Origin of the sequence: Actinomadura fulvescens (genome assembly GCF_039533225.1) — a bacterium.
GTDB classification, from domain to species: Bacteria; Actinomycetota; Actinomycetes; order Streptosporangiales; family Streptosporangiaceae; genus Spirillospora; species Spirillospora fulvescens.
Genome location: NZ_BAAATD010000003.1, coordinates 559469 through 615934 on the forward strand (window position 1 = coordinate 559469; position 56466 = coordinate 615934).

52 protein-coding genes (1 of these 52 running past the window's edge) are annotated in these 56466 nt (G+C 72.6%); 24 read left to right on the forward strand and 28 right to left on the reverse strand.

Features of this window, described 5'->3' with window-relative positions; translation table 11 throughout:
- Positions 1-52: 52 nt before the first annotated feature.
- The 4 genes from ABD333_RS14660 to ABD333_RS14675 all read right to left on the reverse strand — a co-directional run bounded on the left by ABD333_RS14660 (position 53) and on the right by ABD333_RS14675 (position 4807).
- Positions 53-523 carry a class F sortase gene (locus tag ABD333_RS14660; RefSeq protein WP_344541272.1) on the reverse strand — a complete coding sequence of 157 codons (471 nt, stop codon included), beginning with the start codon at positions 521-523 and terminating at the stop codon, positions 53-55.
- 211 nt (positions 524-734) lie between these two features.
- Positions 735-1634: a DUF4397 domain-containing protein gene (locus ABD333_RS14665; protein ID WP_344541273.1), complete on the reverse strand. Its 900-nt coding sequence runs from the start codon at positions 1632-1634 to the stop codon at positions 735-737.
- Positions 1635-1797: 163 nt separating this feature from the next.
- Entirely contained in the window at positions 1798-3150 is a 1353-nt protein-coding gene (locus ABD333_RS14670; RefSeq protein ID WP_344541274.1) for a hypothetical protein, read from the reverse strand.
- Between the two features lie 13 nt (positions 3151-3163).
- On the reverse strand, positions 3164-4807 hold the full coding sequence (locus tag ABD333_RS14675) for a long-chain fatty acid--CoA ligase (RefSeq protein ID WP_344541275.1): 1644 nt from the start codon (positions 4805-4807) through the stop codon (positions 3164-3166).
- Between the two features lie 138 nt (positions 4808-4945).
- Here ABD333_RS14675 and ABD333_RS14680 point away from each other — a divergent pair, with 138 nt between their 5' ends.
- The 3 genes from ABD333_RS14680 to ABD333_RS14690 are packed head-to-tail and all read left to right on the forward strand — an operon-like array spanning position 4946 to position 7590.
- Complete coding sequence (locus tag ABD333_RS14680; RefSeq protein WP_344541276.1) at positions 4946-5557, forward strand: TetR/AcrR family transcriptional regulator; 612 nt, start codon at positions 4946-4948, stop codon at positions 5555-5557.
- A 39-nt stretch (positions 5558-5596) separates the two neighbouring features.
- Positions 5597-6508 (forward strand): hypothetical protein, encoded by a 912-nt coding sequence (locus tag ABD333_RS14685; RefSeq protein ID WP_344541277.1) that lies wholly within the window; start codon positions 5597-5599, stop codon positions 6506-6508.
- Between the two features lie 53 nt (positions 6509-6561).
- The gene (locus tag ABD333_RS14690; RefSeq protein WP_344541278.1) at positions 6562-7590 is read left to right on the forward strand and encodes a maleylpyruvate isomerase family mycothiol-dependent enzyme; all 1029 of its coding nucleotides are present in this window, start codon (positions 6562-6564) and stop codon (positions 7588-7590) included.
- Positions 7591-7608: 18 nt separating this feature from the next.
- Here ABD333_RS14690 and ABD333_RS14695 read toward each other — a convergent pair whose 3' ends face one another.
- Positions 7609-8169 carry an anthrone oxygenase family protein gene (locus ABD333_RS14695; RefSeq protein ID WP_344541279.1) on the reverse strand — a complete coding sequence of 187 codons (561 nt, stop codon included), beginning with the start codon at positions 8167-8169 and terminating at the stop codon, positions 7609-7611.
- Between the two features lie 85 nt (positions 8170-8254).
- Between ABD333_RS14695 and ABD333_RS14700 the strand changes: the two genes are divergently transcribed.
- Positions 8255-9193 carry an AraC family transcriptional regulator gene (locus ABD333_RS14700; protein WP_344541281.1) on the forward strand — a complete coding sequence of 313 codons (939 nt, stop codon included), beginning with the start codon at positions 8255-8257 and terminating at the stop codon, positions 9191-9193.
- Between the two features lie 52 nt (positions 9194-9245).
- Here the strand turns inward: ABD333_RS14700 and ABD333_RS14705 are convergent, their stop codons facing one another.
- From ABD333_RS14705 to ABD333_RS14725, 5 genes are read right to left on the reverse strand one after another with little or no spacing between them, the layout of a single operon-like run.
- A complete protein-coding gene (locus ABD333_RS14705; RefSeq protein ID WP_344541282.1) occupies positions 9246-11537 on the reverse strand; it encodes a sugar-binding protein in 2292 nt (763 codons plus the stop codon).
- A gap of 8 nt (positions 11538-11545) precedes the next feature.
- Entirely contained in the window at positions 11546-12337 is a 792-nt protein-coding gene (locus ABD333_RS14710; RefSeq protein ID WP_344541283.1) for a carbohydrate ABC transporter permease, read from the reverse strand.
- Positions 12334-13248 carry a carbohydrate ABC transporter permease gene (locus ABD333_RS14715; RefSeq protein WP_344541284.1) on the reverse strand — a complete coding sequence of 305 codons (915 nt, stop codon included), beginning with the start codon at positions 13246-13248 and terminating at the stop codon, positions 12334-12336. Before ABD333_RS14715 ends, ABD333_RS14710 begins: the two co-directional genes overlap by 4 nt.
- Positions 13245-14627 (reverse strand): extracellular solute-binding protein, encoded by a 1383-nt coding sequence (locus ABD333_RS14720; RefSeq protein ID WP_344541285.1) that lies wholly within the window; start codon positions 14625-14627, stop codon positions 13245-13247. Before ABD333_RS14720 ends, ABD333_RS14715 begins: the two co-directional genes overlap by 4 nt.
- 27 nt (positions 14628-14654) lie before the next feature.
- Complete coding sequence (locus tag ABD333_RS14725; protein WP_344541286.1) at positions 14655-15998, reverse strand: hypothetical protein; 1344 nt, start codon at positions 15996-15998, stop codon at positions 14655-14657.
- Positions 15999-16190: 192 nt separating this feature from the next.
- Here ABD333_RS14725 and ABD333_RS14730 point away from each other — a divergent pair, with 192 nt between their 5' ends.
- The 3 genes from ABD333_RS14730 to ABD333_RS14740 all read left to right on the forward strand — a co-directional run bounded on the left by ABD333_RS14730 (position 16191) and on the right by ABD333_RS14740 (position 18855).
- Positions 16191-16922 (forward strand): GntR family transcriptional regulator, encoded by a 732-nt coding sequence (locus tag ABD333_RS14730; RefSeq protein WP_344541287.1) that lies wholly within the window; start codon positions 16191-16193, stop codon positions 16920-16922.
- 78 nt (positions 16923-17000) lie between these two features.
- Positions 17001-18434, forward strand: coding sequence for a PTS ascorbate transporter subunit IIC (gene ulaA, locus ABD333_RS14735; protein WP_344541288.1), 1434 nt, complete (start codon positions 17001-17003; stop codon positions 18432-18434).
- A 184-nt stretch (positions 18435-18618) separates the two neighbouring features.
- Positions 18619-18855, forward strand: coding sequence for an EF-hand domain-containing protein (locus tag ABD333_RS14740; protein WP_344541290.1), 237 nt, complete (start codon positions 18619-18621; stop codon positions 18853-18855).
- Positions 18856-18951: 96 nt separating this feature from the next.
- Here the strand turns inward: ABD333_RS14740 and pgi are convergent, their stop codons facing one another.
- From pgi to paaZ, 12 genes are all read right to left on the reverse strand, one after another.
- Positions 18952-20595: a glucose-6-phosphate isomerase gene (pgi, locus tag ABD333_RS14745; protein WP_344541292.1), complete on the reverse strand. Its 1644-nt coding sequence runs from the start codon at positions 20593-20595 to the stop codon at positions 18952-18954.
- Positions 20596-20696: 101 nt separating this feature from the next.
- Complete coding sequence (locus tag ABD333_RS14750; protein WP_344541293.1) at positions 20697-21341, reverse strand: sulfotransferase family protein; 645 nt, start codon at positions 21339-21341, stop codon at positions 20697-20699.
- Positions 21342-21445: 104 nt separating this feature from the next.
- Positions 21446-22660, reverse strand: coding sequence for an acyl-CoA dehydrogenase family protein (locus ABD333_RS14755; protein WP_344541294.1), 1215 nt, complete (start codon positions 22658-22660; stop codon positions 21446-21448).
- A 27-nt stretch (positions 22661-22687) separates the two neighbouring features.
- Complete coding sequence (locus tag ABD333_RS14760; RefSeq protein ID WP_344541295.1) at positions 22688-23326, reverse strand: ATP-binding cassette domain-containing protein; 639 nt, start codon at positions 23324-23326, stop codon at positions 22688-22690.
- A 104-nt stretch (positions 23327-23430) separates the two neighbouring features.
- Positions 23431-24828, reverse strand: coding sequence for an aldehyde dehydrogenase (NADP(+)) (locus tag ABD333_RS14765; RefSeq protein WP_344541296.1), 1398 nt, complete (start codon positions 24826-24828; stop codon positions 23431-23433).
- Positions 24829-24864: 36 nt separating this feature from the next.
- Entirely contained in the window at positions 24865-25866 is a 1002-nt protein-coding gene (locus ABD333_RS14770; protein WP_344541297.1) for a proline racemase family protein, read from the reverse strand.
- On the reverse strand, positions 25866-26795 hold the full coding sequence (locus ABD333_RS14775) for a dihydrodipicolinate synthase family protein (protein WP_344541298.1): 930 nt from the start codon (positions 26793-26795) through the stop codon (positions 25866-25868). Before ABD333_RS14775 ends, ABD333_RS14770 begins: the two co-directional genes overlap by 1 nt.
- Positions 26792-28216: an FAD/NAD(P)-dependent oxidoreductase gene (locus ABD333_RS14780; RefSeq protein ID WP_344541299.1), complete on the reverse strand. Its 1425-nt coding sequence runs from the start codon at positions 28214-28216 to the stop codon at positions 26792-26794. Before ABD333_RS14780 ends, ABD333_RS14775 begins: the two co-directional genes overlap by 4 nt.
- Positions 28216-28530: a (2Fe-2S)-binding protein gene (locus tag ABD333_RS14785; protein ID WP_344541300.1), complete on the reverse strand. Its 315-nt coding sequence runs from the start codon at positions 28528-28530 to the stop codon at positions 28216-28218. The genes ABD333_RS14780 and ABD333_RS14785 overlap by 1 nt, the downstream gene beginning before the upstream one ends.
- Positions 28527-29687, reverse strand: a complete 1161-nt coding sequence (locus ABD333_RS14790) for an NAD(P)/FAD-dependent oxidoreductase (RefSeq protein WP_344541301.1) — start codon at positions 29685-29687, stop codon at positions 28527-28529. Before ABD333_RS14790 ends, ABD333_RS14785 begins: the two co-directional genes overlap by 4 nt.
- 89 nt (positions 29688-29776) lie before the next feature.
- Positions 29777-30388, reverse strand: a complete 612-nt coding sequence (locus ABD333_RS14795) for a helix-turn-helix domain-containing protein (protein WP_344541302.1) — start codon at positions 30386-30388, stop codon at positions 29777-29779.
- Positions 30389-30442: 54 nt separating this feature from the next.
- Positions 30443-32476 (reverse strand): phenylacetic acid degradation bifunctional protein PaaZ, encoded by a 2034-nt coding sequence (gene paaZ / locus ABD333_RS14800; RefSeq protein WP_344541303.1) that lies wholly within the window; start codon positions 32474-32476, stop codon positions 30443-30445.
- Between the two features lie 156 nt (positions 32477-32632).
- Between paaZ and ABD333_RS14805 the strand changes: the two genes are divergently transcribed.
- The 5 genes from ABD333_RS14805 to ABD333_RS14825 all read left to right on the forward strand — a co-directional run bounded on the left by ABD333_RS14805 (position 32633) and on the right by ABD333_RS14825 (position 37472).
- Entirely contained in the window at positions 32633-34231 is a 1599-nt protein-coding gene (locus tag ABD333_RS14805) for an AMP-binding protein (RefSeq protein WP_344541304.1), read from the forward strand.
- Between the two features lie 79 nt (positions 34232-34310).
- On the forward strand, positions 34311-34730 hold the full coding sequence (locus ABD333_RS14810; protein WP_344541305.1) for a hypothetical protein: 420 nt from the start codon (positions 34311-34313) through the stop codon (positions 34728-34730).
- A 90-nt stretch (positions 34731-34820) separates the two neighbouring features.
- Positions 34821-35300: a nuclear transport factor 2 family protein gene (locus tag ABD333_RS14815; protein WP_344541306.1), complete on the forward strand. Its 480-nt coding sequence runs from the start codon at positions 34821-34823 to the stop codon at positions 35298-35300.
- 118 nt (positions 35301-35418) lie between these two features.
- A complete protein-coding gene (locus ABD333_RS14820; protein ID WP_344541307.1) occupies positions 35419-36663 on the forward strand; it encodes a cytochrome P450 in 1245 nt (414 codons plus the stop codon).
- Positions 36664-36668: 5 nt separating this feature from the next.
- Positions 36669-37472, forward strand: a complete 804-nt coding sequence (locus ABD333_RS14825) for an SAM-dependent methyltransferase (protein ID WP_344541574.1) — start codon at positions 36669-36671, stop codon at positions 37470-37472.
- A 15-nt stretch (positions 37473-37487) separates the two neighbouring features.
- Here the strand turns inward: ABD333_RS14825 and ABD333_RS14830 are convergent, their stop codons facing one another.
- Together ABD333_RS14830 and ABD333_RS14835 are read right to left on the reverse strand one after the other, a co-directional pair.
- Positions 37488-38666, reverse strand: coding sequence for a zinc-dependent alcohol dehydrogenase (locus ABD333_RS14830; RefSeq protein ID WP_344541308.1), 1179 nt, complete (start codon positions 38664-38666; stop codon positions 37488-37490).
- Positions 38667-38706: 40 nt separating this feature from the next.
- Positions 38707-39312, reverse strand: coding sequence for a flavodoxin family protein (locus ABD333_RS14835; RefSeq protein WP_344541309.1), 606 nt, complete (start codon positions 39310-39312; stop codon positions 38707-38709).
- Positions 39313-39474: 162 nt separating this feature from the next.
- Between ABD333_RS14835 and ABD333_RS14840 the strand changes: the two genes are divergently transcribed.
- Together ABD333_RS14840 and ABD333_RS14845 are read left to right on the forward strand one after the other, a co-directional pair.
- The gene (locus tag ABD333_RS14840) at positions 39475-39972 is read left to right on the forward strand and encodes a DUF2243 domain-containing protein (RefSeq protein WP_344541310.1); all 498 of its coding nucleotides are present in this window, start codon (positions 39475-39477) and stop codon (positions 39970-39972) included.
- On the forward strand, positions 39969-40790 hold the full coding sequence (locus tag ABD333_RS14845; RefSeq protein WP_344541312.1) for a cytochrome c oxidase assembly protein: 822 nt from the start codon (positions 39969-39971) through the stop codon (positions 40788-40790). Before ABD333_RS14840 ends, ABD333_RS14845 begins: the two co-directional genes overlap by 4 nt.
- A gap of 33 nt (positions 40791-40823) precedes the next feature.
- Here the strand turns inward: ABD333_RS14845 and ABD333_RS14850 are convergent, their stop codons facing one another.
- The 4 genes from ABD333_RS14850 to ABD333_RS14865 form a co-directional block, all read right to left on the reverse strand.
- Positions 40824-42332, reverse strand: a complete 1509-nt coding sequence (locus ABD333_RS14850; protein WP_344541314.1) for a sulfatase family protein — start codon at positions 42330-42332, stop codon at positions 40824-40826.
- Positions 42333-42821: 489 nt separating this feature from the next.
- A complete protein-coding gene (locus tag ABD333_RS14855) occupies positions 42822-43652 on the reverse strand; it encodes a hypothetical protein (RefSeq protein WP_344541316.1) in 831 nt (276 codons plus the stop codon).
- A 399-nt stretch (positions 43653-44051) separates the two neighbouring features.
- Positions 44052-44879 carry a glycosyltransferase family 2 protein gene (locus ABD333_RS14860; protein ID WP_344541317.1) on the reverse strand — a complete coding sequence of 276 codons (828 nt, stop codon included), beginning with the start codon at positions 44877-44879 and terminating at the stop codon, positions 44052-44054.
- A gap of 8 nt (positions 44880-44887) precedes the next feature.
- Positions 44888-45775 carry a glycosyltransferase family 2 protein gene (locus ABD333_RS14865; RefSeq protein ID WP_344541318.1) on the reverse strand — a complete coding sequence of 296 codons (888 nt, stop codon included), beginning with the start codon at positions 45773-45775 and terminating at the stop codon, positions 44888-44890.
- Between the two features lie 322 nt (positions 45776-46097).
- Here ABD333_RS14865 and ABD333_RS14870 point away from each other — a divergent pair, with 322 nt between their 5' ends.
- The 10 genes in view from ABD333_RS14870 to ABD333_RS14915 are tightly spaced (each overlapping or abutting the next) and all read left to right on the forward strand, a layout consistent with a single transcriptional unit that may run on beyond the window.
- Positions 46098-47735, forward strand: a complete 1638-nt coding sequence (locus ABD333_RS14870) for a carbamoyltransferase family protein (protein WP_344541319.1) — start codon at positions 46098-46100, stop codon at positions 47733-47735.
- The gene (locus tag ABD333_RS14875) at positions 47735-49237 is read left to right on the forward strand and encodes an HAD-IIIA family hydrolase (protein WP_344541320.1); all 1503 of its coding nucleotides are present in this window, start codon (positions 47735-47737) and stop codon (positions 49235-49237) included. Before ABD333_RS14870 ends, ABD333_RS14875 begins: the two co-directional genes overlap by 1 nt.
- Positions 49234-50226 carry a glycosyltransferase family 9 protein gene (locus tag ABD333_RS14880; RefSeq protein ID WP_344541321.1) on the forward strand — a complete coding sequence of 331 codons (993 nt, stop codon included), beginning with the start codon at positions 49234-49236 and terminating at the stop codon, positions 50224-50226. Before ABD333_RS14875 ends, ABD333_RS14880 begins: the two co-directional genes overlap by 4 nt.
- Positions 50223-51218, forward strand: coding sequence for a glycosyltransferase (locus ABD333_RS14885; RefSeq protein ID WP_344541322.1), 996 nt, complete (start codon positions 50223-50225; stop codon positions 51216-51218). The genes ABD333_RS14880 and ABD333_RS14885 overlap by 4 nt, the downstream gene beginning before the upstream one ends.
- Complete coding sequence (locus tag ABD333_RS14890) at positions 51215-52429, forward strand: glycosyltransferase (protein ID WP_344541323.1); 1215 nt, start codon at positions 51215-51217, stop codon at positions 52427-52429. The genes ABD333_RS14885 and ABD333_RS14890 overlap by 4 nt, the downstream gene beginning before the upstream one ends.
- The gene (locus ABD333_RS14895; RefSeq protein ID WP_344541324.1) at positions 52426-53046 is read left to right on the forward strand and encodes a D-sedoheptulose-7-phosphate isomerase; all 621 of its coding nucleotides are present in this window, start codon (positions 52426-52428) and stop codon (positions 53044-53046) included. The genes ABD333_RS14890 and ABD333_RS14895 overlap by 4 nt, the downstream gene beginning before the upstream one ends.
- Positions 53043-54452 (forward strand): D-glycero-beta-D-manno-heptose 1-phosphate adenylyltransferase, encoded by a 1410-nt coding sequence (gene rfaE2, locus ABD333_RS14900; RefSeq protein WP_344541325.1) that lies wholly within the window; start codon positions 53043-53045, stop codon positions 54450-54452. The genes ABD333_RS14895 and rfaE2 overlap by 4 nt, the downstream gene beginning before the upstream one ends.
- A complete protein-coding gene (locus ABD333_RS14905) occupies positions 54449-55126 on the forward strand; it encodes an SDR family NAD(P)-dependent oxidoreductase (RefSeq protein WP_344541327.1) in 678 nt (225 codons plus the stop codon). The genes rfaE2 and ABD333_RS14905 overlap by 4 nt, the downstream gene beginning before the upstream one ends.
- Entirely contained in the window at positions 55117-56184 is a 1068-nt protein-coding gene (locus ABD333_RS14910) for a glycosyltransferase family 9 protein (RefSeq protein ID WP_344541328.1), read from the forward strand. The genes ABD333_RS14905 and ABD333_RS14910 overlap by 10 nt, the downstream gene beginning before the upstream one ends.
- Positions 56081-56466, forward strand: partial view of a UDP-glucuronic acid decarboxylase family protein gene (locus ABD333_RS14915; RefSeq protein WP_344541329.1) — the beginning only. Its footprint extends 571 nt past the window's final position; only the first 386 of its 957 coding nucleotides appear in the window; it begins with the start codon at positions 56081-56083; its stop codon lies off the right edge, out of view. Before ABD333_RS14910 ends, ABD333_RS14915 begins: the two co-directional genes overlap by 104 nt.

A 56466-nucleotide genomic window follows, 5' to 3' on the forward strand; every position in this document is an offset into this window, starting at 1 on the left:
TGACGCGCGACCCATCGAGTACCTCAAGGATCAGGCATTCCGGGGAATCGACTCAATGGGCCAAGGTGGCATAAATAACGACATTGGTGTTGTAGTGGCCGGTGGCGCGGTCGAACCCGCCACCACAGGTGATCAGACGTAGCTGAGGGTCAGGTGTCGCCCCGTACACCTCCTTGGCCGGGAACGCGGCCTTGGCGTACGAACGCACCTCCTCCACCCTGAACGTGACCCGCCCGCCGCGGGCGTCGGCGACGTGCACCGCCGCGCCGCGCCCCAGCGTGCCCAGCCGCGTGAACACGGCAGGCCCGGAGCTGGAGTCGACGTGGCCGACCACGACCGCCGGGCCCGGCCTGCCGGGCCGGACGCCGCCGGCGAACCAGCCCGCCCGCGCCGGGTCCTTCGGCGACCGCAACTCGCCCCCGCCGCCCAGGTGGAGCCGTTCGAGCGTCGAACGGACGCCGATCGAGGGGATGCGCAGCTCCACCGGCTCCCCGATGGCGCCGGTGACGGGGTGGCTGGACACCCGCGCGACCTGTCCGCCCGGCACGGCCGACCAGCCAGGGGTCGGCCCGGCAGCCGGGCCCGCCGCACCCCCGCAGCCAGTAAGACAAGCGAGGCCGAGACCAGCCACAACGAGAAGGGTCCGAACGTGACCGGCCCGGACAAGACCGGCCCGAACGAGACCGGTCTGGGCGTGACCGGTCCGAGTTTTACGGGCCGCTGTGTGACGCGAGTCAGGCACGGCGTCGCGATCTCATGCGCACCTTCGTCGCCGTTCCGGCACAGGCCAGGACGGTGAGGGCCAGGACGGTCCAGACGCCGCGGTCACGGTCACTCGCCGGCCGCTCGGCAAGGCCGCCGAAGCCCGCGTTCACACCGCCGGTCGGCGTCCGCGAACCCTGGGCCACGTCGACGAGCGAGAGCAGGCGCAGCCCGGGTTTCCCGTCGAGGACGACCACGGTGTGCACCGAGCCGGCCCCCAGCGCGACCTTCGTGCCCGCCTGCTGGCCGCCGTCGCCCCGCACCCGGATCCGGGCCGTCCTGGCCGGAACGATCTCGTAGGGCGCGACCGAGGCGAACCGCAGGCCGCCGGCCAGCTTCCGGTCGCCGAGGGTGACGTCCACCGTCGGCACCTTGAGCGAGGCGGCGATGACGCGGACCGCCGCGCGGTTGGCGGGCAGGTCCACCGAGTCGTCCATGACCCGCAGCTTGATGCCCTTGTAGGGGCCCATCCCGGCCACGGTGTACGCGGCGCCGGCGCGCACGCGCACGACCGCCGACAACACCGGCGGGCTCGTCGCCGCCGCGTTCGCCGGGCGCATGGCCACGGTGTAGGTGCCGCCGTCGAGGCGCTGGTACGGCGACAGGGCGCCGTAGCCGACGTGCTTGAGGACGAGCCGCTGGTGCCGCCGGTCCAGCGGGCCCTTTCCCGAGTAGAGGTAGACATCGACGGCCGGGGTGTCCGGGGACAGGTGCGCGAGCCGCACGTATCCCTGGGCCGGCGCCGCGGCGCCGGGGGCGGCCCCGACGCCGACCGCGGCGGAGGCCAGGACCACCACCGCGCCCATACGGGCGATCTTCGGGTGACGGCCGGGACGGCCGCCTGGGCGGTGCGGTGGTACGAGGGCCGGCATACGCGCTCCCTGCGGGGCCGAGGACGGCGGGACGCGGCGCCCGCGCGGGAGCTACAGGGAGCGCCACGTCACGCTCCAGATGGGGCAACATTTCAGTGCAAAGCACCGTAGAGGGCAATGCTGTACACCAAAGCGTCACCGGCCACATACGGCCACCGTCTGGTTACGGACACGGAGCGTAGAGCCTCCGCGTGCCGGTTCCCGCCGCGTAGGCGTTGCGGTCACTGAACCTGCACCCGTAGTCGGCGTGCGCGATGGCCTTGGAATCGCGCAGGTCATCCCCGGCAGGCCGGGGCCCACCGTGGACCCACCGGCTCAGGTCGTCCCACGCGGCGCCGGCCTCCGCAGCCGAGAACTCACAGTGCTGGGTGCTCCGGATGGCGCGCTGAACCAGCAGCCTGGACTGCCCGTGCCGGGTGACGTCGGCGAGGTAGGCCCGTTCCATGGAGAACGGCACGAACAGGTCGCCCAGGTTGTGCAGGCTCACCACGGGCGCCTTCGGCACACCGGAGATCTGCGGAGACTGGGTGAGGCGCGGCGAGTAGCGGGCGCGCGGGTTCTCCGGACGGACCCGCTGCACGACGCGGTTGATGTCGACCGGCGCGTTCGGCGTGTAGCGGGTGCGCAGGTTCGTGGCCAGCTGGCCCGGGTCCTCGGCGACCGTCCCCTCGGCCGGGGCGCCCTGGGAGAACAGGAAGTCCTTCCAGTACGAGAAGGACCTGTCGGCGCCGGGCCGCCGTCCGCCGCTCCGGTTCACGGTGATGTCGCGCAGCTGCCTGCCCAGCGGGCTGGCGATGTCGGTCGCGCCGGGGGGCAGCGTGTCGATGCCGAGCGCCCGCTGGATCTTCGGGACGGTGACCGGCAGGTAGTCACGGCCGGGCGGGTAGGCGCGGATGCCCGCCAGACCCTGCGCGACCAGGTGGTAGTCGAGGAAGAAGTCGAACAGCGAGCTGTCGCCCATCACGCCGCACATCGGCAGCCCGCCCGCGTAGAAGCGCGGGTACTGTTCCAGCGACCGGCCCGTGACGTGGCCGCCCATCGAGGCGCCGATGATGAACGTCCGCCGGGGCTTGCGCACCAGGCCGCCGAACCGCAGGGCCAGGTCGTGCGTGCTCAGCACGCCCGCGCGCACGTCGTAGCCGTTCGCGTAGTACGACGACGCCGCCCAGGCGTAGCCCTGGTCGAGGAGCCGCTGGCGCAGGCCGAACGGAGGCGGCCCGACGGTCAGCACCTTGCCCTGTCCCGCGTATCCGTGCGCGTACATGACGAGCTCGCCGTTCCACTTGGGCGGGACCTCGATGGCGTAGGCCGCGTGCCGGTGCACCCCTTGGAGCACCCGGGCCGCCCGGCCGTGCACGATCGCGGGCGGCAGCGGCGGGTTGACGATCGTGTAGCCGGGCAGCGGCTGGTCGCCGGGCGTCCGCTCCCCGCCCGCGGCCGCCGGCGGCGCCAGGACGCCGAGCGCGAGCACCAGCCCGGTGAGGAGAACGAGGAAGGTCCGTGGCCGTCTTTGCATGACGCTCTCCTTCTCAGCGGTCGACGCGCTCGACCTTCAGGGCCGAGTCGCGATGGTCCGCCCGCAACGGCTTCTTGTCGAACTTGCCTGTGGTGGTCTTCGGGATCTCGGGGAGGAAGGCCCAGTTCTCCGGGACCTGCCAGCGCGCCACCTTGTCGTCGAGGAAGCCCGCCAGCTCCGCGGCCGTCGTCGTGCTGCCGGGGCGCAGCACCACGCAGGCGAGCGGGCGCTCGTCCCAGCGGGGGTCAGGAATGCCGATCACGGCGGCCTCCAGCACGGCCGGATGCGCCATCAGGTGGTTCTCCAGCTCGACCGAGGAGATCCACTCGCCGCCGGACTTGATGACGTCCTTGGCCCGGTCGGTGATCTGGAAGAAGCCGCGGTCGTCGATCGTGCCGACGTCGCCGGTGCGCAGCCAGCCGTCGTGGAACTTCTCCGGCGCCGGATCGCGGTGGTACGAGCCGGTGATCCATGGGCCGCGGACCTCGATCTCACCGACGGACGCGCCGTCCCAGGGCAGTTCCCCGTCCGCGTCGTCGACGATCCGCATCTCCACGCCCGCCGCGACACGGCCCGACTTCAGCCGCCAGTGCAGGTCCTCGGCCGATCCGCGTTCCGACTCGGGCGGCGGGAGCGCCATGCCGCCGAGCGGGCTGGTCTCGGTCATCCCCCAGCCCTGGACGATGCGCAGGCCGTGCCGTTCCTCGAATCGTTCGAGCAGGGCCCGCGGCGCCGCCGCGCCGCCGGACGTGCCCACCCGCAGCGACGACAGGTCGATCTCGTGGGCGGACCCGTACTCCAGGATGGCGCTCCAGATCGTCGGCACGGCGGAGGCGAACGTGGTCCGCTCGGCGCTGATGAACCGGGTGAGGTGGTCCGGCTGCAGGAAGCGGCCGGGCATGTGGAGCGTGGCGCCGGACAGGAACGCCGCGTAGGGCAGGCCCCAGGCGTTCACATGGAACATGGGCACGATCGCCAGCACCCGGTCGGCCTCGGTGATGCCCTCCAGGGAGGCAGACTGGACCGCCAGCGCGTGCAGGAACGTGGAGCGGTGCGAATACACGACGCCCTTGGGATCCCCGGTGGTGCCGCTCGTATAACACATGGAGGCCGCCGCGCGCTCGTCGAGCTCGGGCCACGCGTACCCGGGCTCCTCGGCCGCGAGCAGGTCGTCGTAGCGCAGCACCGGGACGCCCCGGCCGTTGGCCTCCAGCGCGGACGCGTCCCCGCTGCCGACGACGATGAACGCGTTGACCGTGCGCAGCTCGTCCACGACCCGCGCCAGCAGCGGCACCAGGCTGTCGTCGACGATGACGACCTCGTCTTCGGCGTGATTGACGATGTGCGCGAGCTGGTGCGGGAAAAGCCGGATGTTGAGGGTGTGCAGGACCGCGCCCATGGCGGGCACGGCGAAATAGGCCTCCAGGTGTTCCTGGTGATTCCAGCAGAAGGTCGCCACCGCGTCTCCGGGGCGCACGCCCAGCCTGGCGAGTGCCGCGGCGAGGCGTTCGGCGTTCCGCGCGATCTGCGCGTAGCCGGTGCGGCGTACCCCCTCGCCTGTCCATGTCACGCACTCGCTGCCCGCGTGCACACGGGAACCGTGGCGCAGGACGGCGGTGATCGAGAGCGGGAAATCCTGCATGGTGCTGGAAATCATGACCGTTTCTCCGGGGCTGAGAATCATTGGTGGTTCCGCACATACCGACTGGTCGGTACCGTAAGGCGGAGAAAGGGTCGCGTCAATGGTGGAACGAGCCCGGTAGGGTGATCGGCAGTCGGCAGGCGGAGGTGCGCGGTGACGGAGACACAGGCGGGACGGGCGGGGCTCCCGATCCCCGACCGGCTGCTCGCCGTCGCGACGCGCATGTTCGCCGAGAAGGGCTACGCGAGCACGTCGGTCCAGGAGATCGTCGAGGCGGCGGGCGTCACCAAGGGCGCGATGTACCACTACTTCGGCGCCAAGGACGATCTGCTCTACGAGATCTACCACCGGCTCCTGGCGATGCAGATGAGCCGGCTGGAGCGCATCGCCGACGGGCCGGGCGGAGCGGAGGAACGGCTGCGCGCGGCCGCCCTCGACGTGCTGGAGACGAGCTTTTTGCACCTGGACGACTTCACGGTCTTCTGGCGCTCCATGCACATGCTCCCGGCGACCCGGCAGCAGGCCGTCCGGGCCGAGCGGCGACGCTACCACGAACGGTTCCGCGCGCTGATCGAGGAGGGGCAGGGCGCCGGCGCCTTCCGCGCCGGGACGCCCGCCGACCTGGCCGTGCACTTCTTCTTCGGGGCCGTCCACCAGCTCCCCACCTGGTACCACGCGGGCGGGCGCCTGAAGGCCGAGGCGATCGGCGCGCACTACGTCGCCCTGTTCCTGGACGGCCTTCGCGGCGACACCGGCGCGGCCTAGGCGCACGCCAGGCATGATCTCGATCTCACGGAGGAGCCGATGTTCGTGACCCCGATGGAGCTGTCCGGCCCGCCGCGCGTGCCGCGCAACCTGCTCGGCGAGCAGACCTACGGCGATCACGCGAGCATCCACGACGAGACGACCGCGCGGCGGCTCGGCGTTTCGGGAGCGGCCATCGAGGGACCGACGCACTTCAGCCAGTTCGACCCGCTGCTCGCCACGCTGTGGGGCCGCCGATGGTTCGAGTCCGGCTGCCTCAGCGCGCATTTCCAGGCCATCTGCGCCGAGGGCGAGCAGACCCGCGCGCTGGTGGCGCTGGACGGCCCCGCGCCGTCCCGGGTCCAGGTGCGCACCGAGAAGGCGGACGGCACCGTCGTCCTGTCGGGCACCGCCACCCTGGGACCGGACGCCGGGCCCACCGCCCTGGACGAACGGCTCGCCAAGACCAGGCCGCCCGTCGCCGAGCCGGTGATCCACGCGGGCTGGGCGCCCGGCCGCAAGGGCGTCGCGCCGGAGCGCGTGCGCATGGCCGCCGACACGCACCTGGGCGACCTGTATCCGTTCACGCTCCGCCAGAAGCTGGCCTCGATCACCGAGCCCAGCCCCTGGTACGAGTCGGATGACACCCCCTGGGGCCGTCCGATCGTGCCCGTGGAGATGGTCAGCGTGCTGGCCATGGCCACCTTCGGCGAGTCCGGGCTGACCAAGGCCGAGCCGTCGGTCGGCCTCTTCCTCGACCTGGAGATCCGCATGCTCGCCGGGCCGGTCCTCGTCGACGAGCCGTACGTCCTCGAACGCGAGGTCGTCGCCCTCGGCGAGAGCCGCCGCACCGAGTCCGCGTGGATCCGCACGACCGTCACGGCTGAGGCGGGCGGGCCGCCGGTGGCCGAGGTCCTCCTGCACCAGGGCGTGTTCAAGGAGTCCTATCCGGGCTACCCGGCCGACCGGTAGCGGGGCCTTCTGCCCGCGTCCGCGGAGGCGTACCGTCTGAGGAGGAGGCCGGGATGAGCGAGAAAGGACATCCGGACATGGACGGGTCGCTCGCCGCCTGGGCACTGGACGCGTGCCCCGCGGACGAGGCGTCCCTCATTTCCGCTCATGTGGCGGGCTGCTCGCGCTGCTCGTCCGAGGCCGCCCGCCTGCACGGCACCACGGCGCTGCTCGCGGTCGCGGCCGCGGTGCCGCCGCCCGCGGCGCTTCGCCCGCGCCTGCTGGCCGCCGCGCGGCACCGCCGCGCGCCGGGCGTCGCCGTCATGGGCGCCCCCGGCGCGGCCGGGGCGGCCGGGGCGGTCGGCACGGTGGGCGCGGTCGTGGAGCCGGTGGCCGGGCTCGCCGGCGCCTACGCGGCGCAGGTCGCGCTGATGGACGAGCTGCTGATGTCGCTGAGCCCGGGGCTGTGGCGGACACCGCTCCAGCGGTACGGCTCGGTGCGCGAGCTGATCGCGCACCTGACCGGCAACGACGCCAGGTTCGCCGCCGATCTCGGGCTGCCGCAGCCGGCACGGCACGGCCACCACGACGCCTGGCACGCCCAGGCGCGGGCCGTGGTCGAGGGCGTGTCCGGTGACGTGGCGCTGCTCGACCGGGAGGCCTCGCTCGCCGGTGCCCGGCCCGTCCGGGCCCCCGCGCGCTCGGCGCTCGTCCAGCGGACCTTCGAGACGTGGACGCACGCCGACGACATCCGCGCGGTCGCCGGCCGTCCCCGCGTGCCGCCGCCCGCCGGGCACCTGCGCCTCATCGTCGAGCTCGGGATCGGCCTGCTCCCCCGGGCGCTGCGCGTCCTGCGCCGAGAGCACCCCGGAGCGACCGCGCGCCTGGTGCTGACCGGCCCGGGTGCGGGCGAGTGGACCGTACCGCTGGCGCTGGGCGGCGAGCCGGGCCCGCCCGACGTCACCATCACGGCCGGCGCCGAGGACTTCTGCCGCCTGCTGGCCGGGCGCCGCGCGCCCGGAAGCTTCCCGCACCGGGCCCAGGGCGATCCGGCCGTCGTCGCGGACGTGCTGCACGCCGCGTCGACGCTCGGCTGCGACTAGAACGCTCCGCACGGGACGTCAGTGCTGGAGAAGGGCCCACGCGAGGCAGCCCAGGGCCAGGGTGCTGGTGACCGACCGGACGTGGTTCCAGCGCACCCACGTCGCCTCGAACCGCCGGCGCACGGCGCCCGGGTCGGTGACGGCACCCGGCTCCCCCGCCCTGTCCAGCTCGTTGTTGAGCGGGACGTTGACCCGGAACGTGATGGCGAGCGTCGCCACGTACAGGACGAGGGCCGCGATGATCCACGGCAGCGCGTCCCGGTCCCCCGCCCCGAGGTGCAGCACGGCCGCGATCGCGGTGAAGATCAACGACCCGGCGAAGCCGAACCCGAACCAGCCGTTGAGGATCGCCACGTTGATCCGCTGCATGGCGTGCACGAACGTGCGGTCGCCGGTCCGGGCGAGGCCGGGCATGATCGCGTAGGAGAAGGCGGTGAACAGGCCCGCCATCATGCCCAGGGCGATCGTGGCGGCGAGCAGCGAGAGATTCTGGAACAGTTCCGTCATGGTGTCCTCCTGGGCCGTGAAGTCCTCGGCGGTGATGTTCTCAGTCAACCGGCGGGCGGCCCGCACCGGCATGGCTGAAAGGCTTGACCGCATACGCGCGGGTCCAGGGCCCGGCGCAGGCGGTCGCGGGCGCCGGTTTCGCGTCTAATCTGTGGCCATGGACGCGCTGACCGATCTTCTCGACGGGCCCCGGGCCCGGGGGGCCTTCATGCTGCGGGCGATGCTGGACCCGCCCTGGTCACTGCGCATCGAGGACGAGGCGCCGCTCTGCCTGACGGCCGTGGTCAAGGGCACGGCCTGGGTCGTCCCCGACGACGGCGACGCCCTCCGGCTCGGCCCGGGGGACATCGCGATCACCCGCGGGCCCGACCACTACACGGTCGCCGACGACCGTGCGACGCCACCGCAGATGGTGATCCATCCCGGCAACAGGTGCACGACGCTCTACGGCGAGCCGCTGGCGGAGAAGATGGCGCTCGGCGTGCGCTCCTGGGGCAACAGCGCCGACGGCGAGACCGTGATGCTCATCGGCACCTACCACATGCGCGGTGAGATCACCCAGCGGCTGCTGGCCGCGCTGCCTCCGCTGCTGGTGCTGCCCGCGGACGCCTGGGACAACGCCCTCGTCGCGTTCCTCGGCCAGGAGATCGTCAAGGACGACCCCGGCCAGGAGGCCGTCCTGGACCGGCTGCTCGACCTGCTGCTGATCTCGTCGCTGCGGGCCTGGTTCAACCGGCCGGGGGCGAACGCGCCGGGCTGGTTCAAGGCGCACGGCGACCCGGTGGTGGGTCCCGCGCTCCAGCTGCTCCACGACGACATGGCGCATCCGTGGACGGTGGCGTCCCTCGCCGCGAAGACCGGCGTGTCCCGCGCGGCGCTCGCCCAGCGTTTCGGCAAGCTCGTCGGCGAGCCGCCCATGTCCTACCTCACGGGGCTGCGGCTCGCGCAGGCCGCGGACATGCTGCGCGAGACCGACAGCACCCTGGAGGCCGTGGCCAGGAAGGTCGGCTACAGCAACGCCTTCGCGCTGAGCACGGCGTTCAAGCGCGTCCGCGGCCTCAGCCCGCAGGAGTACCGCGAACGCGCCACCGCCTGAACAGCGCCGCCTGAACAGCGCCGTCTGAACAGCGCCGCCTGAGCTGCGCCGCTCATTCGCGCAGCCGGGCGGCGCTGCTCGCGGTCCCACCCGCCCGGGCCTCGAACGCCACGGCGAGGACTCCCGTCGCCCCGGGCACGGTCACGGTCGTGAGCCCCGGCCCGCGGACGGCGATCTTCCTGCTGCCGAGGATCTTCCCGTCCCAGACGTACGCGTGCGCGGTGCCCGGACCGGTCGCCGCAAGCCGGAACGTCGTCGCCCCACCGGAGACGGCGGGCCGTCCGGCGATCCGCGCCGTGTCCCACCACGGCGCGGCGCGCCCTCCGGCCAGCGGTATCCCGGTCTCGGCGGCCTGCACGATCGACAGCGGCGAGGTGTGCGACAGTGCCGCCTCGGCCGGCATCACCGGCGGCGGCGCGGTGCCCGGCATGCCCGGCGGCGGGACGTGGCCGGGGAGCGTGACCAGGCCCCACCGGTACGGGTCGCCCTGGACGCCGCCGAAGGTGGACCACCCGAGGCGGGTCTGCCCGGTCTTGTCCTGGGTGTCGGAGTCGTAGACGAAGAGGTTCAACGCCATCCGCTCCGGGTCGACGGCGGCCGGGAGCACGGTGAACGGGATCTTCGCCTCCACGGTGTAGCCGGTGTAGGGCTCGGAAACGGTCGCGGAGACCTCCATGCCCGGCGCGGTCTCCTTGCCCGGTCCCTGGCGATGGTCGGCGTCGCGTTCGAAGCACGGCTGACCGTCGGCCATGGCCGGGAAGATTCCGCTCTTGAACGTGGTGGAGGTGTTCTCCGAGGTTCCGCGCGGGTCGATGGCGATCTCCACGGAGTCCGTTCGCCAGTGCCGCTTGCAGTCGTCGGCTCCGAGCACGGTGCCCCGCTTGTCGTCCCGTACGTGGACGAGCACGTGCAGGGCGTCGGCGGTCCAGGTCACCTTGCCGGTGGCCGAGCAGTCGGCCGCCGACTCGCACGCGCTGCCCTCCCAGACCCGGGAGAGGTCGAGGGCGGGGCCGGTGTACTCGCCGGAACCCTCCCTGCCGTCGATCCGCGGCGCCGTTCCCGCCTTGGGAAGGACCGCCACCGGCACGAGTTCGAGAGCGGCCTTGCGTACGTCGGGCGGCCCCGAGGTGCTGGTCGTGGTGATGGTGTAGTCGTTGGAGGCCGGCACGGAGGCGTCGGTGTTCTCCACCGTGAAGGTCACCGCGCCCTCGGCCCCGGCGGCAAGCTCGTACGGCTTGCTGGCGGCGTCGGCGGCGAAGCCCTTCGGCAGGTCGAGCTTGACGGTGCCGGACTGCGCCGAGGACGTGGTGTTGGCCAGGTCGATCCGTACCGTGCGGGACCGGCCCGCACCCAGCGTGAGCACCCGTTTCATCCGGCCGATGAGCCCGGGTACGCCGGTCCGCGCGGCCCAGGAGTCGAAGTCGGCGACGCGGGGCAGCGGCTCCTGCTCACCGGTGACGGCGGGGCCGTTCCGTGGCTCGGCGCGGGCGGGACGTTCGCGGCTGTGCACCTGCGTGAAGTAGTCACACCCGATCTTGGCCGGGTCGGCGGGAACGTCGGGGAAGCCGGCCCAGCCCTGGCTCACGTACATCCGCTGCGCCTCGCGTTCGACCTGCGCCCAGGTCCTGCCGCCGTTGCGCGGCGAGGCCCGGCCGCCCCAGACGCCGATGACGGTGGCCTTCGGGTCGGACGGCGTGAAGTTCGTGACGCAGGACGGCCCGGCGGGCCCGGTCGCCCCGCCCGTGATCAGGAGCCGCCGCGCGGCCCAGGGACGCGGCACGTCCTTGGGGCCGGCCTTGGGGTCGGCGGCGGCGAAGTACGCCTCGATGGCCAGGCGCGCCGCCTCCTGGTGATGTCCGTGCTGGCCGGGCAGCGGTGCGGGTTCCATGGTGACGATCGTCTTCGGCCGGGTCTCCCGGACCAGCCGCACGACCTTCTCCAGGGCGGCCCGGTGGTTCCAGGCCCCTGCCGTCAGCGGCGCGCTCACCGTGTAGTAGAAGTCGACCTTGTCCAGGTAGTGCACGTCGGTGATGCCAGCCTTGCCGACCGCGCGGCGTTCCTCGTCCTCGCGCAGCAGGCCGAGAGGCGGACCCTCCTCGGTGCCGACCGCGTTGCCGCCGCCCTCGCCGCGGGTGACCGTGAGCACGCCGACCTTGGCGCCGTCGAACTCGTTCCACTGGCCGTACGTCGACAGGCCACCGGCCTCGTCGTCGGGGTGCGCCCCAACGAACAGCACGTCCAGCCTGCCCTTCTCCGGCGGCCCGGCCGCCCGCGCCGGGACGGCCGTGACGGCCGTTCCCGCGAGCACGGCGGCGAGGACGGCGGGCAGTGCCAGTCTCCTCATGGGAACTCCTACTCCTTGATGGCCCCCGAGAGCATTCCGGCGATGAACCGCCGCTGCAGGACGACGTAGACGGCCACGATCGGCGCCGCGATGATCAGTGCTCCGGCCATCAGCGGCGCGTAGTCGGTCTGGTGCGCCCCCTGGAAGAACGACAGCCCCAGCGGGGCGGTGCGCAGCCCCTCGTCGGAGTTGAGGATCACCAGGGGCAACAGGAACTCGTTCCAGGTCCACATCGAGGTGAGCAGCACCATGGTGAGGATCGCGGGCCCGCCCATGGGGACCAGGATCCGCCACAACGTCGTCCAGCTCGACGCCCCGTCCATCCGGGCCGCCTCGATCAGCGACCGCGGGCAGGCACGGAAGTAGGCGCGCATCCAGAACGTGCCGAACGCCACCGACTGGGCGATCTGCGGCAGGACCACGCCCGCGTAGGTGTTGTCCAGGTCCAGGGAGCGCAGGTCGAAGTAGAGCGGGATCACGACGGCCTCGGTCGGGATGGTGAGCCCGGCCAGGAAGAGCAGGAACAGCGCGCCCGAGCCGCGCGGCGCGAGCACGCCGAGCGCGTAGCCCGCCATGATCGACAGCACGGAGGCGACGGTGACCGTGGCGGCGGTGACGATGACGCTGTTGCGCAGGTACGTCGCGAAGTGGCCCTCCCGCCACGCCTCCCGGAACGTCGACAGGTCGAACCCCGGCAGCTGGAAGGCCTGCGCGACGACGGCCGCCAGCGGGAACACCGCGACGATCGCGAACACGACGAGGATCGTGTGGTTGAGCACGGCCTCCCGGCGCGCGATCATGCCTGCCTCCCCTCGGCGAGGCGGCTGACTCCGGCGGTCAGCAGGAAGATGAGCGCGGCCAGCGTGACGCCGATCGCGCACGCCAGCCCCACCTCGCCGGTGTTGAACGCCCTGTTGTAGACCTCGTACGCCGGGACCTTGGTCGTCTCCCCCGGGCCGCCCTTGGTGGTCACGAAGATCAGGTCGAAGTTCCGCAGCGCCGCGGCGCTGGTGAGCGTCAGCGCGACCGCGAGTTCCCGGCGCAGCCCCGGCAGCGTGACCGCGAGGAACTCGCGCACCGGGCCCGCGCCGTCGATGCGGGCCGCCTCGTACAGCTCGCGCGGGATCTTCTGCACCCCGGCCAGGAACAGCACCATGGCGAGCCCGATCTCGACCCAGGTGCCGATGAGGCCTACCGCAGGGAGCGCGAACGTGAAGTCCCCGAGCCAGCCCCGCGACCAGTCGGGCAGGCCGAGACGGTGCAGGCCGCGCAGCAGACCGTTGACCAGGCCGTCCGCCGAGTAGACCCACTGCCAGGCCACCGCGACGGCGACCATGGCCACGACCTGCGGCAGGAACAGCACCGTCCGGAAGAACGTGAGGCCCCTGATCCGGCTCCGCGACACCGCGCCGACGAGGACGAACCCGATCAGGCACGGGATGACCGCGTAGAACACCACCAGGATCAGGGCGTGGCCGAACGCGGCGCGCAGGGAGGGATCGCTCAGGGTCTTGGTGTAGTTGGACAGTCCCGCCCAGGTACCGGTGCTGATCCCGTCCCACTCGTACAGCGAGAACCAGACGCCGCGCACGAGGGGCCAGAGCAGGAACGCGGCGTACACCAGCAGGGCGGGCAGCACGTATAGCCAGCCCACGCCGCGCGGCTCACCGGGCGGCCGGCCACGGCCGGAGCCGTCTTGTCCGGGCGTCACTTCTTCTTCAGGAACTCGGAGTAGTCCCGCTGCGCGTCACCGAGTGCCTGCTGCGGCGTCGCCTTCCCGGCGATGAGCCGCTGGAGGGGGCCGCCGAAGGTGTCGGCGAGGTTGGGCGTCGCGTAGTCGATGTACGGGGTGATCCCGTCGCTCTTGCTCAGCTCCGCCCATGCCGCGGCTATCTCCTTCATCACGGCGCCGTCCGGCTGCCTGGACGGCGGCGCGAGGGCGGGCAGGTTGCCGGTCTCGACGGAGACGTCCATGGCCTCCGGCGAGGTGATGAAGTTGATGTAGGCCGCGGCCACGTCGGGATGCTTGGCCTTGGCGGTGATGGCGAACGGCAAGCTCTCCCCGCCCATCGTGACCGGTGCCGCGCCGGCCTGCGCCGGCGGCGGAAGCATGAAGCCCACCTTGTCGCCCAGCTTCTCCTTCAGGTCGGCGGCCCACCAGGTGCCGCCGACCATGAAGACGCCCTGTCCCTTGGCGAAGTTGACCGGGGTGTCGTCCCACTTGACGGCGTTGGCGTCCTTGTTGAGATAGCCCCGCGCGGCCCAGGCGGCCAGCTTCTGCGCGGCCTGGACGTTCGGCTGGTCGGTCCAGGAGCCCTTCCGGCCGAAGACCAGGTCGCGCACCGCCTGCTTGCCGGCCATCTGGTCCTGGATGAGCCCGTACAGCTGCATGGCGGGAAGCTTCTCCACGTTGCCGAGCGCCAGCGGCAGCTCGCCCTTGCTCTTGGCCGTGGCGAGCGCCTGTTCGAACTCGGCCCAGGTCTTCGGCGGCTGGATTCCGATCTTGGCCAGCTTGTCCTTGTTGTAGTAGATGCCGACGATCTCGCCGTTCAGCGAGACGCCGTACAGATTGCCGCCGCCGATGGATTTGCCGTCCGGCGTCACGCTGTTGAGGTCCATCAGGCCCTTGGGATAGCGCTTCTTCCACCCGTACACCCGGTCGTAGGAGTCGAGCGGAAGCAGCAGGCCGCCCTTCACGACCTGGCCCATGGCGGCGTAGCCCTGGTTGGCCTGCACGATGTCGGGCGGGTCGTCGCCGGAGAGCGCGAGCCGCAGGGTCTTCTGCAGGTCGGTGAACGACCGCGCCACCCGCTTGATCGTGACATTGGGGAATCTGGCCTGGAACCGGGCGTTCAGCATCTCGATCTGCTTGCGCTGCCCGCCCTGGATCTCCTGGTCCCAGACGGTGAGCACGACGTTGCCCGCCTTGGCGATGTCGGTGTTGACAGCGGCGGGCGCCCTGCTCGCGGGCTTGTCGTTGTCCGAGCCCGGCGCGCACGCCGTGCCGAGGCCGAGCGCGAGCACGGCGGCGACCGCCGTGCCGAGCGGCCTTGCGCTCCGACCGATTCGACCGACCGGTTCCAGGACCACGTGCGGCTCCTTCTCAGAGGATGGTGGCTACTTCTCCGGGACGAAGAGGCGGACGTCGTCGATCTGCGCGTCGCCCTCGTAGAAGTTCATGTGCGGGTCACCGATGATGAAGTGGTCGGGGTAGGCCGATCCGGCGGGCCAGGTGTCCTTGTCGACGAGCGTCCCTCCGGGACCGCTCCAGGTCCAGTCGGCGTTGAAGCGGCCGTCGTAGTCCGCGGCCTTCTGGTTGTAGTGCCAGATCGGCTCGCCGTCCTGGACGAACGACCTGGTGTAGCGGAACGTCGCCTGGCCCACATGAGCGAAGTTGCCCGACATCTCCATGGTGTACGCGCCGTCGCGGCGTTCGATGGCGAACTTGTACGGCTCGGCCGGGAGCAGCTCCGGCCGCAGGTCCACCTGGGAGACGATCGCCTTGCCCTTGGCGAAGCCGCACTCGCTCTCCATGAGGTATTCCGTACCCGGCTGGTTGGCGTAGCGCCGGTCGTCGGTCATGAAGATGGCGTTGACGCCGTTTCCGGTGCTGGCTCCGTACGGCTCGTACTGCTTGGTCACCGGGTTGCATACCCGCAGGCCGGTGCCGGTGTACTTGTAGCGGTTGTAGGAGTCCATCGCCACCTTGCGGTGCGTGTGGATGAACACGTTGTTGTGCGGGGCCGGGCGCGCGTAGTCCATGATGCCGAGGTAGTAGAACCCGTTGGCGTCGGTGCGCACGTCGAACCACGAGCACTCGGGCCGGGAGAAGTCCCCGCCGGACGCCCACGGATGGTTGGTCTTGCATCCCTGCGGCGAGTAGCCGTTGATCCGGCCGTCCGGATAGTCCCATGAGCCGCCGCGCCGGCCGCCGAAGTCGAGCCCGCGCAGCGTCATCTCGACGCGGTACTCGGCGGGCAGCGGCTTGGACGACCGGACCAGCACGCCGCCCTTGTGGCTGGGCTCGTCCATGCGCGCGACGCCACCGCGCGTGCGGAGCGTCGGCGGCGCGTCCGGCGTGCCGTCGCCGTCCTCGTCGCGGGCCGCGAGCTCGGCGGTGAGCCAGCCGCGGGCACCGAAGCTGAACGACTTGCGGTAGGTGTGGACCTTCGCCAGCTGCTCGCGGAAGGCCGGACCGCCCACCGTCTCGAAGAAGGCGCCGTCGTTGTCGTAGACGTCCACGTTGTACGGGCTCGCGGGACCGTCGTCGTCGCGGAACCACGCCGCGTGCCGGTCGTCCACGTGCCGGTTGAACGGCTCGGCCGCCACCAGCCGCCAGCCGCCCGGGCCGGTGCCGCCCCCGGGGGCGGCGAGGGCCGCCGGAGCCGCGTGGGCCGCCGGCGCGGCCGCCAGGGCGAGCGGCAGTGCGAGGGCGGCGACGCCTCGGGTGAACGCCTTCATGCCACCGTCTCCATCATGTTCCGTCATCTCCTCACGTGGCGCTGCGAAGATCCAGACGGGATCGTTCGCGACGCTAACCCACGCTCACCGCATCGCACCAGCCACAGATGTTCACAAAAGTGGTATTGACCAGTCGGCCGCACTGGCCTTACCGTTGCCGCCAACCGAACGGCATCGTGGGGGGTGAACGGCATGACATCCGCTGGTGACGACGGCGCTGCGAACACCAAAAGGCGGGCCGTCCGCCGTGAGCTCCTCGCGATGCTGGGCGGTCTCGACGTCGGCGACGCGCTGCCACCGGAGCGGCGGCTGGCCGGGACGCTGGGCGTCTCGCGGCCGACCCTCCGCGCCGCGATCGACGATCTGGTCGCCGACGGCCTGCTCGACCGGCGGCACGGCAGCGGCACGTACGTGGCCGAGCCGCGCATCGCCGTGCCGCTGACCATGACCTCCTTCACCGAGGACATGATCCGGCGCGGGATGCGGCCCGGCGGCCGGGTGCTGTCGTTTCGCACCGTCTCGGCCGGCGCGAAGATCGGCCGGAGGCTGTCCCTCTCACCCGTCGAAGAGGTATTTACCATTCGCCGGCTGCGGCTCGCCGACGGCGCGTCGATGGCGATCGAGACCCTCTACACCCCCACCGAACTGCTGCCCGGCCTGCGGAAGGAGGACCTGGAGGGCGGCTCGTTCTACGACCTGCTGCGGGCCCGGGGCGTCACGATCGCCGCCGGCACCGAGACCATCGAGCCGACCGTCACCACCGAGGAGGAGGCCGCCGACCTCGGCGTCCCGGTCCACACGCCCGCCTTCCTCTTCGAACGGGTCACCCGCGACGAGCGCGGCCGGCCCCTGGAGTACGTCCGCTCGCTCTACCGCGGGGACCGCTACCGGCTCGAACTCGACCTGCGGCCGCCATCACTCTGACCATCCCTCACCCCCACCGTTCCACCCGCGCTGACCGGGGGCGACAGCGCGCACCCGAAATCCCGAGGTGACGCCACCGTGGACATCGTCAAGGACATCCTCACCTTCCTGGCCGACAACGTGTTCGGCCAGGTGCCCATCCTCATCGGGCTGATCACGCTCATCGGGCTGCTGCTGCAGCGCAAGCGCTTCGAGGACACGCTGGCCGGGGCGCTGCGCGCCACGATCGGCGTGGTCATCCTCTTCATCGGCGTCGAGGTGTTCACCGGCGGGCTGAGCAGCTTCCAGGCCGTGCTCGCGAGCGCGATGGACACCGAGCCCCCGAAGGCCGAGCACACGCTCTCCGGCTTCCTCGCCGAGCAGGGCGGCACGGTCGCGCTGGTCATCACGGTGGCGTTCCTGCTCCACGTGCTGATCGTGCGGCTCTTCCCGGCCGCGCGGTATCTGTACCTGACCGGGCACCTGATGTTCTGGATCAGCACGGTCACCGTCGCCTCGCTGGTGACGATCGCGCCGGACGCCGACCAGCTGACACTGGTGCTGTGCGGCGCGGGCTTCGTCGCCGCGTACTGGACGCTGCAACCGCTGTGGATGCGGCCGCTGATGCGCAGGGTCATGCCCGACGACCGGTTCGGGTTCGCCCACACCAGCTCGCTCGCATGCCTGGTGACCGGGCTCGCCGCCCGCCCCCTGGGCGACCGCGAGAAGCACGACACCGAGAAGCTCAAGCTGCCGCGCCAGCTGTCGTTCTTCAAGGACATCAACGTCTCCACCGCGCTGGTGATCTCCGCCATCATGCTCGTCGCCGTCGCGTTCGCCGACGACGCGGTGGTCACCAAGCTGGCCGCCGAGCTGGACCCGAAACTGTCGCCGTGGGTGTGGGGGCTGCTGGTCGGGCTGCGCTTCGCGGGCGGCATCGCGATCCTGCTCTTCGGCGTGCGGATGTTCCTGGCCGAGATCGTGCCCGCGTTCAAGGGCTTCAGCGACAAGGTCATCCCCGGCACCCGGCCCGCCCTCGACGCGCCGACCGTCTTCCCCGTCGCCCCGACCGCGGTCATGCTCGGCTTCGTGTCAGCGACCGTGGTGTTCCTCGGCTGCCTCGGCGTCTTCGCGGCGGCGGGCTGGTTCACCCTCGCACCGCCCATGATCATGCTGTTCTTCGTCGGCGGCGCCGCCGCGCTGTTCGGCAACGTCGTCGCCGGCTGGCGCGGCGCCGTGCTCGGCGGTGTCCTGACGGGCCTCATCCTGGCGATCGGGCAGGCAGTCACCTGGGGCATGTACGAATCGACCGCGCCCGAGCTGGCCACCCTGGCCGACCCCGACTGGTACGCCATCGCCTGGCTGCTCAAGGCCCTCGACCCCGTCGTCGGCGGCGCCGCCGTCTGGGCCGTCCCCATCGCCGCCCTGGCCGCCACCGCCGCCACCCTGCTCGTCCTCGGCCGCCGCGAGAAGGCCAGAGCCGCCCGGGAGGCCACGCAGGACGAGCCCGCGGCCGCCGGGCCGGCCGCATGAGATGCCGATAAAAGGGCACGTCACCGGGCCCCACTCCGCAACGGCCGTCAAAGGGACAACAGGGGCAGGCCGAGGGACCCCAGGTCGCCCCGGAAGATTCATAAACCGGTCGGCGATTCCTTCAAGAGGCGAAACGGCGCTATGGCATGATGCGGGCATATTGCATCGAAAAGAGGAGTCGCGAGTGACCACCAAACCGACCGAGGACGACCTTTTCACCGTCTTCACGCGGGCGGACCTCGGCGGCGACGAGAAGCTCGACCTGATGGAGTTCACGATGGTCCTGGAAAGCCTGGGGCTGTCCTGGGCCCGCCACGAAGTGCAGGACCACTTTGAGACGGCCGACACCAACCGTGACGGTTTCATCTCCTACCCCGAACTCCGGACGCTGCTCGAATCCCGGGGACTGACCGGGCCGTAGCACGCCCTTCCCGCGTCACCCAGGCCCACCGGATCTTGACCCATCCGGTGGGCCTTGTCAGTGCCGCCGTTGTGTGTGCGTTCGGCCGGGCCGGTCTCAGGCCGGACGGCCGCGCAACCGGCGGTACCGGCGGACGAGCGCCGCCGTGGAGGGGTCGGGCGCGTCGGCGGGCGGCTCCGGCGAGGTGAGCGCGGGCGCCAGGTCCATCGCCATGACCTTGCCGAGCTCCACGCCCCACTGGTCGAACGAGTCGATGCCCCAGATGACGCCCTCCACGAACACGATGTGCTCGTAGAGCGCGACCAGCTGGCCGAGCGTGGCGGGCGTCAGCTTGGGCACGAGGATGGTGTTCGTCGGCCGGTTGCCCGGCATGACCTTGTGCGAGACGATCTCCGCCCGGGTGCCCTCGGCGGCGATCTCCTCCGCGGTCTTGCCGAAGGCGAGGGCGGAGGTCTGGGCGAGGAGGTTGGCCGTCAGCAGGTCGTGCATGCCCGCGTCGTCGGCGGCATGGTCCTCGAACGGCTCGGCGAAGCCGATGAAGTCGGCGGGCACCAGCCGGGTGCCCTGGTGGAGCAGCTGGTAGAAGGCGTGCTGGCCGTTGGTGCCGGGCTCGCCCCAGAAGATCTCGCCCGTCTGGGCGACGACGGGGGCGCCGTCGGCGCGCACGGATTTGCCGTTGGACTCCATCGTGAGCTGCTGCAGGTACGCGGGGAAACGCGCGAGCCGCTGGCTGTAGGGCAGCACGGCGCGGGTCTGGGCGCCGAAGAAGTCGTTGTACCAGATGCCGAGCAGGCCCATCAGGACCGGCATGTTCCGCTCGAACGGGGCCGTGCGGAAGTGCTCGTCGATGGCGTGGAAGCCCGCGAGCATCTCGCGGAAGCGGTCGGCCCCGATGGCGATCATCAGCGCCAGGCCGATCGCGCCGTCGAACGAGTAACGGCCCCCCACCCAGTCCCAGAACCCGAACATGTTGCCGGTGTCGATGCCGAAGCCCGCCACCCGCTCGGCGTTCGTCGACACGGCCACGAAGTGCCGGGACACCGCCTTCTCGTCGCCCAGCGCGTTGACCAGCCACGCGCGCGCCACCTTGGCGTTGGTGAGCGTCTCCAGCGTGCCGAACGTCTTGGAGGCGACGATGAACAGCGTCTGCTCGGGGTCCAGGTCCCTGAGCGTCCCGGAGATGTCGGCCGGGTCGACGTTGGACACGAACCGGGCGGTGATCCCCGCGTCGGCGTAGTCGCTGAGCGCCTCGTACGCCATCGCCGGGCCGAGGTCGGAGCCGCCGATGCCGATGTTGACGACGGTGCGGATCGGCTTGCCGGTGAAGCCCGTCCACTCCCCCGAGCGCACCCGTCCGGCGAAGTCGGCCATCTTGTCCAGCACCGCGTGCACGTCGGCCACCACGTCCTGGCCGTCCACGTTCAGCCGGGCGTCGCGGGGCAACCGCAGCGCCGTGTGCAGCACCGCGCGGTCCTCGCTGACGTTGATGTGCTCGCCGGCGAACATCGCGTCGATCCGTTCCCGCAGCCCGGCCCGCCCGGCCAGCGCCACGAGCAGCCGGATCGTCTCGTCGGTCGCCCTGTGCTTGGAGTAGTCCAGGTGGAGGTCTCCGGCGTCCACCGCCATCCGCTCGGCTCGTCCGGCGTCGGCGGAGAACAGTTCGCGCAGGTGCGTCCCGGCCAGCGTCGTGTGGTGCTCGGCCAGCGCCGACCACTCGGATGATTCGGTGATATCAGCCATAACCCACTCATCTCCCCGCATATCTCGGGGAGCGCCCACGGCGCTCCCCGATTCGTCCCTACCCCCATCGCGATCATTAATGATGGCAGGTCGCACTCGTGCTAACCGTCCGAACCCAGACCTCGTTCCCGCACCATCGCGTGGATCGACGCCTGGTCGTTCAGCCGGGGGAACGGCTCGTCCGGCACCGGGACGCCGAGGAAGCCGCAGAGCGGCTCCCAGCCCTGCGCGACCTCGAAGACCAGCAGGCGGCCGGCGTCGATCGTGGTGCGCACGGCCTCGTTGTGCGCCTCGAAGATGCTGATCGCGTACGCCCGGTCCTCGAATCTGCCGTCGAACGTGCCCTCCCAGATGAGGTCGTCGACCAGGGCGCGCAGCCGCCCGATCGTCCGCTCGGCCTCCGGCGGGAGCTCCGCCGTCGCGAACGCGTAGATGCTCTTGCGGACGCTGTCGTACCAGCGCTCGGCGTCGCGGACGGTGAGGATCACCCGGGCCTGCGGATAGCGCCCGGCGAGTTCGCGCCAGAAGCGCGCCCCCGGCCAGTCGACCGTGGACCTGTACCCCTCGTAGACCTCCTCCCAGTCGGCGTCCTCGGCCTCGGCGGCGCGCTCCCAGCGGGGGACCTGCGCGAGATCGTCGATCACCTCCATCATGTGATGGCAGGGGCCGAAGCCGAGCCGCTCCAGCGCGGCCCTGAGCGAGAGTGTTCCGGTGCGCCCGAATCCGGCGCCGATCACATCGAGCACGGCGATCTCCTTCGATGGTCGGTCACCGCCAGCATCTCCGACCCCGGAGCCGCGCCCAACCCCCCGAACGGCCGGGCGTCCGCCGTCCTCTGCCGCCGCCCTGCTCAGCGCGCCATTCCGTACTTTCCCATCTCGATGCGGGCGACCACGCCCCGGTGGACCTCGTCGGGGCCGTCGGCCAGCCGGAGCGCCCGTGCCATGGTCCACGCCGCCGCCAGCGGGTAGTCGTCCGACAGCCCGGCTCCGCCGTGCAGCTGCATCGCCATGTCCACCACCTGCTGGGTCATGAGCGGCACCGCCACCTTGATCTGCGAGACGTGGGACAACGCCGCGAGCAGGCCCTGGGTGTCCAGCAGCCAGGCGGTGTAGAGCACGAGCAGGCGGGCCTGCTCGATGGCGATCCGGGCGTCGGCGACCCGTTCCCGGTTGCCGCCGAGGTTGATGAGCGGCTTGCGGAACGCGACCCGCTCGGCGCCCCTCCGGCACGCCGCCTCGAGCGCCATCTCGGCCACCCCGATCAGCCGCATGCAGTGGTGGATCCGGCCGGGGCCGAGCCGTCCCTGCCCGATCTCGAAACCCGCTCCGGGTTCGCCGACGAGCGCGCTTCTGGGCAGCCGCACGTCCTGGAAGCTCACCACGCCGTGCCCGCCGGGCTCGTCGTAACGGCCCATGACCGGCACCATCCGCTCGACCGTCACACCCGGGGCGTCCTTGGGGACGACCACGATCGAGTGCCGCCGGTGCCGGTCCGCCTCCGGGTCGGTGAGCCCGAGGAAGAGGATCACCGCGCAGCGGGGATGCCCGGCTCCGGTGCTGAACCACTTGCGGCCGTTCAGGACGACCTCGTCACCCTCCAGGACCGCCGTCGCCTCGATGTTGGTGGCGTCGGACGAGGCCACCCCCGGCTCGGTCATGCAGAACGCGGAGCGGATCTCCCCGTCCATCAGGGGACGCAGCCAGCGTTCCTTCTGCTCGGCCGAGCCATAGTGGTACAGGACCTCCATGTTGCCGGTGTCGGGGGCGTTGCAGTTGAAGACCTCCGCCGCGATGAAGGAACGGCCGGTCAGCTCGGCGACGGGCGCGTACTCGCTCACCGAGAGACCCGCCTCCGCGCCGGGCAGGAAGAGGTTCCACAACCCCGCCGCCTTCGCCTTGGCCTTCAGCTCGTCGATGACGGGCAGCACCTGCCACCGCTCGCTTTCCGGCAGCGCCAGCAGCTCACGCAGGTACGTCTCCTCGACGGGCGCTATCTCATCCGAGATGAACGCCCGCACACGCTCGGTGTACTCACGGGACCGGTCCGAGGGGGTGAAGTCCATGACGCCTCCTGCGCTTCAGCACGACCGCTAGGCAGCGTAGAACCTGTCGAGGTTCAGGGCTCCAGCGGGCAGCAGGCGCCCCTCGGCGAGGAGGTCGTGCCGGTTGGCGCGGCAGGCGTCGCGCGGGTCGCTCGTCGCCAGCATCACGGTCACCCCGTTCGCCGCCAGCGACCACAGCGCGGACCAGATCCAGTTGGTCGAGGTCGCGCCGAATCCGGCGGTCGGCTCGTCCAGGAAGAGCACTTCGGGCCTGCCGAGCATCGCCAGGGACAGGTCGAGCCTCCGCTTCTGACCGCGGCTGAGCAGCTCGAACGGCGTGTCCAGCAGAGCGGTGAGGCCGGTCGCCCCGAGCGCCTCGTCCCGGGGCAGGGGGTCGGACGTCCAGTGCCGCCAGGTGTCGACGACCTCGGCGACGGTCAGGCCCGGGAACAACCCGCCCTCGGCCCAGACGGCGGCCCATCGCGCGCCGTCGCGCCTGCCGGCCGTTCCGGCTTCGGGGCGGCGGAGACCGGCGGCCACCTCCAGCAACGTGGTCTTGCCGGCTCCCGGGCGGCCCAGCACCGCGTAGATCTCACCCTCGGCCACGGTGAGCGAGACGTCGCGGAGGGCCGGCAGCTCGCCGAAGCGGACCCGCACCCCGCTGATCCCGATCACATTCCCGTTCATCCCACAACCCCCGCTTCAAGATCACCTGTAGCCGGAGGCTAGCGCCGGAAACGGGGAGGAAGCGTCTCAGCAGGGATGATGTTCGCGGCTCGTAAGATTCTCGGTCAGCTCAGGCGCTGAGGGACGCCCCAGGGATTGTCGTCGCGCAGCGGCGGAGGGAGCAGCTCCGGCGGGCAGCCCTGGTAGGCGACCGGGCGCAGGAACCGCTCCACGGCGGCGGTGCCGACGGAGGTGGTGGCCGGTGTCGTCGTCGCAGGGAACGGGCCCCCGTGCTGCATCGCGTGCGTGACGGAGACGCCGGTGGGCCACTGATTCCACAGGACGCGGCCGCTGCGGCCGGCGAGCACCGCCGTCAGGCCGGTGAGCTCGGCCGCCTCCGGCTCCTCGCCGTGCAGGGAGGCGGTGAGCTGGCCGGGCAGCGACGCGAGGAGGGCGGCGACCTCCGTGAGGTGCTCGTACGTCACCACCAGGCCGAGCGGGCCGAAGCACTCCTCGCCGGCCACGTCCTTGTCCGCTGCGAAGTCGGCCAGGCTCATCGTGAGCAGCCGCGGCCCCGGTCCCTCCGGCCAGAGCAGCCGCCGCACGCCCGGACGGCCGGCGAGCGTGTCCGCGGCGGCGAGATAACCGGACTCGACGCGGTCGTTCAGCATCGGAGCCGCGGGCACCGCGCCGAGAAGCCCGGCGATCCGGTCCACGATGCCGTCGTGCGCGGGCACGAAGAGCAGGCCGGGATTGGTGCAGAACTGACCGGCGCCGAGCGTGAGCGATCCGACGTAGGCCGCGGCGATCTCCTCGCCGCGCGCCTTGGCGGCCCGCTCGGTCACCACGGCCGGGTTGACGCTGCCCAGCTCGCCGTAGAACGGGATGGGGACGGGCCGCTCGGCGGCGACGCGGGCCAGCGCCAGGCCGCCGCGCTGCGAGCCGGTGAACGCGGCGGCGGCGATCGCCGGGTGACCGAGCGCCTCGACGCCCTCCCGCTCGCCTTCGATGAGGCCGAACACGCCTTCGGGCACGACCGCCGTGACCAGCGCCGCCGTAAGGCGCGACAACCGCGGGTGGCCGGGATGCGCCTTGACCACGACGGGACAGCCCGCGGCCCAGGCCGAACTGGTGTCGCCGCCCGCCACGCTGAACGCGAAGGGGAAGTTGCCGGCGGCGAAGACCAGGACCGGGCCGACCGCCGTGCGGTAGCGGCGCAGGTCTGGCCGGGGGCCGCTGGGCCAGTCCGGGTCGGGCCGGTCGATGCGGACGTCGAGGAACCCGCCCGCGCGGACCTCACCGGCGAAGAGCCTGAGCTGGAACGTGGTGCGGGTCAGCTCCGCGTTCAGCCGGGTCTCCCCGAGACGCGACTCCCCGTCGGCGAGGGCGACGAGCTCGGCCCGCGCCTCCTCCAGGGCGTCGGCCACCGCCGTCAGCGTGGCGGCCCTGGTCTCGGGCGGCGCCGCGGCCCAGCCTGCGGCGGCGGCCTCGGCGGCGGAGACCGCCTGGTCGGGCGTGGTCATGAGGTGTTCCCTTCGTCGGCAGGGTCGCGGTGGCCGCTAGAGGACGAAACCCTCGGGGAAGGGGTCGGCCGGGTCGAGCAGGTAGTTGGCGGTGCCGGTGATCCAGGCACGTCCGGAGAACTCGGGGACGACGGCGGGCAGGCCGCCCACCTCGGTGGTGCCGGTCAGGCGCCCGACGAACCGGGTGCCGATGAACGACTCGTTGACGAAGCCGGTGTCCAGCGGCAGCTCGCCGCGGGCGTGCAGCTGCGCCATCCGCGCGGAGGTGCCGGTGCCGCACGGCGACCGGTCGAACCAGCCGGGGTGGATCGCCATCGCGTTGCGCGAGTGCTTCGCGTCCGACCCCGGCGCGAGGAACTGCACGTGCTTGCAACCGCCGATCGAGCCGTCCAGCGGATGCACGGGCCGGTTCCGCTCGTTGATCGCCGCCATGATGCCGAGACCGGCCCTGAGGATGTCGTCCTTGCGCGCCCGGTCGAACGGCAGGCCGAGCCGCTCCAGTTCCGTGATGGCGTAGAAGTTGCCTCCGTAGGCCATGTCGTACCGGACCTCGCCGAGGCCGGGGACGTCCACCACGGCGTCCTGCTCCAGGCAGAACGAGGGGATGTTGCGCAGGGTCACGTGTTCCGCGCGCCCGTCGCGCACCGCCACGCGGGCCTCGACGAGCCCGGCCGGGGCGTCGAGCCGCACGATCGTCTCGGGTTCGGTGACCTCGACCATGCCCGTCTCGACCAGGACGGTCGCGACGCCGATGGTGCCGTGACCGCACATCGGCAGGAACCCGCTGACCTCGATGTAGACCACGCCCCAGTCGGCATCCGGGTGGATCGGCGGCTGGAGCAGCGCGCCGCTCATCGCCGGGTGCCCGCGCGGCTCGTCCATCAGGAAGCGCCGCAGCCCGTCGAGGCGCTCCATCGCGTAGTGCCGCCGTTCGGCCATCGTGGCGCCGGGGATGGGCGGGACGCCGCCGGTGACGACGCGGGTCGGCATGCCCTCGGTGTGGGAGTCGACGGCGCTGAGCGTCCGGACCGAGCGCATCAGGAGGCCTTCCGCTCGTCGAGCGCGGCGATGGCGCGCGCCATGTCGGCGGTGACCTGCTCGCGGTGCTCGTCGGTGAGCGGGCCGCGCGGCGGGCGGCAGGGGCCGCCGTACCGGCCGACCTGCTCCATGCCGAGCTTGATCGCCTGCACGAACTCGGTGCGCGAGTCCCAGCGGAACGCGGCGACGAGCGGCTCGTACAGTGCCCGGGCCTCGGCGAGCTTGCCGGTGGTCGCCAGCTCGTAGAGCAGCGCCGACTCGGCGGGGAAGACGTTGGGGAATCCGGCGAACCAGCCCGTGGCGCCCATCAGCAGCGCCTCCAGGGTCACGTCGTCGGCGCCCGCCACGACCTCCAGCCCGGGGGCCCGCTCCCTGATCTCCAGAACGCGGCGGACGTCGCCGGAGAACTCCTTCACCGCGACGACGTTGTCGATCTGGGCGATCTCGGCGAGCAGGCCGGGGGTGAGGTCGACCTTGGTGTCGATGGGGTTGTTGTAGACCATCACCGGCAGCCCGACCGACGCGACGGCCTCGAAGTGCGCGATGACCTCGTCGCGGTTGGCCCGGTACATCGTCGGCGGCAGGCACAGCACGCCGTCCGCGCCGTCCTCCGCCGCGAGCTCCGCCCAGTGCCTGGCCTGGTGGGCGCCGGGGCCGTGCACGCCCACGACGACGACCCCGGAGCCTCCGACCGTCTCGACGGCGGTACGGGCGACGCGGCGGCGTTCCTCGTCGGTGAGCGAGGAGTACTCGCCGAGCGAGCCGTTCGGGCCGACACCGTGGCAGCCGTTGTCGACCAGCCAGCGGCAGTGCTCGGCGAACCGGTCGTAGTCGACCGCGAGACCGGCGGGTGCCGAGGCGTCCTCGCGGTACGGCAGCGCCGTGGCGACGATGACGCCGCCGAGACTCTGGTGCTTGTCGGTGCTCATGGGGCGCTCTCTTCCTCGTACGGGGGACGTGCCAGTTCACCGAGCCGGATGGGCTGGGCGACGGGACGGTGGTGCGGGGCGGCGGCGGTGACGCCCCGGCGGGCGAGCAGATCGGCGACGGCCGGACCGCAGACGCGGGCCTGGCAGGGGCCGAGCCCCGCGCGCGTGCCGAGCTTCACCGCGTGCCCGGAGCCGCCCGCCTGGTCGTCGGCCGCCCGGCAGAGCGCGCCGTAGGAGGTCTCCTCGCAGCGGCAGACGACGGTCTCGGGGCGCATCCAGCCGGGCCAGGCGGCGCCGATCGGATGCGCGGCGGCGAGCCGCGCGGCGAACGCCCGCGCCTGGTCACGGCGACGGTGCAGCCGCCGGATCTCCGGCGCCCCGGATGCTCCTCCCGCGGCGCACCACCCGGCCAGCAGCCCCTCGGTCCGTGCCGCCGGGGCGCCGCCGATGCCGGTGATCTCACCCGCCGCGTACACCCGCGGGCTCGTGGTCAGCTGGTCGTCGTCGACGCGGACAAAACCGGCGTCGCGCAGTTCGCAGCCCGCCGCGACCGGCAGTTCGAGCCGCGGGCTGAAGCCGTGGGTGACGCAGAGGGCGTCCACGGGGACCGTGCGTTCGGTGCCGGGCACCACCGACCAGTCCGCACGGAGCCGCGCGGTGACGGCCTCCTCGACCCGGCCCTCGCCGCGCGCCTCGATCACGGCGCGGCCGACGCGGTAGGGAACGCGGTGGCGGGCCAGCCGGGCGGTGTATCCGGCGAGCTCAGCGGCCTTGCCTCCGTGGGAGGCCAGCTCCCAGGGCCGCCGCGCCCAGCCGCGCGTCACCGTGGCGGCGGGATTGGCCTCCAGCACCTCCAGGACGCTGGACCCGGCTTCGAGCAGGGAGGCGGCCACCGGCAGGAGGAACGGCCCGGACCCGGCGACGACCACCTGGTCGCCGACGACGACGCGTTCGCCCTTGGCGAGGGCCTGGGCCGCGCCCGCGGTGAACACGCCCGGCAGATCCCAGCCGGGGAACGGAAGCACCCGGTCATGCGCGCCGGGCGCGAGCACGAGCGCGTCGGCGTCGAGCACCCGGCGCTCGCGGCCCGATCCGTCCGCCGGACCGCGCAGCACATGGACGCGGGGTGGCCGCGACTCGCCGGGGCCGGGCCGCTCCAGCGACCACACCGGGCTCTCCGCCCACCAGTCGCAGTGCGGATCTCCCAGCACGTGCCGGCGTATCCGGTCGAAGGGGCGCCAGTCGTGGTGCAGGCGTTCGGGCCGTTCGGCGGCGAAGGCGTCCGGCAGCATCCGGTGGTACTGGCCGCCGGGCCGCTCGGCGGAATCGACGAGCGTCACCCGGGCACCGGCGCGGAGAGCGGCGGCAGCGGCGGCGAGCCCGGCCGGGCCGGCACCGACGACGGCGACGTGGCGGGCCATCAGGACTCCTCCGCGGCACGGGACTGCGTGGTGACCTCGTCGCCGTCGGCGGCGCGGCGGAGGCAGGCGCGCACGTCGCGGTCGCCGTTGACGGTGACCAGGCAGTCGAAGCAGACGCCGATCCCGCAGAAGACACCGCGGGGGGCGCCGGACGGGCCTCGCCGCCAGGCACGGCGGCCATTGGTGAGCAGCACCCCGGCGACCGTCTGTCCCGCCACGCCCGCGACCGGGACGCCGTCGACGGTGATCTCGATCGGCACGTCCGGGCGGCGCCCGGCGGCGTCGTCCTCGCGGCGGACCAGCCTCGCGCTCACAGGTCCTCCCCCTCCCCCAGGACGGCGGGCCGGTCCACCCGGAACGGCTCGGCGCCGACCTCCGGCTTCCGGTCGTGCAGCAGATCGCGCAGCAGGACGGCCGTCCCGGTGGACAGCCCGATCCCGGCGCCCTCGTGCCCGGTCGCGTGCCACAGCCCGGTCAGCCGCGGATCGGGGCCGATGACCGGAAGGTGGTCGGGCACGTACGGGCGGAACCCGCCGTAGGCGCGCATCACCGGGACACCCTCCAGGCACGGGAAGAGCCGCAGCGCCTTGCGTGCGATCACCGAGAGCACCTCGGGACGGATCCGGTCGTCGAACCCCACCCGGCGGCGCGACGAGCCCAGCAGGATCGTCCCGGCCCGGGTGGACTCCACCACCGCCGACGCCTGGAGCTCCTCCGCGCCGCTGCCGACCGCGCCCACGTAGCCGGCGTCGTAGACCTTGTGGAAGACCGTCGGCGGCATGGGCGCCGTCACGAGCACCTCACCGCGCCGGGGGCGCACGCCGATGGGCGCGCCGAGCCTGCGTGCCAGCTCGCCGGACCACGGTCCGGCGGCGTTGACGAACACGTCGGCGCCGAACGTCCCGGAGGAGGAGCGGACGGCGGTGACGCGTCCGCCGCGCACGACGCCCGACAGGACCTCGCAGCCGGTGCGCAGCGCGGCACCGGCGCGCAGGGCGTCGGCCAGCAGGGCGCACGCCGCTCCGGCGGGCTGGACCTGCGCGTCCTCGGGGTAGTGGACGGCCGCCGCGACGTCACGGGTCACGTAGGGCTCGGCCGCGGCGAGCGCGGCGGCGTCCATGGGTTCGGCCACGATGCCCGCCGCGCGCTGGGCCTCGGCGAACCGGCCGAGCTCGTGGGCGCCGGCCCCGGTCGTGGCGACGACGATGCCGCCCTTGGGCTCCCACTCGACGGCGCCGGCGTCCGGAAGCCCGGCGACGATCTCGGGCCAGAGGCGGCGCGACAGCCGGGCGAGTTCCAGCTCCGGGCCGGGCCCCTTGTCCGAGACGAGCACGTTGCCCTCGCCGTGGGAGGTGGTGGCCGCCGCGGGGCCGCCCCGGTCCAGGACGGTCACCATGTGACCCGACCGGGCGAGCTCACGGGCGCAGGCGGCGCCGACGATCCCGGCGCCCAGCACCACGACGCGCGCCATCGACCCTCCCGACATCGTTCGTTAAACCGAACGAATCCGAGGCTAGGGCGGCGACCCGGACACTGTCAACGATCTGCCCGCCATCTGGATCATGGTGCCTCGACCAGGCAGGGCGGCTGCGCCGGGGCGGCATGAAGCCGCTGGTCAGTGCGGTACTGCAGGAGAAGCACCGAACGCACCGGCCCCTCCAGCGCGAGGTAGCCGTGCGGAAGCCGGGCGTCGAAGCCGACGTAGTCGCCCGGGCCGAGCTCCACCTCGCGATCGCCCACCCGAACACCCAGCCGGCCGGCCTGCACGATGGTGTGCTCGGTCCCGACGTGGCCGAGCGAGTCCTGCCGCGAACCCGCCCGGACCTGCTGGTCGTAGACGTCGACGATGGCGTCGCCGGACTCGATGCCGCGCAGCGGCCGCAGGTCGACGCCCGCGCCGCTGAGCACCTCGACGTCGGCCGAGCGCACCACGGTCAGCCCGTTGCCGCGCGGCTGGTCGAGCAGGTCGGAGATCGGCACCTCCAGCGCCCGCGCCAGGCTGAAGACGGTCTCGATCGTGGGATTGCCCGAACCCGCCTCCAGCTGCGACAACGTGGCCTTGCCGATCTTCGAGCGGCGGGACAGCTCGGACAGCGACAACCCGCGCCCGGTCCGGGCGCGCCTGAGGTTGGCGGCCAGCAGGTGCCGTACCGACTCTTCCGAAGCCCCCACGGGCCGCCTCCCTCGACTTCGTTCGCTTTGCCGAACGAAGTATACGAACGCGCTTCACTCCGGCCGCGAGGCCACCAGGGTGAGCACGTCGTACTTGGCGACGGAGGCGCCGTCCTGGTTGGTGACGTCGGTGTCCCAGCGGACCTCGCCGTAGCCGGTGCCCTCCCGCGGCGTGATCTGCTTGGCGGTGAGGGTCACCGTCAGCTCGTCCCCGGGGTAGACCGGCGTGAGGAACCTCAGGTTCTCCAGCCCGTAGTTGGCCAGCACCGGCCCGGGGTCGGGCGACACGAAGAGCCCGGCGGCGAACGAGACGATCAGGTAGCCGTGCGCGACGCGCCCGTTGAAGAACGGGTTGGCCTTGGCCGACTCCTCGTCCATGTGGGCGTAGAAGGTGTCGCCGGTGAACTCGGCGAAGTGCTGCACGTCCTCCAGCGTGACCGTCCGCGGCCCGCCGACGGCGGTGTCGCCGACCCGCAGGTCCTCCAGGTGCTTGCGGAAGGGGTGCTCCTCGGTGACGGTCCGGTCGGTGCCGGGCACCCAGCGGCCGGTGAGGGCGGTGAGCATGGCCGGTCCGGCCTGTACGGCGGTGCGCTGCATGTGGTGCAGGACGCCGCGGACGCCGCCCATCTCCTCGCCGCCGCCGGCGCGTCCCGGGCCGCCGTGGACCAGGGCGGGCAGGGGCGAGCCGTGGCCGGTGGACTCCTTGGCGTCCTCGCCGTTGAGAACCAGCAGCCTGCCGTGCCAGGGGGCGATGCCGAGGACGACCTCGCGCGCGAAGCCGATGTCGGCGGTGACGACCGATCCGGCCAGGCTGCCCCGGCCGCGTGCCGCCAGCTCGACGGCCTGCTCGGCCCCCGTGTACGGCAGCAGGGTGCTCACGGGCCCGAAGGCCTCCACCTCGTGCGGTTCCGGGCGGTCCGGGTCGTCGGCGCGCAGCAGGATCGGCGACATGAACGCGCCGCGTTCGGCGTCGGCGTCGACCGGGCTGATGTGGTCGGGGTCGCCGTAGGCCACGCGCCCCGCGTCCAGCAGCGCCTTGAGCGAGCGGCGCACCTCCTCGCGCTGGTCGAGGCTCGCGAGCGCGCCCATCCGCACGTCGGCGTTGGCCGGGTTGCCCACGGTGACCTTCGCCAGCCGTTCCCGCACCGCCTCCTCGACGTCGTCCATCAGCGACCCGGGCACCAGGGCACGGCGGATGGCGGTGCACTTCTGGCCGGCCTTGACGGTCATCTCGGTGACCAGCTGCTTGACGAACAGGTCGAACTCCTGCGTCCCGGGCGCGGCGTCCGGGCCGAGGATCGAGCAGTTCAGCGAGTCCGCCTCGGCGTTGAAGCGGACGGAGCGGCCCACCACGGCCGGATGCGTGCGCAGCCGCTGGGCGGTGGACGCCGATCCGGTGAAGGCCACGAGGTCCTGCTCGGTCAGGTGGTCGAGCAGGTCGCGGGCGTCGCCGCAGACGAACTGCACCGACCCCTCCGGCAGGATGCCGGACTCCACGACGAGCTCCAGCATGCGCGCCGACAGGTACGCGGTCTGGCTCGCCGGCTTGACCAGGCTGGGCATCCCGGCGAGGAACGCGGGGGCGAGCTTCTCCAGCGGCCCCCAGACCGGGAAGTTGAACGCGTTGATCTGCACCGCCACCCCGCGCATCGGGGTGCACAGGTGCTGGCCGACGAACGTGCCGCCCTTGCCGAGCGGCTCCACGGCCCCCTCGACGAGGAACGTGTCGTTCGGCAGCTCCCGGCGGCCCTTGCTCGAATAGCCGAACAGCACGCCGATGCCGCCGTCGATGTCGAACTTGGAGTCGCCGAGCGTGGCACCCGTGCGGGCCGACAGCTCGTACAGCTCGTCCCGGTGCTCGCGCAGATGCGAGGCGAGGGCCTTGAGAAGGGCCGCCCGCTGGTGGAAGGTCAGCTCCCGGAGGGCCGGCCCGCCCGTGCGGCGGCCGTACTCCAGGGCGGCCCCCAGGTCGATCCCCTCCGAGGAGATCCGCGCGACCTCCTCACCCGTCACCGCGTCCGGCAAGGGCACGCCCTCGTCTGCCGGAGACTGCCAGGAACCGGACACATAGCTGCGCAGCACAACCACCGGGGACCTCCTTGTCCTCGTTCGTACCGGCCCGGGACACGGCCGGACGCTCAGCATCTTCCTGCCACGAATCCCGGTCTGTCACGCCTCGGGCCCCGGATGACACCGATGAACACTTCTTGTGCTTTTGTCGCAGATCCTCCTACGATCGACGTCATGGTGTCGTTCAGCCGGATTTCGGCGGAGCTCAACGGGATGCGCGCCGCGTGGCGGGCCGGAATGCTCGGCCCGCTCCCGCCGAGAGCGCTGGTGGCGACCGCCAGGGCGCTGCGCGCGTACGGCCCGCTCGGTGCCGCGACCTCGCTTCCCGCCCATCGTTTCCCCGAGCGCACCGGCCTGGTCGACGAGCACGGCGAGGTCACGTTCGGCGAGCTCGAACGGCGGTGCAACGCGCTCGCCAACGCGTGGCGCGTCCGGGGCATCGGCGTGGGGAGCACCGTCGGCATCCTGTGCCGCAACCATCGCGGACTCCTCGAAGCGATGTCGGGCGCGGCCAAGACGGGCGCCTCGGTGCTCTTCCTCAACACCGACTTCGCCGGGCCGCAGCTTCGTGACGCGGTGATGCGTGAAGGCGTGACCGCGCTGGCGTACGACGAGGAGTACGCCGGCATCGTCGAAGGCCTGGAGCTTTCTGACGGCTCTTACACGGCATGGACCGACTCGGACGGCTCCGACCTCGACGCCCTGATCGCCGAGGGCTCACCGGCGCCGCCGCCCGCGCCGTCACGGCACGGCGCGATGGTCATCCTCACGAGCGGCACCTCGGGCAGGCCCAAAGGGGCACCGCGCTCCCAGTCGCGCTCCATGGCACTGCCCGGCGGCATCCTGGCCAAGATCCCGCTGCGTTCCCGCGAGGCGGTCTTCGTCGGGCCGCCGCTGTTCCACGGCCTCGGCCTGACCTCGGCGATGCTCGCGCTCGGGCTCGGCTCGACCGTCGTGCTGCGCCGCCGGTTCGAGGCCGCCACGGTCCTGGACGACCTGGTCGCGCACCGCTGCACCGCGCTGATCACCGTGCCGGTCATGCTGAGCCGCGTCCTGGCGGAACCGGCGTTCGCCTCACGTGACCTGTCGCGGCTGTCAGTCGTCATGACCGGCGGCGCCCAGCTGGAGGCTCCGCTCGCCAGGCGCGCCCTGGAGGCGTTCGGCCCGAAGCTCTACAACTTCTACGGGTCCACCGAGGCGTCGTGCGTCACGATCGCCACGCCCGCGGACCTGGCCGCGGCGCCCGGCTGCGCCGGGCGGCCCTCGATCGGCACGACCGTGCGGATCCTCGACGACCGGGGACGGCCGGTCCCGGCCGGCGCGACCGGGCAGATCTTCGCCGACACCCCGGCCCGTTTCGGCGGCTACACCGGAGGCGGCGGCCGGACGGAGGCCGGCGGCCTGATGGCGGTCGGCGACCTCGGCCACCTCGACGCCGGCGGCCGGCTGTTCATCGACGGCCGCGCCGACGAGATGATCGTCTCCGGCGGCGAGAACGTCTATCCGGTGGAGGTCGAGGAACTGCTCGCGGCTCACCCGGCCGTGCGCGAGGCGGCCGTCCTCGGCGTGCCCGACGAGGAGTTCGGCCGGCGGCTGCGCGCCTTCGTGGTCGCCGAGGGCGAACTGACCGAGGACGAGGTCAGGAGGCACGTCGCGGCCAACCTCGCGCGCTACAAGGTCCCGCGTGACGTCGTCTTCCTCTCCGAGCTTCCCCGCAACCCCACCGGCAAGGTGCTCAAGCGCGAGCTGGCCCGGGGGCTACCTCCGAGGTAATCGCCTGCGCTACCCGGTCGCCCGTAGCGTCGGAGGCGTCAAGAACGAACGACGCAGATCCTCCGGAAGGGGAACTCCGATGACCACCACGCGCTCCGTCACCGACGCCGGGATCTTCGCCGACGGCCGCAGGCTCATGAAGGTGGCCCTGCGCCTGGACGCGGTGGTGACCGGGGTCAACGGCCTGGCCTACCTCGCGCTGGCCGGGCCGCTCGAAGACCTGCTCGGCCTCAGCACCGCCCACGCCTACGCGGTCGGGGCCTTCCTGGTGGCCTACGCCGCCGCGGTCGCGGTGATCTCGATTCCGGCGCGGGCGAACCGCGTCGCCGTCACCGCGGTGATCGAGGCCAACCTGCTCTGGGCCGTGCTGAGCGTCGCCGCGGTGATCACCGGCTGGCTGTCGCTGAACGCGGTCGGCGCGACCTGGGCGGTCATGCAGGCGGGGACCGTCGCGGGATTCGCCGCGATCCAGTACCTGGCACTGCGCCGCAGCCGCTGAACCACGCGGGAGGCCTCCCGGGACTCTGAGTTCCTTGAGGGAACTGGCAGATGGTACGTTCCTTGAGGGAACTAACTCGGGAGGCCGTTCATGTACCGCAAGATCGTGACCGCCGTGCTGCACCGCGCGCTCGGCGACCTGAACCCGCGCACCTACACCGACCTGCTCAAACGGTTCGCCCCGGCGTTCGAGTACGAGTTCGTCGGCGACCACGCGCTGGGCGGCCGCCGCACCGTCCTGGCCGCGCAGAAGGCGTGGTTCGAGCGCATGTTCCGGCTGCTCCCCGGCGGCGAGGTCGCGGTGCGCGACGTGCTCGCCGCCGGATGGCCCTGGCGCACCCGGATCATGGCGGTCTGGGAGGTCCGCTCCCCCGCCGCGGGCGGCTACCACAACGTGGTGACGCAGTACATGGAGATGCGCTGGCTGCGCATCACCAAGGTCACCACGCTCGTGGACACCCAGCACCTCGCGCGCACGCTGGCGGGGCTCGCCGCCGACGGCCTGGCGGAGGCCGGCGCGCCGCCGATCACCGATGACCCCGCCACCTGGCGCGTCCCCGCGTCACGGTGAGCCGCGACCCGGGGACGCCGGCCGGTCACCGAGCGAAGTCGTCGGGCGATTCCGGTGACGCTTCGTCAAAGATCGTCATAGGCTCCTCGCGCATCCACCGGTCTGCCCGAGGAGCCGCATGCCCCTGGACCCGGCGAGCGAGCCGCCCCGATCCGCCTGTCCCTGGCCCGAGCTGCCGCCGGGCCCGCTCGGCCCGCCCTCCCCGGCGTTCGCGACCAGGCACGCCGAGGCCCCGTTCGCACCGCTGACCCTGCCGAGCGGCGACCGTGTGCGCGCCGTGGCCGGGTACGAGGACACCCGGCTGGTCATGGCGCATTCGGCCGCCAGCCGCGACCTGCGTTACCCCGGTGCGCCGCGGATCTCCAAAGGGCTCAGCCTGGAGGACGACCCGACGGCGATCCTCAACATGGACCCGCCCGAGCACACCCGGCTGCGCCGCATCCTGTCGGGCACGTTCACCCCGCGTCAGGTGGAGGCGTGGCGGCCGCGGGTCGCCGAGATCGCCGCGGAGCTCGCGAACGGCCTGGCCGGCGCCGGCGACCTGGTCGAGGACTTCGCCTTCCCGCTGCCGAGCCTGGTCATCTGCGAGCTGCTGGGCGTGCCGGCCGAGGACCAGCCGCGGTTCCGGCACTGGACGGGCATGTTCCTGTCCACCTCGGACGGCACGGCCGACGACCGGATGACCGCGGCCGTCGAGTTCATGGGCTACGCGGGCGAGCTCGTCGCCGCGCACCGCGACCGTCCGGGCGACGACCTGATCGACGTCCTGGTCCGGGCGCGCGACGCCGGCGACCGGCTGACCGAGGCCGAGCTGACCGGCCTGGTCTTCGGCCTGATCCTCGCCGGGCACGAGACGACCGCCTCGCTGATCTCGCGCGGCGTCTTCCGCCTCCTCACGCACCCGGACCAGTGGGCGGCCCTGACGGCGGACCCGGCGCTGGTCCCGCGGGCGGTCGAGGAGATCCTGCGCTACGACGGGCCGGGCGGCCACGGCGTGCTGCGCCGCATGACCGAGGAGGTGGAGCTGAGCGGCGGACGGGTGGAGGCCGGTGAGGCGATCTTCCTGATACTCCCGGCGGCCAACCAGGACCCGGCCGTGTTCGCCGAGCCGGAACGGTTCGACATCACCCGGTTCGGCGCGGGCGGCGAGGCGCCGCAGCAGAGCCACCTGAGCTTCGGCCACGGCCCGCACTACTGCCTGGGCGCCAACCTCGCCCGGATGGAGCTCCAGGAGGCCTTCCGCACCCTGGCGACCGCGCTCCCCGGCCTGCGGCTCGCCATCGATCCCTTCGACGTCCCGTGGACGGCGGAAGCGATCATCCACCGTCCGGTCACACTGCCGGTCCAAGGAGGCCTCCGGTGAACGACATGCCCGCGTCGGGGCCCATCGACGGGGTCAACGTCCAGGTGCCCAACGTCGCCCGGATCTACGACTACCTGCTCGGCGGCAAGGACAACTACGCCGCCGACCGCGACGCCGCCGAACGGCTCCTGGCCGTGGCGCCCGAGACGGCCGCCACGGTGCGGGAGAACCGCGCCTTCCTGCGCCGGGCCGTGCGGCTCCTCGCGGCCGAGGGCGTCAGGCAGTTCGTCGACATCGGCGCGGGGCTGCCGACCCAGGCCAACGTGCACGAGGTCGCGCGGGAGATCGCCCCGGACACCCGGGTCGTCTACGTCGACAACGATCCGGTCGTGGTGGCGCACGGGCGGGCGCTGCTCACCGACTCGCCCCAGGTCACCGTGCTGGAGGGCGACCTGCGCAGGCCGGTGGACATCTTCGCCGACCCCGCGCTACGCGCGCTGATCGACCTCGACCGGCCCGTCGCCGTCCTCATGCTCGCGGTCCTGCACTTCGTCACCGACGACCAGGATCCCGCCTCGATCGTGCGGCGCGTGCGGGAGCTGCTGCCGCCGGGCAGCGCGCTGATCCTCAGCCACGTCACCAGCGAGGGCAACCGCGCGGAGGCGGCGAGCACCGCCAAGAACGTCTACGACCACGCGACCGCGTCGATCGCGCTGCGGACGCGCCCGGAGATCCTCGCGTTCTTCGAGGGCTTCGAGCTCGAAGAACCCGGCCTCGTCTACGCCCCCGAATGGCGGCCCGACGGGACCGAACCCATCGCCTCGCCGCCGGAGGCCTCGTTCCTGTTCGCGGGCGTCGGCCGCCGGTAGCGGCGGGCCGCTGCGTCACGGACGCAGGAGCACCTTGATGGCGCCGTCCTGCTTCTTCTGGAAGATCTCGTATCCGTGCGGGGCCTGGTCGAGCGGCAGCCTGTGGGTGGCGAGGTCGGCCACGCCCAGCGGGTCGCCCTCACCGGTCAGCAGCGGCAGCAGATCGTCGATCCACCGCTTGACGTGGGCCTGGCCCATGCGCAGGGCGATGCCCTTGTCGAACATCTGCAACATGGGCAACGGGTCGGTCATCCCGCCGTACACGCCGACGATCGAGATGGTGCCGCCGCGGCGCACGGCCTCGATCGCGTCGTGCAGCGCCGCGAGCCGGTCCACGCCCACCCGCGACATCAGCGGGGCGGCGGCGCGGTCCGGCACGAACCCGGTGATGGTGTGGGCGAGCTTGCCGAACGGCGAGCCGTGCGCCTCCATGCCGACCGCCTCGATGACCGAGTCGGTGCCCCGCCCGCCGGTCATCTCGCGGATCGCCTCGGGCACGTCGGTCCGCGAGCCGTCGACGACCTCGATGTCGTGCCGCCGCGCCATCTCCAGGCGTTCGGGGACGATGTCGACGCCGATGACCCGGCGCCCGCGGTGCCGCGCGACCCGGGCGGCCATCTGCCCGATCGGGCCCAGCCCGAGCACGGTGACGCTGCCCCCTTCGGGGACGTCGGCGAACTCGAAGGCCTGCCACGCCGTCGGCAGCACGTCCGACAGGTAGAGGAACCGCTCGTCCGGCGGTCCCTCCGGCACCTTGACCGGCCCGAACTGCGCCTGCGGCACCCGGAGGAACTCGGCCTGCCCGCCGGGCACCTCGCCGTACAGCTTGGTGTAGCCGAACAGGGCCGCGCCCGTGCCCTGCTCGCGCACCTGGGTGGTCTCGCACTGGGCGAACAGCTTCAGGCCGCACATGTGGCAGTGGCCGCACGAGATGTTGAACGGGATCACGACCCGGTCGCCGACGCCGATGTGCGAGACCTCCGCGCCGACCTCCTCGACGATCCCCATCGGCTCGTGCCCGAGGATGTCGCCCTCGCCGATGAACGGCCCGAGGACCTCGTAGAGGTGCAGGTCCGAACCGCAGATGGCCGTCGAGGTGATGCGCACGATCGCGTCGGTCGGCTCCTTGATCGCGGGGTCGGGGACCTCGTCGACGCGGACGTCGCGCTTGCCGTGCCAGGTGACCGCCTTCATCGGATCTCTCCTCTCCTCACGAGCTCACGAGCTCACGAGCTCACGACGGCGGCGCCGGAACGGGCCGCTCGGCCAGGGCGGTGGCGACGGCCACCAGGTTGGACGCCATGGCGCGCCCGGTCGTGATCGACCAGTCGCGCCCCTCCTCGCATTCGAGGAACGTGGGGCCGGGTCCGGGGCCCCTGTTCCAGTACGTCCAGGCCTGCCCGGGGATCGTGTAGCCGAACTCGTTCAGCGCGCCGCTGAGATTGTTGATGACGTGGTGGGCGCCGTCCTCGTTGCCGGTGACGACCACGCCGGCCACCCGGTTGTAGAGGACGGGCCGGCCGTCGTCGTCGGTCTCCGACAACATCGCGTCCATGCGTTCGATCACCCGCTGGGCGATCGAGGACGGCTGCCCGGCCCACGTCGGTGACGCCAGCACGAGGATCTCGGCGTCGAGGAGCTTGCGGTGCACCTCCGGCCAGGGGTCGCCGGACCCGAGGTCGGTCTCCACGCCGGGCGGTATGTCGAGGTCCACGGCACGGATCGTCTCGACCTCGACCTTGCGTTCCCGCAGCTCCTCGATCACCACGGCGGCCAGCGCCTCAGTGTTGGACCGCTCGGGCGAGCGCTTGAGCGTGCAGTTGATGACGACGGCCCGCACGTGGGTCTCCTCCTGCGTCGAAGGTCGCTTACCGCTGTCCCCCTACCCGGGCATCGGCGAGCAAACGGCCCTTTCAGGGGTCTTTGCGACCGCTTGGCCGGGTGGTTGACCACCCCGGCGAACGGGCAGGTCGTCCGCACGAACGACCCATGGGAGGGCGGCATGACCTGGCGAACGGGAATCGGCATGCCCGCGACGATCCTGGGGGTGGGCCTCGGGGGATTCGTCGACGGCATCATGCTCCACCAGGTGCTGCAGTGGCATCACATGCTCAGCAGCACCGGCTCCGATCGCATCGGCGTGCGCGAGTATCCGACCGACACGGTGCCGGGCCTGGAGATGAACACCCTCTGGGACGGCTTCTTCCACGTCTTCACCTGGCTGGCGGTGCTGACCGGGCTCGCCCTCCTCTACTCCCGCCTCTCGCACCCGCGCAGCGGAGTCTGGCGGTCGCGGGCGCTGTGGGGCTGGCTGGCGGTCGGCTGGGGGCTGTTCAACCTCGTCGAAGGGCTCATCGACCACCAGATCCTCGGCATCCACCACGTCCGCGCGGGCGCCCACCAGGCCTGGTGGGATCTCGGTTTCCTCCTGCTCGGCGCCGCGCTCGTCGGGGGCGGCCTGCTCCTGGCCCGCGACTCACGGGTGCGCACGGCGCCGTGACCTCCGTACCCGGCGTCCTCGCGCACGGCGGTCACGCGCCCTTCGCCCTCATCGGCGCGCCGGCCCTGCCGGCCGTCCTGCTCGCCGTCTATCTCGCCGGCGTGGTCCGTGTCAGGCGCGCGGGCGGGCGGCCGTGGAGCGGCTGGCGGACCGCCGCGTTCACCGCAGGCGCCCTGTGCCTGGCCGTCGCCCTCGCACCGCCCGTCGCCGGGAGCGCGCACGGCGACTTCCGCGCGCACATGGTCCAGCACCTGCTCATCGGGATGTACGCGCCGCTCGGGCTCGTGCTCGGCGCTCCGGTGACGCTGGCGCTGCGGACGCTGGACGCCCGCGCCGGACGCCGCGTCACCGGCTTCCTCAACCTGCCGCCCGTCCACGTTCTCGCCCATCCCCTGGCCGCCCTGCTGCTCAGCGCGGGCGGGCTGTACGTGCTGTACGCCACCCCGCTCTACGCGGCGGCCGCCGCGAACCCGCTGCTCCACCAGCTCGTCCACCTGCATTTCCTGCTGTCCGGTTGCCTGTTCGCCTGGGCCGTCGCGGGACCCGACCCGGCGCCGCGACGCCCGCCCGTCCCGTTCCGGCTGGTCGTCCTCGGCATCGCGATCGCCGCCCACGCCACGCTCGCCCAGCTGTTGTACGCGGGGGCGTTCGCCGCTCTGCCCGCCGACGCGGACCAGATGCGCGGCGCGGCCGAGATCATGTACTACGGCGGCGACATCGCCGAGCTCCTGCTCGCCTTCGCCCTCGTCACCACCTGGCGCCCGCGCCGCTCAATGGCCGTCGCGGCGGACACAGCGCGCGTCGGCCACGGTCGATGATGCGCGCTGGGCTTCGCGCGCCGCGGCCGAGGATCAATTGGGGTTGATTCCGGCGGCTCCAGGGCAGGCGGGCCGGCCGCGTTTGCCGCAACGGACGAGGGTGTGCAGACGGGTCCTCAGGTCCTGTCGCACGCCGGCCAGCGCGGGGTCGTTGTGGCGGGAGCCGAGCTGGTACGGGTCGGTCACCAGGTCGTACAACTCACGCTCGCCCGTCGAGTGCTCGACGTAGAGATGGCGCCCGGCGCGAATGGCCTGGTACCAACGGCTGCCGTCGGTGCGCGGGCCCGTCTCGACCAGGATGCCGCGTCCCTTGGGCAGTGAGCCGAGTTTGAACAGCGAGTGCCCGTCCATGCGCAGGCCCGCTCTGGTGTTGGCCGCGTCGACGAGTGTCGGTGCCAGGTCGATGTTGGCCACTGGGGAGGCGTTGCGCCGGTTGACCGCGACGCCCGGGCCTCGCATGACCAGCGGCACGCGGATCGAGTCCTCATACGGGTGGATCTTGTTGCCGACGATCCGGTGCGGGCCCTGGACGAAGCCGTTGTCGGAGGTGAAGACGATCAGGGTCTTGTGCAGCTCGTTCACCGCACGGAGCTGGTTGACGACCTTCTCGACGAGGTCGTCGACGGCCAGCAGCGACTCCAGCCGGTTGCGGTAGCGCACCGTCAGCCGGTCGCGGATGGCCTTCTCGGTGATCGGCCGGCCACCTTCCAGCTGCCGGATGTGCCGGGGTTTGTCAGAGACATCGCGTTCGTTGAAGTTGGGGTTCCGCGGGACTTGGGCGCGTGCGTAACGGCCGACATGGCGGGGCGCGGGACGCGGGTACCAGATCTCGGTGCCGTCTTTGCGCTTGACGCCCAGTTCGTCATGTGGCGCCACGGGGGCGATCGACAACATGAAGGGGCCCGGCAGCGGGGCCTTTTGCCGCAGGAAGGTGGTGGCGATGCCGGCGTAGACGTCGGTCTGGTACTGCTCCGGCCGTTTGTTCTGCGGATCCCCGTCGGGACTGCCGCCGTACTTGCGGAGGACGCCGTTGACGTTCAGCGAGTGGCCCCACATTTTGTACGTGCCCCATCCCGGCGCGCCCCACCAGTGGGTCCAGCCAGGCGGGACAAAGCGCTGCGGGTGAGCGTTGACCTTTTTCTGGGTGGTGGCCGTGGCCATGTAGCCGTTGAGGTACTTGCCGATGTGCGCTGTACGGTACCCGGCTTTCTTGAGCCAGACAGGAAGGGTTTGGTCGCCCTTGAGCTTCGCGTAACCGCCGTCCGGATTGCTGTTCGACAGCACACCGTGATTATGCGGGTACTGGCCGGTGAGGAATGTCGCACGCGAGGGGCAGCACCACGAATAGGTGACGAAACTGTTGGTGAACGTCGTGCCCTGGTCGGCGAGCAACCGCCGGGTCTTCGGCATGTGATTCAACCAGGTGCCGTTGCCCGCGGCGTCCCGCAATGCCTGGTCGTCGGTCATGATGACGACGATGTTGGGCTTGGGCGCCGCCGCTGCCACCGAAACCTTGACGTCCGCCGGTTCCGCGACGGCCACCGCCGTTACCAAGCCTATGGCGATCCCCGTCGCAGCGACCCGTCTGATTCCCGAAACGTTCAATTCACACACCTCGCAATGACGAACTTCAGGGCGCCTCCCGACCGCCGCGTGAACGGGCCTGTCGAGGGATACCGCGAGCCCGCCGGCAATGAGCGTGCGAATCCCGCGACCGAACGGTGTTGCGCATGAAAGCTATGAGGTGCCGGCGGCACAGCACATCGAACGAGCGGTTGAATCGCACTACCGCGATGTGCTGATAGAAACTCCAAGTCCTGCAACCCGCGCCGTACGGCCGTACACCACTGGGTTGAGAGCGGCGCGCATCCGGACGCTCGGCAGGAACGTCAGCAGGTGGGCGAAGGCGCCGAGGCGACCTTGCGGAACGGCTCAGGGCCGTCAGACCGGGTGGTCTGACGGCCCTGTTCGGACGGTTCACGGGTCAGGTCTCGTTGAGGTGAATCGGCTCGTCCAGCGGAGCGGGTGCGGTCAGGCGGTGCAGCCGGGGACGGCGGGAACGCTGCCGACACAGTTGTTGGGCGAGTTGCCGGTGATCGGGGAGGTGGTGACCGTCATGGTGCCGCCTTGGCGGTAGACGCCGCCGGCGGTGGCGGTCGCGGTATTGGCCGAGACCGGGGTGCTGGTGATGCTGAAGACCGCGTTGACGGAGGCGACCCCGCCACCGCGGACGCCGGTGTTGCCGCCGTTGATGAAGCCGCTGGTGACGGTCGCGGTGCCGCCCTCGCTGTAGAGACCGCCGCCGTCACCCGCCACGGCGGTGTTGCCGGACAGGGTGCTGCCGGTGAACGTCGCCGCCGCCGACGCGGCCGGACCACTGTAGATGCCGCCACCGTTACCCAGCAGGGCGGTGTTGCCGACCAGGGCGCTCTTGGTCAGCGTCACCGCGCCCGCGTTGTAGATGCCGCCGCCACCGCTCGTCGCGGCCAGGCCACCCTGCACGGTGACCGACTTGAGAGTGAGGCCGCCCGTGGCGCCGACCTCGACGATGCGGAACGGCAGAGCCACTGCCGCGCGGGCGATGGTGTTGTTGTTGCCGGTCAGGGTGATGGTGGTGGTGATGACCGGGAGGCCGTTGGCGCCGTGAACGCCGGCGTTGTCCGGGGAGGTGAGCGTGTAGGTGCAGCCGGGCGTGAGGGTGATGTTGCCGCCGCCGGAGCCGTTGGCGGTGGCGATCGCCGCGACCAGCGCCGGCCCGTTACAGGGCACGGCCGCGTGTGCGGCGGTGGGCGCGAACACGGCGATGCTCGCCGACAGAACGGCGGCCCCGGCCAGGGTGGGCATCATTCGGATGCGACGCATGAGGTCTCCTTGGGAATGCGATGAGCCATTCGCGCCTTCGCGGGATATCCGTGCGGAACGGCTCCCAAGTCGCGGATCACGTCTTCTCTGCAGGAGGCATCGCCGCTTCACGGCACCTGGAACGCCCGCCTCGTCGCCGGGGGGCTGGGAGGTGAGCCGAGCCGGTGACCTGGTTCGCAGGCCAACGCCTCCCGGAGTGCACGCGGGTTCCAGACGGCCCACCAGGTTTCTCTTGCCGTCTCCAGTAGCCCACCGTTAGGCCGAAACCGCAAATTTGACCATGGCGAGTGAAAGTCGGAAATGCGCCGAGCATCGTCCTAAATTGATTCGTTTAAGACTTGATAGGCGTGGTCGAGTCAGGCGGAGTGAGATCGCCTTCGCCCTCGTCGCGCGCGCCGGTCAGTAGCCGTCGAGGGCGGCGCGGGCCTCGGCCACGGCGCGCGGCACCTGGCGGCGGGACCCGAGCACGGCTGGCAGGGCGCGGACGGCGTCGGCCGCGCCGCGCCTGCCCTCCGGAGTGCGCAGGGAGGTCACGGCCTCCTGGACCAGGGCGGGCAGCGGGCGCCGTAGCCACGCGGTCAGCAGGCGGTTGCGGACCTCCCGGCGGCGTCTCCCCCGGGCGTCACGCCCCTGCTTGGCGGGATGATGGTGGACGACGAGCTCGGGCAGGTACGCCTGGCCCCAGCCGGCGGCGGCGAGGTCGAGGGCGAGCAGTTCCTCCTCGCCGCCGAAGTGCAGCAGTTCGGAGAAGCCGCCGACACCGAGGAACGCGTCGCGGCGCATGACGATCGAGCAGGCCAGGTACCCGAGGACCGCCGGGCCCGGCAGGCCTTCGGGGCGGCCGAGCGGCGAGTGCGCCATGGCCTCGGAGGTGGGGTCGAGCCTCCCCTTGTCGCCGACCAGGACGCGCGCCGCCAGCAGCGCGGTGCGCGGATGGGCGTCCAGGACCTTCGTCGCGTGGTCCAGCGCGCCGGGTGCCCACCAGGAGTCGTCGTCGGCGAACGCGACGTACCGGGTGGTGGCCTGCTCGACCCCGACGTTGCGGGCGGCGGCGCCGAGGTTGCGCGGCAGGCGGACGAGGCGGGCGCCCGCGTCCGCCGCCACCTGGGGCGTGCCGTCGGCCGACGCGTTGTCCACGACGATGACCGGCGCGGTGTGGTGCGGGAGACTGCGGCGCAGGTCGTGCTCACGGTCCTTCGTGGCCACGACGATCGTCACATCGGGCATCGTTCCCCCTAGCTGACGTACCGCCGGGCGCGGGAACGCCGCTGCGGTTCGTCGAGCGTGCGCAGCCGCTCCTCGACATGGCGCGGCAGGGGCCGCCGCTCCCGCAGCACCCACGGGATGCCTGCGGCCGCCTCGACGAGCGCGGCGCCGGTGACCCGGTCGCGCGGGAGCGTGCCGAGCAGGCGCCCGGTGCGCAGCAGCGCGGTGCCGGCCGGCCGGCGGAGCCAGGTGGTCCACAGCGTGTTGCGGATGCCGTGCCGGCGGCGCAGATGCGGGTCTCGCAGCCGCGACGGCTGGTGATGCACGAGCACGTCGTCGGCGTAGCAGAGGTGCCAGCCCTTCGTCATCAGGTCGGCGCTGAGCAGTTCCTCCTCGCCGCCCAGCCACAGCCGCGGCGAGAACCCGCCGGCCGCGCGGAACGCGTCCGCGCGCAGCATCGAGGCACCCGCCAGGAACGAGCCGAGCGCCGGACCGGGCAGGCCGGCGGGCCGGGGCAGCGGTGACTCGCGCAGCTCGACGACGATCGGGTCCTCACGGCCGCCGGGCTCCACCAGGATCCGGCCCGTGATGACGGCCACCCGGGGATGGGCGTCGAGCAGGTTCGCGGCACGGGCCACGGCTCCGGGCTCCCACCAGGTGTCGTCGTCGCAGAACGCCACGTAGGGCGTGCGCACATGGTCGACGGCGACGTTGCGCGCGACCGCGCCGAGGTTGACCGGTGACCGCAGCAGCACGTACTCGGGGAAGCGGGCGGCGACGGCGTCGGGGGAACCGTCCCGCGAGCCGTTGTCGACGACGATCACCGGTGGGCGCTCGGGCAGGTCGCGCAGTCTCGCCAGGGTGGCGAGCAGGCTCTGGCGCCGGTCGCGGGTGATGAGGACGACGGTGACACGCATAAACCGGCTCTACCCAGCTCATGAATGCACAACCGTCGCAATGGACACCAAACGCACCACGGTAAACACCCGACAAATCACGAACCACTGTTCGACACTTTCACGGCAAGACTCCCCGAACGCATGGTTTGAGCCGTCTTCGTCCGGAAACTCCATCATCAGCGGAACCACGTATACGTGATTCGCGCCGAGCCGGTTCCCGGCTCGCGGGCAGCCCGATGCCTAAGACGCAGGCATCCTCCGCCCGGCCGATGGCTGAGGCGCCATGCCCATGGTCCCTGTCATGCCCATGGCAGCTTCCCATCTCGAACGGAGATCTCGCGTGCGTATTCTCGGCATTAATTCGATCTTTCACGACCCCGCCGCCGCGCTCGTCGTGGACGGGAAAGTGGTCGCCGCGGCGGACGAGGAACGGTTCAGCCGCCGCAAGCACGGCAAGCGCCCGGTGCCATTCTCGGCCTGGGAACTGCCTGAGATGGCGGCGCGCTGGTGCCTCCAGGAGGCCGGTATCGAACCGGGCGACGTGGACGCCATCGCCTACTCCTACGACCCTCACCTGGCGGCACGCGGGACGCAGGGCCACGACAAGAACTGGGAGCAGCTGAGGACGCTCTACGCGCACCGGGCTCCCTACTTCCTGTCCACGTCGTTGCCGGGCATCGACGCGGGCTCCTTCCGCTACGTGCCCCACCACATCGCCCACGCCGCCTCCGCCGCGCTCGCCGCCCCGGACCCCGGCGACGGTGACGTGCTGGTGCTCGACGGCCGCGGCGAGGCGCACTCGCACCTGTCCGGCACGTACCGGGACGGCGCGCTGACGACCTTGAGCACCCAGGCGCTCCCGCACTCGCTCGGCCTCATGTACGAGGAGCTCACCGAGCACCTCGGCTTCCTGCGTTCGAGCGACGAGTACAAGGTGATGGCGCTCGCCTCGTACGGCGAGCCGCGCTTCCTCGACGAGATGCGCAAGCGCGTGCGCGCCACCGAGGACGGCGGCTTCGCCGTCGACCCGATCGACTGGGGTGCGCTGGCGAAGGCGCGCAAGGACGACGCCGAAATGACCGACGACCATGCCGACCTGGCCGCCAGCGTCCAGACGCGGCTCGAAGAGGTCCTGCTGGACCTGGCGTCCTGGCTGCAGGCCCGCACCGGCTCGCGGCGGCTGGCGATGGCCGGCGGCGTGGCGCTCAACTGCGTCGCCAACTCGCGGCTCGCCGAAGCGGGTCTCTACGACGAGATCTGGGTGCAACCGGCCGCGGGCGACGCCGGGACGGCGCTCGGCGCCGCGCTGCACGTCGCCCAGGAGGCCGGTGAGCCGATCGAGGCCATGCCCGGCGCCGCGCTCGGCCGGGGCTGGGACGACCGTGAGCTGGCCGCCCGCCTCGACGCCGCGCACGTGCCCTACGAGCGCCCGGACGACCTCGCCGCCACCGTCGCCGACGCGCTGGCCCGCAACGAGATCGTCGCCTGGTTCCAGGGCCGCAGCGAATGGGGCCCGCGCGCCCTCGGTCACCGCTCCCTGCTCGCCCATCCCGGTCACCCCGGCAACCTCGAACGGCTGAACGCGGTCAAGGGGCGCGAGCAGTTCCGGCCGATCGCGCCGATGGTCGCCCTCGACCACGCCGCCGAGATCTTCGAGGGCCCGCTGCCCAGCCCGTACATGCTGTTCGTCCACCGCGTCAGGCCGGAGTGGCGCGACCGGATCGCGGCGGTCGTCCACGTGGACGGCACCGCCCGGATCCAGACGGTCTCGCCCGCCGACAACCCGCTGGTCGCCGATCTCATCGAGGCGTTCCGGGTCCGCACCGGGCTGCCGGTCGTGGTCAACACCAGCCTCAACACGGCGGGACGGCCCATGGTCGACGACCCGCGCGACGCGCTCGAGTGCTTCGGCTCCGCGCCGGTGGACCTGCTGGCCATCGGGCCGTACGTCGTGCGGCGGCGGGGGGTGTTCGCCTGATGACACGACCGCCGAGCTACTCGGTCGTCGTCCCCACCGTCGGCCGCCCGAGCCTGCGCACGCTGATCGAGTCACTGGCGGCCGGCTCCGGGCCGCAGCCCGCCGAGGTCCTGATCGTGGACGACCGCCCGGGCCCGGGCACGCCGCTGCACCTGCCCGCCGCCGCCGGCGACACGGTGCGCGTGCTGCGGTCCGGAGGCGTCGGCCCCGCCGCCGCCCGCAACGCCGGCTGGCGCGCGGCCACCACGGAGTGGGTCGTGTTCGTGGACGACGACGTCGTGCTGGCGCCCGACTGGCCCGCGCGCCTGGCCGCCGACCTCACCGGCCAGCCGGACGACGTCGGCGGTGTCCAGGGGTGCCTGACCGTCCCGCTGCCCGCCGGGCGCCGCGCCACCGACTGGGAACGCAACACCGCCGGGCTCGCCGGCGCCTCCTGGATCACCGCCGACATGGCCTACCGCCGCGCGGCCCTGGCCGAGGTCGGCGGCTTCGACGAACGCTTCCGCCGCGCCTACCGGGAGGACTCCGACCTGGCCCTGCGCGTCATGGACGGCGGGCACCGTCTGGTGCGCGGCGGCCGGCAGGTGACGCATCCCGCGCGTCCCGCGGGCTTCTGGGCGTCGGTGCGCGTCCAGGCGGGCAACGCCGACGACATCCTCATGCGGCGCGTGCACGGCCCCGACTGGAGGGACCGGGCCCGCGCCGGACGCGGTCGCTTCCGCCGCCATCTGGCCGCTACCGGCTCGGGACTGACCGCGCTCGCCGCCTGGCGGGCGGGCTCCAGACCCGTGGCCGTGGTGGCGGGCGGCGTGTGGGCCGCGCTGACGGCGGAGTTCGCCCTGGCCCGCATCATCCCCGGGCCACGGACCCCGGCCGAGATCACCCGCATGCTGGTCACCAGCGTGGCCATCCCGCCCGCCGCGGTCTGGCACCGGCTGCGCGGGACGGCCCGGCACGCGAACGCGGCGCCCTGGCGGCGGACCCGGGCGGTGCTGTTCGACCGGGACGACACGCTGATCCGCGACGTCCCGTACAACGGGGACCCGGCACGGGTCGAGGCGATGCCCGGCGCGCGCCAGGCCCTCGACCGGCTGCGCCGGCACGGGCTGCGCATCGGCGTGGTCTCCAACCAGTCGGGCGTCGCCAAGGGCATGATCACCGTCGCCGACGTGCACCGGGTCAACCGGCGCGTCGAGCAGCTCCTCGGCCAGGTGGACGTCTGGGAGTTCTGCCCGCACGACGACGGCGACGGCTGCCGCTGCCGCAAGCCCCGGCCGGCCCTGATCGAGCAGGCGGCCAGGCGCCTCGGCGCGCTGCCCTCCGAGTGCGTGGTCATCGGCGACATCGGCCGGGACGTGGACGCGGCCGAGGCCGCCGGGGCCCGCGGCATCCTCGTGCCGACCGGCCGCACCCGGCTGGAGGAGATCGCCCAGGCCACCGAGGTCGCCCCCGATCTGCGCTCCGCCGTGGACCGGGTGCTCGGCGGGAGGCGGCCACGGTGAGGGTCCTCGTCGTCCGCCTGGACAACCTCGGAGACGTGCTGCTGTCCGAGCCGGCCGTGCGCGCCGTCGCGGCACGGGCGGACGAGGTCGTGATGCTGTGCGGGCCGCGCGGCCGCGCGGCGGCCGACCTGCTGCCCGGGCTCGACGGCGTCATCGAGTGGTGCGCGCCGTGGATCGACCCCGAACCCGGCCCGGTCGAGGCCGCCGCGGTGGACGAGCTCGTCGGCGCGGTGCGCGGGTTCGACCGCGCCCTGATCTTCACCTCGTTCCACCAGTCGCCGCTCCCGCTGGCGCTGCTGTTCCGCCTCGCCGGGATCGCGTGGATCGGCGCCATCAGCGACGACTACCCCGGTTCGCTGCTCGACCTGCGGCACCGGTGCGAGGGCGACGTCCCGGAGACCTTGCGGATGCTGTCGCTCGCCACGGCGGCGGGCTTCCCCGCGCCCGCCGACACCCGGCCGCGGCTGCGCCAGCCGCTTCCCGACATCACGGGGCTCACCGGCGGCCACGGCTACGTCGTCGTCCATCCCGGCACGTCGGTCCCGGCGCGCGCCTGGCCGCCCGAACGCTGCGCCGAGGCGGTGATCCGGCTCGCCGCGTCCGGCCGCCGGGTCGTCGTGACCGGCCACCGCGACGAGAAGGAGCTGACGGCCCGCGTCGCGGGCGCCGACGGCCTGGACCTCGGCGGCCGGACCACCTTCCCCGAGCTCGCGGCGGTGCTGGCGGGAGCCGACGCCGTGGTCGCGGGCAACACCGGCCCCGCGCACCTGTCGGCCGCGGCCGGCACCCCGGTCGTCTCGCTGTTCGCGCCGACCGTGCCCGCCGCCCGGTGGGCGCCGCACGGCGTGCCGGTCGCGCTGCTCGGCGACCAGCGGGCGCCGTGCCGCGGCAGCCGGGCCCGGGAGTGCCCGATAGCGGGACATCCCTGCCTGTCGTCGGTCACCGCCGACCAGGTCGTCGCCGCGCTGGAGGAGCTGATCGCCCGATGAGAGTACTGCTCTGGCATGTGCACGGATCGTGGGCGACGTCCTTCGTCCACGGCGACCACACCACGCTCGTGCCCGTCACCCCGGACCGCGGCCCCGACGGCAAGGGCCGCCCGGAGACCTTCACCTGGCCCGACCGCGCGCGGGAGGTGCCCCACGACCGGCTGCGGGACGAGGACGTCGACGTCGTCGTCCTCCAGCGGCCGCACGAGCTCGCGCTCGCCGAGAAGTGGCTGGGCCGGCGGCCGGGGCGCGACGTCCCCGCCGTCTACGTCGAGCACGACACCCCCCGCCGGACCCCGGCCGACGCGAGCATGCCCGACGAGGTGGTGCCCGACAGCCGGCACTTCCTGCATGACCGATCGGACATCCCGGTCGTCCACGTCACCCACTTCAACCAGCTCTTCTGGAACTGCGGCCGGGCGCCAACCATGGTGATCGAACACGGGGTCGTCGATCCGGGCTACCGGTTCGACGGCCACTGGCCCCGCGCGGGCGTCGTCGTCAACGACCCCGTCCGGCGCGGGCGCGTGGCCGGCACCGACCTGCTCGCGATGTTCGCCCGCAGCGTCCCGGTCGACCTGTTCGGCATGAACGTCACCGACGTCCCGGAGCGGATCGGCGTCCCGGCCGAGGCGCTGTGGACCTTCGAGGACCTGCCGCAGAACCAGATGCACACCGAACTCGCGCGGCGCCGGGTCTACGTCCACCCCTACCGGTGGACGTCGCTCGGCCTCGCGCTCATCGAGGCCATGCTGCTCGGCCTGCCGATCGTGGCACTGGCCACCACCGAGGCGATCGAGGCCGTGCCTCCCGAGGCGGGCGTGCTGTCGACGCGGGTCGACACGCTCGCCGCCGCGGCCCGTTCACTGGTCTCCGACCCGCCCCGCGCCCGCCAGATGGGCAAGGAGGCGCGGGCGGCGGCACTCGAACGGTACGCACTGCCGCGCTTCCTGCGCGACTGGAACCGCATTCTCACGGAGGTGACCCGATGAAGATAGCCATGGTCTCCGAGCACGCGAGCCCGCTCGCCGCGGTCGACGGGCTGGGCGGCGCGGACGCGGGGGGACAGAACGTGTTCGTCGCCGACCTCACCGCGGAGCTCGGCCGGCAGGGACACCACGTCACCGTCTACACCCGGCGGGACGACGCCGGGCTGCCGTCCCGGGTCCGGCTGGCGCCCGGCGTGACCGTCGAGCACGTTCCCGCCGGGCCGCCCGAGCCGGTGCCGAAGGACGACCTGCTCCCCTACATGGCGGAGTTCGGCCGCTATCTGGCGGAGCGATGGTCGAACGCGCCGCCGGACGTCGCCCACGCCCACTTCTGGATGAGCGGGCTGGCGGCCATCCGCGCCGCCGACGCGCTCACGCCGCGGGTGCCGGTGGTCCAGACCTACCACGCGCTCGGCACCGTCAAGCGCCGCCACCAGGGCGACAAGGACACCAGCCCGCCCGGCCGCGTCCGGCTCGAACGGGCGATCGGCCGCACCGCGGACGCCGTCATCGCGACCTGCTCCGACGAGACCGGCGAGCTCATCCGGATGGGCGTCCCGCGAGACCGGATCACCGTGGTGCCCTGCGGAGTCGATCTGGAACGGTTCGGCCCGGACGGTGCCGCCGCCCCGGCGAACGGCAGGCCGCGGCTGGTCGCGCTGTCGCGGCTGGTCGAACGCAAAGGGGTCGACACCGCCATCGAGGCGCTCGTGCGGGTCCCGGGGGCCGAACTGGTCGTCGCGGGCGGGCCGCCGCGGGCGGCCCTCGACGGCGACCCGGAGGTCCGGCGGCTGCGCGGCATCGCGGAACGGTCCGGTGTCGCCGACCGCGTGTCCTTCCTCGGCCGGGTGGGCCGGGCGGACGTGCCCGGGCTGCTGCGCTCGGCCGACCTGGTCGTCACGCTGCCGTGGTACGAGCCGTTCGGCATGGTGCCGCTGGAGGCCATGGCGTGCGGCGTGCCCGTGGTCGCGACCGGCGTCGGCGGCCACGTCGACACCGTCGTCGACCGGGTGACCGGGCTCCACGTACCGCCGCGCCGCGCCGCCGTGGCCGCGGACCGCATCCGCGACCTGCTGTCCGACCCGACCCGGCGGGCGGCGATGGGAGTGGCCGGGGCCGACCGGGCGCGGTCCTGCTATTCGTGGGCGCGGATCGGCCACGACACGATCTCGGTCTATCAACGGGCCATGGCACGGTGCGAGGTGCCGGTATGACCCCGCGCGTCGTGGCGGCCCCGAAGCAGCGCTCCGTCCAGGACGAGAGGCTGGAGGCGCTGGCCGACGCGGCACTGCGGTTCCGGGAGTGGACACCGGCCGTCACCGCGTGGGGGCGCCATCTGGCCCGCGTCCTGGACCGCGGCGGCCGGCTGCTCGCCTGCGGCAACGGGGGCAGCGCGGCCGAGGCCCAGCACCTGACGGCCGAGCTGGTGGGGCGGTTCGAGAACGACCGCCGGCCCCTGGCCGCGATCCCGCTGCACGGCGACACCTCCGCGGCCACCGCCATCGGCAACGACTACGGCCCGGTGAACGTCTTCGCCCGCCAGGTACAGGCCCACGGACGCGCCGGCGACGTGCTGGTCTGCCTGTCCACCAGCGGCCGGAGCCCCAACGTGATCGCGGCCGCGCACGTCGCCCGCCAGATCGGGGTGACCGCCTGGGCGGTCACCGGACCTGGCCCCAACCCGCTCGCCGCGGCCTGCGACGACGCGATCACGGTGGACGCCGCCGCCACGTCCACCGTCCAGGAGATCCACCTGGCCGCCGTCCACCTGCTGTGCGGGGTGGTCGACGAGACCTTGGGAGTGCCGAGGAAGGCAGGTGCGCCGAAATGAGCGGGGGGACGAGCGCGCCGCTGGTCGTGGTGGGAGACGTCCTGCTGGACATCGACCTCGCGGGACAGAGCCGGCGGCTGTGCCCCGACGCTCCCGTGCCGGTCATCGAGCAGGCCACCGAGCTGCCCCGGCCGGGCGGGGCGGGGCTGGCCGCGCTGCTGGCCGCGGCCGAGGGCCGCGAGGTCGTCCTGGTCACGGCTCTCGCCGACGACGAGCCCGGCCGGCGGCTGCGCGCGCTCCTCGAACCGCATCTGGAGATCGCGGCGTTCGCGCTGCGCGGCGGCACCCCCTGCAAGGTGCGCGTCCGGGCGGGGGGCCAGTCGGTGGCGCGGCTCGACACCGGTGACGGCGAGGCCCGCGACGGGCTCGTCGGGCCGCGCGTGACCGAGGCGCTCGGCCGCGCGGGCGCCGTCCTCGTCTCGGACTACGGGCGGGGCGTCACCGGGCACGCCGCGGTGCGCACCCTGCTCACCGAGCTGGCGGCCGACGTCCCGATCATCTGGGACCCGCACCCGCGCGGCGAGCCGCCGGTGCCCGGCACGTGCGTGCTGACCCCGAACGCGGACGAGGCCGCCCGCCTGACCGAGCGCGACGACGTCCGGATCGAGGGGACGGGGCTCTCGGCCACCACCCGCCGGGGCCGTTACCTGGCCGAACGGTGGGGGCTCGAAGGCGTCGCGGTGACGCTCGGCGCGGGCGGCGCCGTGCTCTGCAACGGCGCGCCCGAGCCGTTCCTGGCTCCGGCGGAGGCCGCGCCCGGCGACCCCTGCGGTGCCGGCGACAGCTTCGCGGCACGTACCACCGAGGTGCTCGCCGACGGCGGATCGCTCACCGAGGCCATCAGCGCCGGGGTCCGGCGGGCCTCGGACTTCGTCAAGGCGGGCGCGGCGGCGGCCGTCGCCGAGCGGCTGGCCCGGACGGGGTCGCCCCGGATCGTGCCGGAACGGTCCGAGAACGCCTGGGACATCATCGAGCGCACCCGGGCCGCGGGCGGCACGGTGGTCGCCACCGGCGGCTGCTTCGACCTGCTGCACGCGGGACACGTCCGCCTGCTGGAACAGGCCCGGCGCCTCGGCGACTGCCTCATCGTCTGCGTCAACTCCGACGAGTCGGTGCGCCGCCGCAAGGGCCCCGGCCGTCCGGTGACGCACTCCGCCGACCGGGTGCGCGTCCTCCAGGCGCTCGCGGCGGTGGACGCGGCGGTGGTCTTCGAGGACGACACCCCCGTCCCCCTCATCGACCGGCTGCGCCCGGACATCTGGGTCAAGGGCGCCGACTACGCCGGAGCCCCCCTGCCCGAAGCCGAGACCGTACGCCGCCACGGCGGCGAGGTGGTCCTTCTCCCGTTCCTCGAAGGACGCTCCACCACCCGACTGCTGGCCACGACGAAGGGAATCACCTCATGAACGTGCTCATCACCGGCGGCGCCTCCGGACTCGGCGCGGCCGTCGCCCGCCGGATCGCGGACGACGGCGGGCGTCCTCTGGTCATCGACCTGCATCCGCCGAAGTACGACGTCGAGCACATGCAGGCCGACCTCACCGACCGGGCCTGCGCCGAACGCGCCGTGCACAGCCTGGCGCGGCAGGCGGGCGGCCTGGACGCCGTGGTCACCGCGGCGGGGATCGACGCGTGCGGCACGCTGGCCGCCATCCCGGCGGAGGACTGGGAGCGCGTCATCCAGGTCAACCTTCTGGGCACCGCCGCCGTCGTACGCGCCGCCCTCCCCTATCTCGTGCACGCGCCGAACGGCCGCGTCGTCACCTGCGCGTCCACGCTCGGGCTGAGGGCGCTGAGCGACGCGACCGCCTACTGCGCGTCCAAGTTCGGGGTCGTCGGCTTCAGCCGGGCGCTGGCGGCCGAGCTGGCGGGCCAGGTCGGCGTCACGATGCTCGTGCCGGGCGGCATGGACACCGCCTTCTTCGACGGCCGCGACGAGCAGTACAAGCCGGGGCCGGACGCGCAGCTCAACCGGCCCGAGAACGTGGCCGCCGCCGTGGCGTACGCGCTGGCCCAGCCGCCGGGCTGTGAGGTGCGCGAGCTGGTGGTGTGCCCCGCGCGGGAGCCGTCGTGGCCCTGAGGGGCCCGGACGTCCTCGTCCTGCGGGCGCTCGGGCTGGGCGACCTGCTGACCGCGGTGCCCGCGCTGCGCGCGCTGCGGCGCGGGCTGCCCGGCCGGAACCTGATGCTCGCGGCGCCCTGGCCGCTCGCTCCGCTCGCACTGCTCACGGGCGCCGTGGACGACGTCCTGCCGACGCCCGACCTGCACCGGCTTCCCGCGTACGGGCCGGTGAGCCTCGCCGTGAACCTCCATGGCCGCGGCCCGCAGAGCCATCGCGCGCTGCAGCAGCTGCGGCCGGGCCGGCTGCACGCGTTCGCCCATCCGGAGGTGCCCGAGGTCGAGGGACCGGCGTGGGATCCCGGCGAGCACGAGGTCGCGCGCTGGTGCCGGCTGGTGGCCGGGCTCGGCCACCACGCCGACCCGGGCGACCTCGATCTCCCGCCGCCGCCCCGGACGTCGCCGGCGCCCGGGGCGGTGGTCCTGCATCCGGGCGCGGGCTTCCCCGCACGCCGCTGGCCGGTCGACCGTTTCGCGGCGGTCGCCGCGGCGCTGAGCGCCCGCGGCGAGCGCGTCGTGGTGACCGGCGGGCCCACCGAGACCGGGCTCGCCCGGGAGATCGCCGCGCGGGCCGGGCTCGGCCCCGCCGCCGACCTGTCCGGCGGCACGTCGCTGCTCGACCTGGCCGCGCTGATCGCCGAGGCCGGCCTGGTGATCTGCGGGGACACCGGGATCGGCCATCTGGCGACCGCCTACCGCACCCCGTCGGTGCTGCTGTTCGGGCCGACGCCGCCCGACCGCTGGGGCCCGCCGGAACGGCCGCAACACCGGGTCCTCTGGATGGGCCGCAGCGGCGACCCGCACGGCGCGGAGCCGGATCCGGGCCTGCTGGAGATCTCCACGGGCCGGGTGCTGGACGCGGCCGTGCAGATGCTGATGACCCGCGCACACCTTGATCACCAAGAAGGAGCTCACCATGACATCTCGGCGCGCCGTCGTGACGGGAGGGGCGGGGTTTCTCGGATCGCACCTGTGCCAGGCGCTGCTGGCACAGGGGTTCTCCGTCGTCTGCCTCGATAATCTGCTGACGGGCGCCGCCCGCAACGTCACGCACCTGACCGGGCGGGCGGACTTCGAGTTCCGCAGATGCGACCTGACCGAGCCGATCTGGGTTCCGGGGCCGGTCAGCCATGTCTTCCACTTCGCCTCGGCCGCCTCTCCCGCCGACTACCTGCGGTGGCCGATCCAGACGCTGGACGTCGGCAGCCTCGGCACCCGCAACGCGCTGGAACTGGCGGAGAACAAGGGCGCGCGGCTGATCCTGGCGTCCACGTCGGAGGTCTACGGTGATCCGCTGGTGCA

What these genes read in the sequence shown, in the direction of transcription:
- ABD333_RS14665 (WP_344541273.1), bottom strand. Translation starts at nt 1,634, where the DNA reads ATGCCGGCCCTCGTACCACCGCACCGCCCAGGCGGCCGTCCCGGCCGT.
- ABD333_RS14670 (WP_344541274.1), bottom strand. Translation starts at nt 3,150, where the DNA reads ATGCAAAGACGGCCACGGACCTTCCTCGTTCTCCTCACCGGGCTGGTG.
- ABD333_RS14675 (WP_344541275.1), bottom strand. Translation starts at nt 4,807, where the DNA reads ATGATTTCCAGCACCATGCAGGATTTCCCGCTCTCGATCACCGCCGTC.
- ABD333_RS14685 (WP_344541277.1), top strand. Translation starts at nt 5,597, where the DNA reads ATGTTCGTGACCCCGATGGAGCTGTCCGGCCCGCCGCGCGTGCCGCGC.
- ABD333_RS14690 (WP_344541278.1), top strand. Translation starts at nt 6,562, where the DNA reads ATGAGCGAGAAAGGACATCCGGACATGGACGGGTCGCTCGCCGCCTGG.
- ABD333_RS14695 (WP_344541279.1), bottom strand. Translation starts at nt 8,169, where the DNA reads ATGCCGGTGCGGGCCGCCCGCCGGTTGACTGAGAACATCACCGCCGAG.
- ABD333_RS14700 (WP_344541281.1), top strand. Translation starts at nt 8,255, where the DNA reads ATGGACGCGCTGACCGATCTTCTCGACGGGCCCCGGGCCCGGGGGGCC.
- ABD333_RS14705 (WP_344541282.1), bottom strand. Translation starts at nt 11,537, where the DNA reads ATGAGGAGACTGGCACTGCCCGCCGTCCTCGCCGCCGTGCTCGCGGGA.
- ABD333_RS14710 (WP_344541283.1), bottom strand. Translation starts at nt 12,337, where the DNA reads ATGATCGCGCGCCGGGAGGCCGTGCTCAACCACACGATCCTCGTCGTG.
- ABD333_RS14725 (WP_344541286.1), bottom strand. Translation starts at nt 15,998, where the DNA reads ATGAAGGCGTTCACCCGAGGCGTCGCCGCCCTCGCACTGCCGCTCGCC.
- ABD333_RS14730 (WP_344541287.1), top strand. Translation starts at nt 16,191, where the DNA reads ATGACATCCGCTGGTGACGACGGCGCTGCGAACACCAAAAGGCGGGCC.
- pgi (WP_344541292.1), bottom strand. Translation starts at nt 20,595, where the DNA reads ATGGCTGATATCACCGAATCATCCGAGTGGTCGGCGCTGGCCGAGCAC.
- ABD333_RS14755 (WP_344541294.1), bottom strand. Translation starts at nt 22,660, where the DNA reads ATGGACTTCACCCCCTCGGACCGGTCCCGTGAGTACACCGAGCGTGTG.
- ABD333_RS14760 (WP_344541295.1), bottom strand. Translation starts at nt 23,326, where the DNA reads ATGAACGGGAATGTGATCGGGATCAGCGGGGTGCGGGTCCGCTTCGGC.
- ABD333_RS14765 (WP_344541296.1), bottom strand. Translation starts at nt 24,828, where the DNA reads ATGACCACGCCCGACCAGGCGGTCTCCGCCGCCGAGGCCGCCGCCGCA.
- ABD333_RS14770 (WP_344541297.1), bottom strand. Translation starts at nt 25,866, where the DNA reads ATGCGCTCGGTCCGGACGCTCAGCGCCGTCGACTCCCACACCGAGGGC.
- ABD333_RS14775 (WP_344541298.1), bottom strand. Translation starts at nt 26,795, where the DNA reads ATGAGCACCGACAAGCACCAGAGTCTCGGCGGCGTCATCGTCGCCACG.
- ABD333_RS14780 (WP_344541299.1), bottom strand. Translation starts at nt 28,216, where the DNA reads ATGGCCCGCCACGTCGCCGTCGTCGGTGCCGGCCCGGCCGGGCTCGCC.
- ABD333_RS14790 (WP_344541301.1), bottom strand. Translation starts at nt 29,687, where the DNA reads ATGGCGCGCGTCGTGGTGCTGGGCGCCGGGATCGTCGGCGCCGCCTGC.
- ABD333_RS14805 (WP_344541304.1), top strand. Translation starts at nt 32,633, where the DNA reads ATGGTGTCGTTCAGCCGGATTTCGGCGGAGCTCAACGGGATGCGCGCC.
- ABD333_RS14810 (WP_344541305.1), top strand. Translation starts at nt 34,311, where the DNA reads ATGACCACCACGCGCTCCGTCACCGACGCCGGGATCTTCGCCGACGGC.
- ABD333_RS14815 (WP_344541306.1), top strand. Translation starts at nt 34,821, where the DNA reads ATGTACCGCAAGATCGTGACCGCCGTGCTGCACCGCGCGCTCGGCGAC.
- ABD333_RS14820 (WP_344541307.1), top strand. Translation starts at nt 35,419, where the DNA reads ATGCCCCTGGACCCGGCGAGCGAGCCGCCCCGATCCGCCTGTCCCTGG.
- ABD333_RS14825 (WP_344541574.1), top strand. Translation starts at nt 36,669, where the DNA reads ATGCCCGCGTCGGGGCCCATCGACGGGGTCAACGTCCAGGTGCCCAAC.
- ABD333_RS14830 (WP_344541308.1), bottom strand. Translation starts at nt 38,666, where the DNA reads ATGAAGGCGGTCACCTGGCACGGCAAGCGCGACGTCCGCGTCGACGAG.
- ABD333_RS14840 (WP_344541310.1), top strand. Translation starts at nt 39,475, where the DNA reads ATGACCTGGCGAACGGGAATCGGCATGCCCGCGACGATCCTGGGGGTG.
- ABD333_RS14855 (WP_344541316.1), bottom strand. Translation starts at nt 43,652, where the DNA reads ATGCGTCGCATCCGAATGATGCCCACCCTGGCCGGGGCCGCCGTTCTG.
- ABD333_RS14860 (WP_344541317.1), bottom strand. Translation starts at nt 44,879, where the DNA reads ATGCCCGATGTGACGATCGTCGTGGCCACGAAGGACCGTGAGCACGAC.
- ABD333_RS14865 (WP_344541318.1), bottom strand. Translation starts at nt 45,775, where the DNA reads ATGCGTGTCACCGTCGTCCTCATCACCCGCGACCGGCGCCAGAGCCTG.
- ABD333_RS14875 (WP_344541320.1), top strand. Translation starts at nt 47,735, where the DNA reads ATGACACGACCGCCGAGCTACTCGGTCGTCGTCCCCACCGTCGGCCGC.
- ABD333_RS14885 (WP_344541322.1), top strand. Translation starts at nt 50,223, where the DNA reads ATGAGAGTACTGCTCTGGCATGTGCACGGATCGTGGGCGACGTCCTTC.
- ABD333_RS14890 (WP_344541323.1), top strand. Translation starts at nt 51,215, where the DNA reads ATGAAGATAGCCATGGTCTCCGAGCACGCGAGCCCGCTCGCCGCGGTC.
- ABD333_RS14895 (WP_344541324.1), top strand. Translation starts at nt 52,426, where the DNA reads ATGACCCCGCGCGTCGTGGCGGCCCCGAAGCAGCGCTCCGTCCAGGAC.
- rfaE2 (WP_344541325.1), top strand. Translation starts at nt 53,043, where the DNA reads ATGAGCGGGGGGACGAGCGCGCCGCTGGTCGTGGTGGGAGACGTCCTG.
- ABD333_RS14905 (WP_344541327.1), top strand. Translation starts at nt 54,449, where the DNA reads ATGAACGTGCTCATCACCGGCGGCGCCTCCGGACTCGGCGCGGCCGTC.